The organism is Collimonas sp. GW821-FHT02H07, from assembly GCF_059421505.1.
In genome coordinates this window covers 2,652-59,016 of record NZ_JBWKVC010000001.1, presented here as the reverse complement: position 1 = coordinate 59,016, position 56,365 = coordinate 2,652, and the positions used below count along the sequence as shown (strand labels likewise).

Genomic DNA, 56,365 nt, shown 5'->3' with positions numbered 1-56,365 from the left:
CAGCCTGACCGCGTCGCGCATGGCGTCGAGGCTGAAATTATCGAGCAGGACCGAGGTGGCGCCGGAACTCAAGGCTTCATCCAGCTGCACCAGGTTTTCCACTTCGACCTGGATCGTGACATCCGCATCCAGGTTCAGCGCCGCCTTCATCGCGGCTGGAATGCCGCCGGCTGCCGCAATATGGTTTTCCTTGATCAGGATGCCGTCGTACAGCGCCAGCCGCTGGTTGTGGCCGCCGCCGACGCGCACCGCGTATTTCTGCGCCAGCCGCAAACCCGGCATGGTCTTGCGCGTATCCAGGATATGCGCACGGGTGTGCGCCACGGCGTTGACGTAAACCCGGGTGGCGCTGGCCACGCCAGAGAACAGCTGCAGGAAATTCAAGGCGCAGCGCTCGGCGGTCAGCAAGGCCCGGGCCGGCGCATCGATCAGGCAGACTTCGCTGTCGGCGCTCATCATGTCGCCTTCGGCATAACGCCAGTCGATGCGGATGCGCGCATCGAGCCGCTGCATCACCGCTTCAAACCACGGCGCGCCGCACAGCACGGCCGCTTCGCGCACGATCACGCGGGCCCGCACCATCTGCTGCTCCGGCACCAGCTTGCCGGTCAGGTCGCCGCTGCCGACGTCTTCCGCCAGCGCGATGCTGATGCTGCTCTCAAAAGCCGCTTGCAAGGCCGCGTCAAACGGCGCGAAACGATTCACTAAATTGCTGACTGACTGATGGGAAGAAGTACTCATGCGGGTCCGATTCCTGAAAACAGTTTTTGTTCTTGCGCCAGATCGCTGGACGGGCGCACATTGGCCTTGCGCTGGGCGGCGAAGTCAAGCATGCGGTCGATGCAGACTACCGCTTTGCGGCCGGTCTCGGCATCGACGTGGATTTCGTTGCTGCCGGATTCCAGCACGTCGGCCAGGTTCTGCAGGCCGTTCATCGCCATCCACGGGCAGTGCGCGCAGCTTTTGCAGGTGGCGCTGTTGCCGGCGGTAGGCGCATCGATGAAGCGCTTGCCCGGCGCCGCCATTTTCATCTTGTGCAGGATGCCGTTGTCGGTGGCGACGATGAACTCGTCGGCGTCCAACGTCTGGGCGGCGGCGATCAGCTGGGTAGTGGAGCCAACCACATCGGCTTGCGCCACCACCGCTGCGGGCGATTCCGGATGGACCAGGATCTTGGCATGCGGATGCTGCTGGCGCAGCAATTCCAGTTCCACGCCCTTGAACTCGTCATGCACCAGGCAGGAGCCCTGCCACAGCAGCATGTCGGCGCCGGTTTGCTTCTGGATGTAGCCGCCCAGGTGCCTGTCGGGCGCCCACAGGATCTTCTTGCCTTGCGCATGCAGGTGGGCGACGATATCGAGACCGATGGAAGACGTCACCATCCAGTCGGCGCGCGCCTTGACGGCGGCGCTGGTGTTGGCATAGACCACCACGGTGCGGTCCGGATGCTGATCGCAGAAGGCCGCAAACTCATCCGCCGGACAGCCGAGGTCGAGCGAACAGGTGGCATCCAGGTCCGGCATCAGCACGCGCTTGTGCGGACTCAGGATTTTCGAGGTTTCGCCCATGAACTTGACGCCGGCCACCACCAGCGTCTTGGCCGGGTGATCGCGGCCGAAACGGGCCATTTCCAGCGAGTCCGACACGCAGCCACCTGTTTCTTCTGCCAGGTCCTGTAAATCGGCATCGACGTAATAATGAGCGACCAGCACCGCCTGCTGTTCTTTCAACAGGCGTTTGATGCGCTCCTTGAGCGCTGTTTTCTGTTCTGGCGTAGGAGTTTCGGGGACGCGGGCCCAGGCGTGCGCAGTGCCACAGGTAACTGAGCTGCTGCCTAGCTCCATGTGCGGCCGCTCGAATTCAACGGTTTTGATGGTTTGGGGTTGCATAGTGATGGTGGCTGCGGATGAGATGGAAGAGATCGACATGTGCTGCAGTAAAACGTCATGATACGACAGAAGCCGCAGCAAGATATTTTGCAGTAATTTATTCGCGTGGAAATCGGGAGGGGAATTCTACCGCCATCTCTGGAAGATTGCCTCAACATTACCTTATTGCAACTTTGAGTGAACTGCCGTACTATTATTTCACAATTGTCAGAGAAGATTGTCACAGAAATATGGCTTGTGCGGCTTCGGGCATATTTCGGACGTATTAGAAGAACACAGGGACATCATGATTATTTTCGACAAGACGGAGCGCGGCCGTACAGAAATAGCAACCCGCGGCCAGACTGTTGCGCCGCGTTTGCGCACGCTGCTGCTGCTGGTGGACGGCAAGACCGGCAGCGACGAACTGCTGAGGAAGGTGGCCGGCCTCGGACTGGGCCAGGAACACCTGGACGAGTTGCTGCAAGCCGGCCTGATCCAGGCCAGCGGCGACGATGGTGCTGCCGCCGTCTCGACTGCGGCGGCACCGGCCGCGGCTCCCACGCCTCCCGCGCCCGCCAAGAGCATCGCCCCCGTCGCCTCCATCCCGCTTGAGCAGATACTCCCTCCCGGGCAAACCCAGTTTGAAGCGATCTATCATTTCTATAACGACACCATCAAGAGCATGATCGGCCTGCGCGGCTACGGCTTGCAGCTGAAGGTGGAACGCGCCAGCAGCGTGCAGGACTTCCGCGAACTGCGCCAGGCATACCTGGAGGCGGTGCTCAAGGCCAAGGGCGAGGAAATCGCGCGCAGCCTGCGCGGCCGTCTGGATCAGTTGCTGTACCTGGGCGAACGGCCGCCGATGTAAATCCGCTGCAATGAAAAAAAGCGTGGCAGATCCTATCCGCCACGCTTTTTTTGCATCAGGGCGCAACGCTTGCCGCCCTTGGTCCAGCAGATTTATTCAATACCCTGGCTGCTCAGGTAATCCTCGTAGGAACCCTGGAAGTCGACTACTTCGTTTTCCTTGACTTCCAATACCCGCGTCGCCAGCGATGAAACGAATTCGCGGTCGTGCGAGACGAAAATCAGCGTGCCGGCATATTTTTCCAGCGCGATGTTCAGCGATTCGATCGATTCCATGTCCATGTGGTTGGTCGGCTCGTCCAGCAGCAGCACATTGTGGCGGCCCAGCATCAGCTTGCCGTACATCATGCGGCCCTTCTCGCCGCCCGACAGCACCTTGACCGATTTCTTGACGTCGTCGCCGCTGAACAGCAGACGGCCCAGGCTGGAGCGTACCGCCTGGTCGTCGTCGCCTTCCTGGGTCCATTGGCCCATCCAGTCGGTCAGCGTCTTGTCGGTGGCAAAGTCTTCGGTCGGATCCTGCGGCATGTAGCCGACATTGGCGTTTTCCGCCCACTTGACCATGCCGCTGTCGGCATCCAGGCCAGCGATATCGTGGCCGCCGATGCTGCGCAACAGCGTGGTCTTGCCCGCGCCGTTGGCGCCGATGATGGCGATTTTTTCACCGGCTTCCACCATGATGCTGAAATTCTTGAACAGCGGACGGTCATAGGCCTTGCTGATGCCTTGCACTTCCACCGCCAGCCGGTGCAGTTTCTTCTCGCCGTCGAAACGCACGAACGGGTTGGCGCGGCTGGATGGCTTGACATCCTCGACCTTGATTTTCTCGATCTGCTTGGCGCGCGATGTCGCCTGGCGCGCCTTCGATTTGTTGGCTGAGAAGCGGCGCACGAAATCCTGCAGTTCGGCGACCTTGTCCTTGGCCTTGGCATTGACCGACAACTGCTGCGCGCGAGCTTGCGAGGACGCCAGCATGTAGTCGTCGTAGTTGCCCGGATAGACCTTCAAGGTGCCGTAATCCATGTCCGCCATGTGGGTGCACACCTGGTTCAGGAAGTGGCGGTCATGGGAAATGATGATCATGGTGGAGTTGCGCTGGTTCAGCACGTCTTCCAGCCAGCGGATGGTGTTGATGTCGAGGTTGTTGGTCGGCTCGTCCAGCAGCAGGATGTCCGGATTGGAAAACAGCGCCTGCGCCAGCAGCACGCGCAGCTTCCAGCCGGGAGCAACGCTGCTCATCGGACCCTGGTGCTGTTCGATCGCCACGCCCACGCCCAGCAGCAGTTCGCCGGCGCGCGCTTCCGCGGTATAGCCGTCGTACTCGGCGAACTTGGCTTCCAGGTCGGCCGCCTTCATGTAATCGTCGTCGGTGGCTTCCGGATTGGCGTAGATCGCGTCGCGCTCTGCCATCGCCGCCCACATTTCGGTGTGCCCCATCATGACCACGTCCAGCACGCGCATCTCTTCAAACGCAAACTGGTCCTGGCGCAATTTACCCAGGCGCTCGTTCTGGTCCAGCATCACGTTGCCGGCCGAGGACTCCAGGTCGCCGCCCAGGATCTTCATGAAGGTGGACTTGCCGCAGCCGTTGGCGCCGATCAGGCCGTAACGGTTGCCATCGCCGAATTTGACGGAAATGTTTTCAAACAGCGGCTTGGGGCCGAACTGCATCGTGATATTTGCGGTGGACAGCATCTAATATGGTTCTTTTCTTAATTGAATCATGGGGTCAGGTAATGTGGCGGCATTATACAGTATCCGCATTTGTGCACTGCATGAGTCTATATAAAACAACGACTTACCGCCACATTTCCCACAATTCAGCCCTGATCCGCGGCAAACGCTAAAGCGCCGGCGCCGCCAGCGATGCCGCCAGCCGCCCGACCTGCGCATGCACCGCATCGCGCGCGGCAGCCGGCGCCGGCGCGCCGGTCAGGTAACTGGCCACCAGCAGCGGCGCGCGGCCCGGCGGCAACAGCATGCCGATATCGTTCGCCGTGCCATGGTCGCCGGTGCCGGTCTTGTCCGCTACCCGCCAGCCGGCCGGCAGCAGTGCGCGCAGGCGTTTGTCGCCGGTCTTGTTTGCCAGCAGCCAGTCCGTGAGCTGCTCGCGCGAACTGGTGGATAAATTCTTCCCAAGCAAGATCTCCCGCAAGCTCGACACCATGGCGCTAGGCGTGGTGGTATCGCGCGGATCGCCGGGAGCGGCCTCGTTCAGATGCGGCTCGATGCGGTCCAGGCGGGTCATCTTGTCTCCCGATGCGCGCATATAAGCTGTCAGTTGCGCCGGCCCGCCGAAGCTGTGCAGCAGCAGGTTGGCGGCGGTATTGTCGCTTTGCGTGATGGCCGCTTCGCACAGTTCGGCCACAGTCATGCCGCCGGCGCCGGTATGCTGTTCCGTCACCGGCGAATAGGGCACCAGGCCGGCCTTCTGGTAGTGGATGCGCCGCGCCAGCTGCTCCTTGCCCTGATCGACGCGCTTCAAGACCAGCGCCGACGCCAACAGCTTGAAGGTGCTGCACATAGGAAAACGTTCGCCGCCGCGATAGGCATAGCTTTGCCCGGAGCCGCTGTCGAAGATGGCGACGCCGAGCCGGCCGCCGCTCTTGGCTTCGATCTGGCGCAACTGTTCAACAATGGCGTCCGTTGCCGGATTGCCAGTGGCGCCCCAGGATTTCTGTGTGTACGCGCCAATGGCCAGCGCGCCGAATGCCATGCCGATACTGCCGGCGAATTCACGTCGATTCATATTTCCGCTCCTAAGTCGATGAACAAGGGGTTCACGATAAGCATTCGTTCACAATCACTCAAGCTACAATATCCTAGTGAAGCCATAAGAAAAATTAGGTCTTTAAGGAAAAATCATGCATCTCCCATTGAATGCGCTGCGCGCTTTTGAAGTCTCGGCGCGCCTGCTCAGCTTTACCCGCGCCGCCGCGGAACTGAACGTCACCCAGGCGGCGATCAGCCAGCAAGTGAAAAACCTGGAAGAACGCATGGGAGTCCAGCTGTTCCGCCGGCTGCCGCGCGGCCTGGCGCTGACAGCCGAGGGCATCGCGCTGCTGCCGGTGCTGGCCGAATCGTTCGGCCGCATAGCTTCGGTGCTGGAGCAGTTCCAGGACAGCCGCGGCCGTTCGCGCGAGGTGTTGACGGTGGGCGCGGTCGGCACCTTCGCGGTCGGCTGGCTGATTCCGCGCCTGCGCGATTTCCAGCAAGCCCACCCGTTCGTCGATTTCCGGCTGTTCACCAACAATAACCGGGTCGATATCGCCGGCGAAGGCCTCGATTATGCGATCCGCTTCGGCGACGGCGCCTGGCACGGCACCGACGCCGAAGCCTTGCTGGAGGCGCCGCTGTCGCCGATGTGCTCCCCTGCCCTGGCGCCCTACCTGCGCGAGCCGGCCGACCTCGGCAACCAGATGCTGCTGCGCTCATACCGCAGCGACGAGTGGGCGATCTGGTTTGCCGCCGCCGGCCAGGCTTGCCCGGTATTGCGGGGCAGTGTGTTCGATTCCTCGCTGACCATGGCGGAAGCCGCGGCCCAGGGCGCCGGCGTGGCCCTGCTGCCGGCGCGCATGTTCAATCGGGAATTACAGCAGGGGCGGCTGATACGGCCGTTTGATGTCGAGATAAGCAGCGGCAGCTACTGGCTGACCCGCCTCAAGTCGAAGCAGGTGACGCCGGCCATGCAGGTCTTTCAGGCGTGGCTGCACCATGCGGCGGCCCAGTGACGGCGCCGGTTCCGCTGCCTGGGCAGCTGGCCGGTCGCGCTATTCGAGGCTTCAGACAGTCAGCGTGAGCGGATTCTGGAAAGCCAGCCGGAAGCCGTTCGCATCGGCATCCAGCTGCGCCTGCACGCCGACCGGCAAGGTTACCTTGTCGCGGATATGGCCGAACGGCAGGCCGGTCAGGATCGGCACCGAGACATTGGCGCGCAGATAGGCCAGCATGGCGTCGAAGTCATAGCCGTTGTCATGCTGCGCCAGCCGGTAGTCGGAAAAAGCGCCCAGCACGATCGCCTGCTGCCGCCCCAGGATGCCGGCGTAGTGCAGCTGCAGCATCATCCGTTCGATGCGGTAAGGATGTTCGCCGATGTCTTCCAGGAACAGGATACCGTCTTCAATCTGCGGCAGATAGGAAGTGCCAACCAGATGGGTCAGCATCGCCAGGTTGCCTCCCCATAGCGTGCCGCTGACGCGCAGCGTCGGATTGCCGGCGGCGGCGACCTGGATCGCCTGCTCCGGCTGGCGCAGCGCTTGCCAGAAGTGCGAGATCGTAAACTCGCTCGGCTCGGCGCTGCCGAAATCGGCGCACAGCATCGGTCCGGCCAGGCTGGCGGCGCCGGTTTGCGCAAACAGGGCCAGGTGCAAGGCCGTGACGTCGCTATGGCCGACGAAGATTTTCTTGCTGGCGGCCAGGCGGCGGAAATCCAGCAGCGGCAGCAAGCGCGACATGCCGTAGCTGCCGCGCAATACCAGCACGATCTGCACATGCGGATTGTCGATGGCCTGGTAAATCTGCTCGACCCGCCCCACATCAATGCCGCCGAAACGCTGGAATTTCTTGGCCGGGTCGTAATAGTTGTAGACCACGCAGCCCTGCTGCTGCAAGGCCAGGATGCCGCGCGCAAATGCCTCTTCATCGTTGGCGTAGCCGCCGGGAGCGACCACCGCCACGCCTATCGGTTCAGGCGGCCGCATTGGAGTATGCATTGCAGTATTTTCGGTCATGTTTTTTGCTGGGCAAGGCGCCGTTCGGCGAAAAATTCTTTGAGTAGTGTGCCACATTCATCTGCCAGCACGCCAGCCGTCAATTCGGTCTGATGGTTCAGCTTTTCCTGCTCGAACAGATTCAGCACCGAGCCGCAGGCGCCGGTCTTGGGATCGCTGGCGCCATACACCACGCGCGCCAGCCGGGCATGCAGCATGGCGCCGGCGCACATTGCGCACGGTTCCAGCGTCACGTACATTTCGCAGCCGGGAAGACGGTAGTTGCCGAGGATGGTGGCGGCGGCGCGCAGCGCCATGATTTCGGCGTGCGCGGTCGGATCGTGATTGCCGATCGGCTGGTTGAAGCCGGTGGCGATGACCTGGCCGTCTTTCACTACCAGCGCGCCCACCGGTACTTCGCCCAGGGCCCAGGCATTGCGCGCCTGGGAAATGGCTTGTTGCATGTAAATCGCGTCACGCATAGGCAGTCAAGGGGTAAACTTAATCGGAAAAACAGCGCGAAAAAACAGCACGAAAAAAAAACCGAAAAGACAGCGATCAGCGGTCTTCGGAAATCTCGGCCCAGCAGTTCGGCGTTTCATGCAGCACCAGTTTTTGCAGATGCAGGCCGGTGCCGAAGTGATCCTTGTATGCTGCTTTCAGGATATCGAAAGCCGTACGCGCCAGGTTCTCGACTGTCGGGATGCGGTCGATCACAACCGTCTTGTGATTCGGCAGCGTGGCCAGGAAATCGCGTACAGCGGCGTCCTTTTCGTAGACCAGGAAAGCATGGTCCCAGACATCCACCAGATGCTGCTTGGCCAGGGTCTTGATGTCGGAGAAGTCCATGATCATGCCGTTGTCGGAACTGCCTTCGACTTCAATGACCGCCCCCACCAAAGTGATTTCCAGGGTGTAGCGGTGGCCGTGCAGGTTGCGGCACTGGCTCTTGTGGTCGGGAATCCGGTGTCCGGCATCGAATTCCAGTTTGCGGGTGATGGTCAGCATAGGTAATCGTTTCTTTATAAAATCGGTTCAGGGAATCTGCAGCAGCTTGTGGGTCTGCAGACTCAGTTTCCATTTCGGATTGCGTTTGCAGGTCTCGATGGCCAACTGGATATTCTGCGCCTGTTGCGGGCCATCCATGGCCTGCACATAGAAATGATCGAAATCAAGTGATTCATATGCCGCCAGCGACTGGCCGAGCTGCGGAATCACGACCTTCAGTTCATTTCCCTTGCGCAGCTTGAGCACCGAGCCCATCTTCGGGCTGACGCAAATCCAGTCGATGCCCGCCGGCGGCTCCAGCGTGCCGTTGGTTTCGATGGCGATTTCAAAACCGGCCGCGTGCATGCTGTCGACCAGCGCCGCGTCCAGCTGCAGCAAGGGTTCGCCGCCGGTAAACACCACGAATTTGCTGCCGGTGTAAGTCGTTGGCCAAAGCGCATTGATGGTATCGGCCAGCGCGGCGCTGGTCTTGAACTTGCCGCCGCCCTCGCCGTCGGTGCCGACGAAATCGGTGTCGCAGAACTGGCAGACCGCCGTGCTGCGGTCTTCTTCCCGCCCGCTCCATAAATTGCAGCCGCTGAAACGGCAAAACACCGCAGGACGGCCGGCATGCGTGCCTTCGCCCTGCAGTGTGTAGAAGATTTCCTTGATGCTGTAAGTCACTGTGTAAACTCTTGCTCTCTGTTTGCCGGGGCGGTCGCCCTCGGACAAGCTATTTATCATTCATCATAAGCCGACCCGCGGCGCAGTGCCTGGCATTCACCGCCGGCGACAGAAAACATGGCGAAATCCGCCGCTGACGAAACGGCTGAAGCAGGCGACCGACAGCAGACGCCGCCTTGATACTGGTCTCATTGACGCGACGACAATACACCGCGCGGCCGGTCCGGGCGCGACGCCGCCGGCAGAGACGTTGGCCGGCAGGGTCTAGCTGCCGCAAACGCTGATAAAGGTCATGTAATCAAGGTGGACAACGCCAGCCGGATATGCCGGTGCAACTACCTCGTCGGCCCAGTATAAATGCAAACCTGAAGCACGGATGCCAGCGTGATATGCGTACAAAACGAAGTGCAAGATTATACAGACAGCTGTCGTTGCCGGTATCGCGACGGTCGAAATTGCAATAAAACCGGCAAAAAAACGCATTTGGCCTGAACAAACCGCTGCCGGAGACGACAAACATTTGCCATAATGAAACTATTAGATGGGGAGACAGCGAGCTTCAATCCTGGCGCCATCAGGCCTGCGCCAGCCAAACGACATCGTATGGAAGCATGTAGCGGCCTCATACAAAGGAGATAACAGAGTGGCGTCACGTGATATTTCAAGGTCAAAAAAATTTTCCCGCGCCTTGAGCGCATTCGCAAGCGCGCTCATCCTGACAGCCGCGCTGGCGCCCGCGGTCACAGCGCGGGCACAGGACAAACCGCCCGGTCCGGCAGCCTTATGGAGCGCGCCGGCATCGACATCGCCCACGGTGACGGAAGAGCATTTCAATAACGGCCAGGTCGAACTCAGCGGGACGCTTTACGTTCCGCAGCGGCCGGACAAAGTACCGGCCGTGGTGGTCTTGCATGCCGCCTCGGTGCCGACCCGGGATCAGGCGCTCTATCGCCATGTGATACAGGCCCTGCCTGCGCTCGGCGTCGCCGTATTTGTTTACGACCGGCGCGGCAGCGGAAAATCGGGCGGCATCCTCGCCGACAGCGGCTATGACGTCTTGGCGGATGACGGCATCGCGGCGCAGCGGATGCTCGCGCGCAATGCCCGGATCGACCCCAAGCGCATCGGCTTTTGGGGGCTTAGCCAGGGAGGATGGCTATCGCTGCTTGCCGCGGCCCGCAATCCGGAAACCGCCTTTGCCATTTCCATTTCAGCGCCGATGACCACGCCGGACGTGCAGATGAATTTCGCGGTAGCGAACATATTGCGGATAAAAGGCTATTCGGAAGCCGATGTAGGCATGGCTGTCGCAGCGCGGACAGCGATCGACGAATTCGAGCGCGGCAGGCTCGATCGCGTGAGCGCGCAGGCCAGGCTCGATGCGGTCGTCGACAAGCCGTGGTTTGACCTGACCTACCTTGACAAGACCTTCCAGGATCCCGACAAATCGCGCTGGGCGAAAGAAATCAGGCACGACCCGTTAAAGACGCTCGCTTCCGTGCACGCGCCCGCCCTGCTCATTTATGGCGCAAACGACCCATGGGTGCCGGCCAGGCTATCCGTGGAGATCCTGCGGAAAAACGCGTCGCAGCATCCCAATATCGACACCGCCGTGATCGCCGGCGCGGATCACGACATGATGCTGTCCGCGCCGCTCGAATTTCAAATCGACCCCAAGGCATTCAGCGCCCAGGCGCCTGATGCGCCCGAATATTTCAGCCTGATGGCGGCATGGCTTACCGCGAAAGGATTTGCGCGCGCGCCCTAGGCCGCGTCCAGCAAGAGCCGGCACCCTGTCAATTCTGGCAGCTATGATGACAATATGATACGAGCTAGTATTGCCTCGATTTCGATCCAAGAAATCCAGGAGATTCATCCTATTCATTGATTTCAAAGGCAGGCAATGGCTAACAGCTACTTCGGGAAATACTCTCTCGCAGCGACCTTGAGTTGCGCGGCGATTCTTGTTTGCGGCGCATTCGCCAGCCGGCCGGTTGCGGCCGATGAAACCTGCAACTCCCCTTACATGTCCAATCTGATCAAGGGCCAGGAAGACTTTGCCTACGTCTGGACACTCGGCGTGCGCGGCGTGGGAGACGGCTTCGACAAACTGGTGACGGTGGACGTCAATCCATCCTCGAAAAACTACGGCAAAGTGATCGCCACCGTCTCCGTCGGCGCGCGCGGCGAGGCCCATCACACCGGCTTTACCGACGACCGGCGTTTTCTCTGGGCAGGCGGCCTGGATGACAACAAGATCTACGTGTTCGATATCCACAGCGATCCGGCCAGGCCGAAACTGGTCAAGACCATCGGCGACTTTGCCGGCAAATCGGGGCTGGTCGGACCGCATACCTTCTATGCGCTGCCGGGCCGCATGCTGGTCGGCGCGCTCTCCAACAGCAAGGACCACGGCGGCGCCACCGGCATGGCGCTGTACAACAACAAAGGCGAGTTCCTGAGCAAGTACAGCATGCCGACCACGCAGGGCGGCGATGGCTACGGCTACGATATCGGCGTCAATCCCGCCATGAACGCGCTGCTGACATCCAGCTTTACCGGCTGGAATAACTACATGATGGATTTCGGCAAGCTGCTCAAGGATCCATCAGCCATGAAACACTTCGGCAACACCATGGTGATGTGGAACCTGAAAACCATGCAGCCGGAAAAAATCATGCAGGTGCCGGGCGCCCCGCTGGAGGTGCGCTGGTCGCTGAAAGATGGCGACGACTGGGCGATCACCGCCACGGCATTGACCTCGAAGCTGTGGCTGGTGAAGAAAGATGCGCGCGGCGAATGGCAAGCCAAGGACGTGGGAAACATCGGCGACCCGGCCAAGGTGCCGCTGCCGGTCGACATCTCGATCAGCGCCGACGGCAAAGGCTTGTGGGTCAACACTTTCATGGACGGCATGACGCGCTACTTCGACCTCCGCAATCCGGAAGCGCCGAAGGAAATCTATGCCAAGCATACCGGGGCGCAAGCGAACATGGTGTCGCAGAGCTGGGACGGCAAGCGCGTCTATGTCAGCAGTTCCCTGCTGGCCAACTGGGACAAGAAGGGCGCGGATGACGAACAATTCCTGAAACTGTTCAGCTGGAACGGCAAGCAGCTGCAGGAACAATGGTCGCTCGACTTCTACAAACTGAAGCTGGGCCGGGCGCACCATATCAAGTTCGGCGCCAGGTCGTCCCAGGACGTCTCTTGAGCTTCGGCATTTTCTCGCAGCATCTGCTCCATGGGAGCAGCAGTGTCAGCTCCGTCCCGCAACGCTGCCGGCTCCGGGCTACGGCCATGCTGGCGCTCTCGCTCAATCTGCTGGTTTGCACAACCAGTACGCTGGCGCTGGAGCGTAGCGGCTTTGCCGCGCCTCCCGCCGGCACTTACCAGCTGCAACGGATCCTGAGCACGCCCGAGGGGCCGGTGCTCGACAGCGACGGCAGCCGGCAAAAATTGTCGCGTTATACCACCGGCAGAATCACGCTCTTCTCTTTCATCTATACCTACTGCACCGATGCCCAAGGCTGTCCCCTGGCTTACGCGACCTTCCACAATCTGAAGAAAGCCATCGAAGACAACCCCGGCATGCGCGACAAGGTGCGCTTCGTCAGCATGAGCTTCGATCCGCAATACGATACGCCGGAGGCCATGCGCAACTATGGCGGCAAAGACGCACGCGATACCAAGGGCGTGCCATGGCATTTCCTGACCAGCGGCACGCGCAGCGACTTGCTGCCGCTGCTGGAAGGCTTCGGGCAAGATGTCTCGGTGGCGATTGCGCAGCCGGATGGACAGCGGATTCCATTGCTGAGCCATATGCTCAAGGTGTTCCTGATCGACGCGCACGGCCAGGTCCGCGAAATATACAGCCCGGCCTTCCTGCGGCAAGAAATGATGTTCAACGATATCCAGACCTTGCTGATGGAGCAGAACATCAAACGATGAAATTCCTGCTTGTCGCGCTCTGCCTGCTGGCCAGCACCTTGAGCGCATGCCGGCGCGCGGATGAAAATATTCCAGCGGCCCCGGATAGCATGCTCGGCTTGCCTCCGCTCACGCAGTCACCCGCCAATTTTCCATCGCCGGCGAAGATCGCACTGGGCCGCAAGCTGTTCATGGACCGGCGCCTGTCGTATAACAACACCATGTCTTGCGCCATGTGTCACCTCCCTGAGCAGGGATTCACATCCAATGAGCTGGCGACCCCCATCGGCTTCGAAGGACAAAGCCTGCGTCGCAACGCCCCCACCCTGCTTAACGTCGCCTATGTGCGGCAGCTGTTTCACGACGGCCGTGCAGACAGCCTGGAAAGCCAGGCCTGGGGGCCGTTGCTGGCCGCTGATGAGATGGCGAATCCGTCCGCCGATCATGTGATTTATAAAATCAAGGCCATGGAGGATTACCGGGGCATGTTCGAAACCGCATTCACCGGCCTTGAAGCCAACCAGGAAACAATTGGCGCTGCCCTGGCGAGTTATGAGCGCACTCTGCTATCGGGCAATTCCCGTTTTGACCGCTGGTACTTCGGCCAGGAAAAAGCCGCCATGAATAGCAGCGAGCAGGCCGGTTTCCGGATTTTTTCCGGCAAGGCCAACTGCATCGCCTGCCATGGCATCGGCGAGAAAAGCGCGTTGTTTACCGACGACCGCTTTCACAACACCGGGATCGGCCAGTTGCCCGGCACGGAAAAAATCGCGGTAAAACACAGCATCCAGCTTGCGCCCGGCTTGCGTGTCGACATGGACGAGCGCATCTTGCAGAGCGTGTCCGAGCCGGCGCCAAGCGACGCCGGCCGCTACGAGGTCACGCACAACGCCGCCGACCGCGGCGCCTACCGCACGCCGACCTTGCGCAACATTGCGCTCACGGCTCCCTATATGCACGACGGCTCGCTGACCAGCCTGGAGCAGGTTGTCGAGTTCTATGAGCGCGGAGGCATAGACAATCCCGGCAAAGACAGCTTGCTTAAGCCGCTGTACTTGAACGCGGATGAAAAGCGCGATCTGGTCGCATTTCTCGGCGCACTCACCGGCGGCAATGTCAAAAGCCTGGAAATCCAGGCTCGCACCGAAGCCGCCGTCATCGAGTATCGCAGCGCGATCAGAAAACCTTGATTTTCAACTGGAAAGACAGCGCGCCGTACAGCCTGTCCTTATAACTGGGAATGATCGCCAGATTCAAGCCGACCTGTTTGTACTCGATGCTGGCAACCGGAATCGCCGCCAGGAACCAGTCGCCATGCCGCATTTTCGGATAGCCGTTGAAGCCGCCGGCAACCACGCCCAGACGCACCGGCCCGATATATACCGGCTGGTAGTACACGCCGACGTAATTTGAATATTCCCGGTCGCTGTTGTAGAACCTGCCGGCAGTGGCCGACGCCACGGTAGAAAACCGGTATTCGGCGCCAAGGCCGTAATTATTGTTGTTCAATCCCTTGTCGCGATCGAAGTGCTCGGAATAGAAACCGCCATTCAGCCATACTTCGCTCATCGGCTGGTTATCTATCAAGCCAAACAGATTGCTTTGCTCTGCCTGCGCATCGGCAGCGGCACAGGCAAGAAACATCAAAACCACGCCATAGCGCCGCCCTAAAGTCAGCATCAGCTTGCTGTCCGTAAAGATTTTTCGCAGCTCATCCGGGATGCGTCTCGCATCGGCATCATCATGCGTCCGGCAATCCATCGCATAGGGCGTATGCCCTGGATGCAAGACGCGGTCACGCGGAGCATTTTAAAGCAACTATGCTGCAGGCAGCGCTAGAACCAGAAAAGATATGGGAACACCAAAAGACGATTCGAAAACAGCAGCGTTTATAAAAGCATCTCGTTTCCAGCGTCGGCGGCAGACTCGCGCTTTGCGCTCAGATCAAACTTGCCGGCTGGCTGGAACAGCCAGTCAAACACCACGGCAGCGCAGCTCGCCCCCGTGATTTGGGCGACGACAAAGCCGGTCACGTCGGCCGGTCGAATGCCGGTAAACGTATTGCTCATCGCCCGCGCCAGCGTCGCCGCCGGATTGGCGAAGGAAGAGGAAGAAGTAAACCAGCACGCCGCCACGATGTAGGCGGCAACCGCAAAAGGCGTTGTCGCCGGACGCCTGCGCGAACAGCCGACAATCACGCCGATCAGGCCGAATGTGGCGACAAATTCACTCCACAGTTGCGGCCAGTCGGATTTGACTTGGGTCGCCGCCGAGAAAGCCGGCAATCCAAACATCACATCAACTGCCGCCACGCCGGCGCAAGCGCCAATCGTCTGTGCCGCGATATACGGCGGCACATCACGCCAAGGCATTTTTCCTTGCCACACTTCCAGCAATGTCACGACAGGATTGAAATGCGCACCGGAAATCGGGCCGAAAGTGAGTATCAAGGTCATCAGCGCCAGGCCGGTGACCAGCGTATTGGCCAACAAGGCGACGCCTTCATTCGTCCCGGACAGGCGCGCGGCCATGATGCCGGAGCCGACGATGGCCGCAAGCAGGAAAGCAGTGCCGATTGCCTCGGCAGCCAAACGGCGCGATAGTGTCATTGAAAATATAGCGATTAAGCGAGCCGGATAAGCCATGGATGAACCACCCTTTCCGCAATCGGGAAAGGGGAAAGGGGAAAGCGCGCCATTGTAAATGCCGACAGGGCTTTTGATCGCAGCGCCCGTCTATACCTGTTATTTCCAAATCTGCATTATCCGTCCCTCCCTGGACGGAAACCTGGCATCCCTAGCGAAACGCAAACCTCAATAGCCGCCCGCCGGCCACATCGCCATTTGCCAGCTGGCGCCGCGGAAGGACCATGATCAGCTCTCCGCTCGCGTCATCGCTGCCATGCAGATTGATCGTCATTTTCAATTGCTGATCCAGCGCCACGAAAACATTCGGTGCGGTAGCGACAATGGCATGCCGCCCCTGGTCTCCCACTTCGGCATAAAGCTGCGGTCCTCTGTAGAACAGGTCAAGCGTCATGCCGTTTGAAAGACTGTATGAACGCAAGTAGTCATAGGCTTCGCTAGCTTGCATTCGATGATAGTGGTTGGGGAGTTCGATGCGCAGCGCCGGCCCGGTGACATTCACAGTCTGATTGTCCGGCGTCGTCTGTGCTGAAGCCGCCAATGCAAACGCGCTTATTAGGGAAATAAGAACTAGGTTTTTCATGATGGGCATCCTTTCTTTTGAACAGAATATGGTCGGGTGCGTCGTGAGATTGATCGTCCTGCTTCGGCACCAGGCGAAAATAAAATATCTTCTCTTTTAAAAATATTGCTTCTCAAAAATGATGGGGCTGTCCATCATGGAATCGGTCAAGTCCGTTTCGGGCTGTCATGCCGGACGCTCCTGCCAGGCAATAAAAGCAGCTGGCTATATGCATCCTTGCGGACAAGATGCGCTGCAACTCAGGCACGCGGGGAGTAATTTTCCAGGCACCGCTTCATATCGGCTCCCCGATGAAGTGCGTAACGGTTAAAGGAATTTTTTTCGAGGATTTGGAGGATTGCTGATCTGGTCGACAGACACACCGGTGATCTCCGAATTTTCAGGCACCGGGGTAAGAGGAAAAGCATTAGAGCGTCAATGGATTTTTTGGCGTCCATCATTATCTTGCTCAGTTTCTCGCGCAGATTTGCGATGTTTTATCGTTGTATCGCCAAGCCAGAATAGGATATGTTTGCGCCATATTCAAGCCAAACGCTGCTCGCCAGCGAAATGGCATCTGGCGGCATAATGCGCAGAAGAATCATGTGTGCCAATCAATCAAATTAACACGAGACAATTCCATGCCGATAGGTAAGATAATGCACTTCTGAACTTGAACGAGAGAGGAACCTGCATGTACAACTACATTGCCCTGTTGCGAGCCGTCAATGTCGGCGGCACCGGCAAGTTGCCAATGTCAGAACTGAAGGCGATGTGCGAATCGCTGGGCTTTGCCAAAGTGCGCACCTACATTGCCAGCGGCAATGTCGTTTTTGCCAGCAAGCTTTCAGAAGCATCGGCGAAAGCGAAACTGGAAGCCTGCCTCAAGGCATATGCCGGAAAGCCCGTCGGCGTGATGGTGCGCACCGCTGAGGAAATGGCCGCCGTCCTCGACGGCAATCCGTTCAAGTCGGCGGCGCCGAACCGGACGGTGGCGATATTCCTTGATGCTCCGCCGCCGCCGGATGCCCTGGACGATATGCGCGGCCGGCAGGATGAAGAAGTCGCGCTGGGCGTGCGTGAGATCTACGTGCACTATGGCGCCGGCATGGCGGACTCGAAACTGAAGATTGCCGCCGCAACAAATGGCACTGCGCGCAACATGAATACCGTCGCCAAGCTTGTGGAATGGGCCAGCTCCTAGGGCCTGGCGGGCTTCCGCGACAGGGTTAAACCGACCACACGGAAAAACGTCGGCCGCCGTTGCAAGCACGGAGGACCCGCGCGGTCTGCCAGGACCTGCCGTTCCGCAAATCTTTGCCCTTCCGGGTGATCCCGGCTTCCCCGCCGCCGGAAATCACCGCGCAGGTTGCTGTCCTTGCTGGGGAGGTGTCTGTTCCCGAACATAAATTTCAGCGCGACGATTTATCGCGCGGTTAGCGGGCGTGTCGTTGGCAACCAGCGGCTGGCTCGCGCCGAGCCCGTCCGATGTAATACGGCTTGCCGCAACGCCGCGACTGCTCAAATAGCTGCTGACGTTCTGTGCGCGCTGGCGCGACAACGGACCATTGATGGCGTCGCTGCCGGTGTTATCGGTATGGCCGTAAACTTCCACCAGGGCGGCCGGATTTTGCGCCAGGCTTGAAGCCAGCTGGTCGAGTACAGGACGCAAGGAAGGATTGAGATCGGCTTTGCCCGTGGCGAAACCGGTATCGGCTGGAATATTGACTTTCAGGCGATTGTCCGCGGTCTGGCTAACCTGCACGCCAGTACCTTGGGTTGCCTGCTCCATGGCCTTTTTCTGTGCTTCCATCCGGTTAGACCAGATATTGCCCCCAACCGCGCCAATCGCAGCGCCAATGCCTGCGCCGATTGCCGTTCGCTTCGCTCCGCCCGGCCCCGCGATGCCGCCAACCAGGCCGCCCAGCACGGCGCCTGCTCCGGCGCCCATCGCCGTGCCTTTTTGCGTTTCCGACATATCGGCGCAACCCGCTGTTACTACAGTAACCGCCAGCACCAGGGCGCCTATCTTGAATTGATTCATGATCTTTCCTCTTTGATGGATTGAATGTGTTTTTCAACTACCGAAAAAAATTTTGCGGATGAGCACGCGCAATAGCGCAATGTGCCTGCAGTCATCGACATGGCGATCTTCACCGATGTGAAAGACGTCTTCGTCGAATGTCGCTGCGCATCCTTTAGCACTCGCCCTTTTTCGCCTGTCCCGGTGGGCAATGGTCACGTCTCTCATCGCGATCCCTGCGATGATCCCTGTCGTGATCCCCATCGCGATGGTGGCGCTCTTCCCACTCGCGCCGTTCCCAGTATCGGTGGCCGTCGTAGTATCTGTCGCCATGCCAGCCGACCACCACGGCAGACGCAGGCGCAACGATCACTGGAACCGGTGTCCCGATATTGATGCCGACATCAATGGCATGCGCCGCACCGGAAATACCTATCCCGAGGCCGATGACTGCTGACGCGATGAGAGAACATTTCATAATCTTGCTCCAGAAAGTTATTTTCAAAATTGCTTCTGGCAAACGAACATGGCATGTTTTTTTGCACGATGATCATTTGTCCGGCTTTCTAAACGGGGAGCTTGTAGTTGCAGTTGACCGGTTTGCCAAGGCGTCACAATCTTTAACCTTCCCTCATCGACGGACTCCTCATCAGCATTGCTGATCATTGGATTCGCCGGCCATTGTGCACATGGAATGAAATTGCAACTCGCACCAGCTCTGCCCACATCATTCGCGGCACGCAATTTGCGTATGGTGGCAGCCGGTATCCTCGCGGCTGAAACCGACCGACGCCAAGCTTCCAGCAGAACACGATCCGACGCCCCGGCCACCTGGTTTCAACGATTTTCTTTTGTTGTACGTGTATCCGGGCGGGAATAGAAAAGCGCAAATCGGCACAGCCTCCCTGCCGTCCGCAACAACGATACGGAGACCGCTTTCGTTTTTATTTGACAACTGATTTCTTTACAACAGATGCGCTCATTCCAGCATTGACATAGCCATACCTGAGGGCCAATATACAAATTAACAATCAATATAAAAATTAAAACAAAAATTAACAATTAAAAATATTTCTCAAATAAAATGTAGAGAAATTATTGAAACGCAGCAATCTAATTTGGCTAGTTTCCGGACACCAGCGCGTCCTATAAGGGGTAGCAAAGAAATAGCGCGCAAGGAAACAAAGGGAGGATCACGCTCAATGTCTTGGCGCGAGAACACTATGGCCGCCCATAGGCTAGACCAAAAAAGCGAAGTTGCTTCGAGTCTTGCCGCGGACGCCGCTGATGCGCAAATGGTTGGCAGGATGCGGCTGGTGCTAGCCGTGTCTGGCCTGCTGGCGATTTTTATCGACCCTTCTGGCTTGAGCGGCGTTAACAGTGTTACCTGGTTCGTCTTTTCCGGGTATGTCTTGCATTGCACTGTTCTTTACATTTTTGCGCTGCTTAACAAACCGTTCTCTCAGAGCAAGCTGATTCACTGGATGGACGTCTGCTGGTATGCGCTGATTGTTTTGTTCACGGGCGGCGTCAGCAGCTTTTTTTCCCTGTTCTTCTTTTTCGCCATTCTCACTTCCTCTTTCCGCTGGGGATTCGAAGAAGGCGCGCGCATCACCGTCGCTTCAGCAGTACTGCTCGCTGCATGCGGCCTGGCGTCGGAGACGGAGCAAGATCTTCCTCGCTTATTGTTGCGTACCACCTTCCTGCTGACATTCGGCTACATGAGCGCGCGCTGGGGCGAGTCAAAAATAGAATTGAAGCGTCGGATTGCCCTGCTTCGCGATGTCAGCCGGCTGTCAAATCCGCGTTTTGGGGTAGATCACACCATCACCTCCATCCTGAAAAAAACCTTGGCGTTTTTCAAAGGCAGCAGCTGTATCCTGGTGATCCGGGACAAAGATTCCGCGACCGATTCGCTACGGACAATAAAGGAAGGCGATGCGGAGCAATCAATCAATGCCGTGCAAATTCGTGCAGAAGCAGCCTCGCGACTGATGGCTTTCCCCCAGGACCAAGTCGTGGCATACACCAGGCCGCTTGGCTCAGCCACGTCGATACTCGGCGGGTCCCTGGTATATGAAACCACCAGCGGGAAATGGCTCAAACGCGCAGAGCAGACCAGCCAGGACATGGCCGAGCTTCTGGAAACAGATTCCTTCATCAGTGTTCCTTTGTCATTGAGGAAAGGGGAAGGCCGTATCTATGTAATCTCGCAGAGAAACCGATTCAGCAAAACGGATGCCCTGTTCCTGAGCCATATCGCCGAACAAGCATTTCCCGTTATCGAGAATATCGAACTCCTCGATCGGATGGCCTCGGAGGCTGTTTCGCAAGAGCGGAAAAAGATTGCCTTGGATATCCACGATACAGCCATCCAGCCGTATATCGGCTTGAAAATGGGCTTGAGCGCCGTGCGGAACAAAGCTGCTCCCGACAACCCCCTCATCGACGATCTCGACAAACTGATGAATATGGCAGCACAGGTCATAGGCGATCTGCGCCGCTATGCCGGGACCTTTAAAAACGAGCTGGGACAGACTGAACCGATATTTCTCGTCATTCTGCGCCAGCAGGCGGCGCAAGTCCGGGAATTCTACGGGATCGACATCGAGGTCAGCATGGAAGGCGAACTTAATGTGAGCGACCGCTTGACCGCGGAAGTATTGCAGGTCGTGCGCGAGGGATTGAGCAACATCTGCAAGCACACGGATGCGCAGAGCGGATTCGTCAAACTCCAGTGCGCGGATGGCTGGCTCAGGATTCAAATTGAAAATGAACGTGTTGGCGTCCAGCCTGCCGATTTCACGCCGCGATCGATTACCGAACGGGCCACCGCGCTGGGCGGCAAGACCCAAGTGAAGCAAGGGGCTGGCGGCGGCACTGCCGTATTGATCGAAATACCCGTCTAAAAAGGTGAGGCCATGAAACCGGCGGACGCAACCATTCGCGTAATGCTCATAGACGATCATCAGACGATGTTGTGGGGATTGAGCAAATTGATCGACGGTGAAAGACCGAAGATGGAGGTGGTCGGGACCGCAAGAACCTGCGAAGAAGCGCTTGCTAAAATCGATCAGTTGGTTCCGGACGTTATTTTGCTGGATCTTGACCTGGACGGGAAAGACGCCCTCGATATTATTCCAGCCCTGCTGTCGAATCTGGTGTCGCGCGTGTTGATCCTGACCGCCGAACGCCGACAATCGACGCTGGACGTCGCCGTTCTTCGCGGTGCCCGCGGGGTGCTGCGCAAAGACGTATCGGCGGAACAGGTGCTGAAGGCGATAGAAAAAACCCATCAGGGCGAGCTATGGCTTGACCGCGAGACGCTGGGCAGGGTATTCGGCGAACTCATGAATCCAATCGCCGTCCGCAAGCCTGATCCCGAAACGGAAAAGAAGGATACCCTGACAGCCAAGGAGCAAAAAATCATCCGCACGATCGTCGAGGGAAGCGGCGCTTCGAACAAAGCGCTTTCGCAACGGCTATACATATCCGAACACACCTTGTGCAACCATTTGACATCCATATACCACAAGCTGGGCGTGAGCAATCGACTTGAACTGTACGTGTATGCAATCAAGCACCAGTTGGGAAATCCCCTTCCCTAATTAATCGCAGCTCAATGGATTCCGCTCAGCATCGGCATGATGGTGCGGATAATCTGGATCACAGCCGGCCCCATGATGACCATGATAATCGACGGGAATATGAACACCACCAGGGGAAACAGCATTTTTGTCGGAACCTTGGCGGCCATTTCCTCGGCGCGTATTTGCCTTTTGTGCCGCAGATCATCGGAAAATACCCGCAACGAATCGCCGATGCTTGTTCCGAATTTGTCTGCTTGCGTCAGCATGGAGGCGAATATGCCTATTTCCTCAACCCCCGTGCGCAGCGCGAGATTGCGCAGGGATTTCTCCCGCGTGCCGCCCGCCCTCATCTCCAGGTTGGTCAAGTGCAGTTCTTCTGCCAAGGCGACGCTCTTGATCTTGATTTCATCAGCCACCTTGGTAAGGCCGGCATCCAGTCCTAAACCCGCTTCGACGCAAACCAGCATCAGGTCAGAGGCGTCAGGAAAGCTTTCGAAAATTTCGCGCCTGCGCATTTTTATCTTCCAATGAAGCAGCGCATTCGGCAGATAACAGCCGATCATGGCTGCCAGCATCAGGTACAGTAAAAACGCCATGCCATCAAATTGCGTGGTTGTTCTCAGCGCCAGGAATGCAAGCGCCGCAAAGACCAGCGGCAACAATGTCTTGATTCCAAAATAGATAAGACGAGCGTCGCCATGCCGGATTCCGGCATTGAAAAACTTGATCCGCAGCGGCGATGCTTCCCAATTGCCGGTTGGCGAAGACAGATTGGCAAAGGGACCGACCAGATTCACCATGGTTTCCGTCCAGCGCGGTTTCTCGGCCGGATTGGACATCGCCTGCAGCCGCTGCTCTGTCTTGGTTGGCGCCAGCCAGAGAAACAATCCCGCCAGTCCCAACGTCACAGTGAAAAAAACGAGCACGGAAAGTATTAACATTTCATTCTCCCTTAGACCCGGATCTTGATTATCTTTCTGAGGACAAAAATGCCGACGACCATCAAGATAAGCATGTACTTGATGATCGCAATGCCGATAGGATCGTGCCACAAGGGCGCCATGAAATCCGGATTCAGGAGACTCATGGCAGCTCCCAATGCGAATGGCATGAGCCCCAGGATCCAGGCCGACAGCCGTCCCTCGGACGACAATACCTTGACCCTGGAAAGCAGCTTCAGACGCTCACGTATCAAGCGGCTCAGATTGCTGAGCACGTCGGTCAGGTTTCCGCCTGAATCGCGCTGAATCAGTACCGCGACCACGAAGTAACGCAGATCGGTGATCGGCACCCGTTCGCTCAGATTGGTCAGCGCCTGTTGCAGCGATACGCCGAAATTGACTTCGTCGTGGACAATGCGGAATTCACCGGCGACCGGTTCCGCCATTTCTTCTCCGGCCATTTGCAAGCCGGATGAAAATGCGTGCCCGGAACGCAATGCCCTGGTGATCAAGTCAAGCACATCAGGCAGCTGCTGTTCAATCTTGGCCAGGCGACGGCTCCGCTTATGACGCACATACAGCAGAGGCAAAACCCCAAGCGCAACGCCAACCGCCGCCCCCAGCAGGATGGATTGATGAACCAGGAAAGTCATCGCCAGGCACCCCGCTACGCCCAATGCCAGGCATGACAGCAGCAGTTTGGATACGGTCCAGTCGAGCCCCGCCTGGAGAATGAACCTGTCCAGCCTGCGCGCCCTGGGAAGGTTCAGCAATATCCGCTCGAATACCGGAATTTCACTCAGCATCCGCTGTTTCAACAGCTGCGATTGCTTGGTTTTATCAAGAGAAGCGGAGAGCGCCTGCAAGCGCTTGGCAATCTTCCTGGCTTGCGGTCCTCGATATGATTTCCACATCATGAAGAGGCCTTCCAGCAGCAGGACCACCGCGATGAAAACAAGCACCGACAAGATCAGGAAGACGTTGCCGCCAATTGATTGCAGCATGATTGCCGCTCCTTTCATTGATAGCGTTTGGTGGGATCGAACATCGCGTCCGGCAATATCACGCCAAACGAGCGCAGACGCTCTGCAAACTTCGGTCTCACGCCGGTCGCATGAAAATAGCCTTGGACCTCGCCTTCGATGCCAATGCCGGTTTGCTTGAAGGCGAATATCTCTTGCATGGTGATGATATCGCCCTCCATGCCGGTCAATTCCTGGATGCTGGTGATTTTCCGCTTGCCGTCGATCAGCCTGATGGATTGAATCATTACCGTGATGGCGGAAGCAATCTGCTGCCGCGCGGCCTTGTGCGGCAGATTCAGATTTGCCATGCCGACCATGTTTTCCAGCCTGGAAAGCGCATCCCGCGGCGTATTGGCATGGATGGTAGTGAGCGATCCTTCATGGCCGGTGTTCATGGCTTGCAGCATGTCGGCCGCTTCGGCGCCGCGCACTTCGCCAATCACGATCCGGTCGGGCCGCATGCGCAGCGCATTGCGCACCAGTGCGCGCTGGGTAATCTCGCCCTTGCCCTCGATATTCATCGGCCGCGTTTCCATGCGCACCACGTGCGGCTGCTGCATCTGCAGCTCCGCCGCATCTTCGATAGTGACGATCCGCTCCGATACCGGAATGTATCCGGACAGGATGTTCAGCAAGGTGGTCTTGCCGGAGCCGGTGCCGCCGGAGATGATCATGTTGATCTTGGCCTTGCTCAAGCCTTCCAGCATGAAAGCCATTTCCGCAGTCAAACTCTTGTATTCCTCGACCAGATTGTTCATCTTGAGCGGAATATGCGCAAACCGGCGAATCGACATCATGGGGCCATCCAGCGCCACCGGCGGAATCACCGCGTTGACCCGGGAGCCGTCAGGCAGCCTGGCGTCCACCATGGGGCTGGATTCGTCAATCCGGCGGCCGACCAAAGATACGATCTTGTCGATGATGCGCAGCAGGTGCTTCTCATCGGTAAAGGTGACGTTGGTAAGTTCCAGCTTGCCCCTGCGTTCCACATAGATCTGTTCGTAGGAGTTGACCAGGATGTCGGATACAGTCGGATCGGCCATCAGCAATTCGAGCGGGCCGAAGCCAAGCATTTCATGCTGGATGTCGCGGATCAGCGTACGTCGTTCGGCGTCGTTGATCAAGGCTTGCTCGTCCTGCAGCAGGCGCTCGATCATCGTAGTGATTTCCTGCCGCAGCATCTCGGGCGCCAGGGTTTCCAGCGCCGTCAAATCGAACTTGTCCAGCAGCTTGAGATGCATCCTGCCTTTCAGCATCTTGTACGCATCGCTTGCGACCTGCCCCTGGGCTTGCTCAGGCGGCTCTACCCTGACGGCGTTCAGTTTTTCTCGAAAAGACATTTTATATGCTCCGGTTATGCTCGCTGGCTCATGCTGGAGTGGTTGGAAATATATGGCTCGGTTTACGCCCGCCTGAACAAGCGGCCCAGCAAACCGCGGCTTTCTTCTTCCCTGGGACTGAGCGACAGCGCGAACGCCGCCAGGTTCTTGGTCACGGCGTTGGAACGCGCCGTTTCAATCATCGGGTCGCCGTGATTGATCGAGGCATTGACCTCTTTGTACGAATTGGGAACCGTGTGCAGGGTAATCGCCCCCAAGGAATTCCGTATACCGTCAATGCCGATTTCGCCGCTCTTCTCAAAGCGGTTGACGATCAGTTCGACCTTGTTCGCCGGATACCCCAAAGACCTGAATATCGCCAGCAACTTCTTGGCATTCCTGAGATAGGGCAAGCCGGCCTGCAACACCGGAAAAATGCGGTCGGCACGATCCAGCGCCCTGATCGTCAGCGTGTCCAGGGTCCGGCCGGCATCGAGCAATATAAAGTCGTACTGCGTTACCGCCAAGTTGAGGATGGCATCGATATGTTCCGGCTTCAACTCCATGGCTTGCGCAGGATCCTCCGGCGCCGCCAGTATGCTGTAGTTGGGCGCCACCCTGACGGTGCTGGCCGCCAGGAAGGAAGCGTCCAGCCGGCTGATGTCGCGGGCAACGTCGGCCAGGGTTGATGCGGGATCGCCGTCATGCACGAACGACAGCGCTTCGCCGAATTGCAGGTTGAGGTCAATCAGCAGCACGGATTTGGTTTCCGCCAGCTGGCAGCCGAGATTGGTCGCCAGGAAAGTAGCGCCGCTGCCGCCTTTGCAGGGCATGAACGCCAGTACCCTGCCGAGCGCCTTGGCACGGCCGCCGATGCGCTTGGCCGCGATGCGGCCGACAGCGGCCTCCAGCGCAGCAGCTGTTACCGGCGAGGGCAGTACCTCCCGTACGCCGGCGCGCATCGAGTTGATCAGGAATTCCGGCGTGTGAGTAGCGCAAAGCAGAATCACGGCAATGCTTGGGTGATGGGTGGTGATATATTCGACCTGGGCAAGTTCCGCCGGATCGCAGCACATGCCCTCGACCAGCATCAGGTCCGGCTGCTCCTGTTCAGCGACGATGCGCATTCGGCTTTTACCGCCTTCGACCAAGGTAGCCGAGTGCGAGTACGTACCCAGAATCCTGCCCATTTCCTGCAGGTTGTTGAGATTGGGAGAAATCACCGCGATCTTCATTTTCATTTCCCTAGGCTTTAAGAACAAATTGCAGCGCTGTTCGGATCCAGCCGCATGACTTCCCGCGGCAGATAGGTAGAAAAGACGGGCATCGGGATGGCGGCAAGGGCGGCGCTGCCGGCGATGGGCGAGATCCACTGATAGTTGAGGCTGGTAATCGTTACCGTCACCCCTACGCAGGTCGCCGCGGTACATGCGGCAGGGCTCCACGCCAGGTTGATGTCGGCGATCTGCGGCAGCAGCGCCTGCATCTTGGCCAGGACTTTCGCCTTCTGGCCGGTGTCGTCGCAAACCACCGCATAGCGCGCCCCGGCCCGGGTGGCTTCGGCCGCCGCGCTCCAGGTAAACAGCATGCGGCTGAAATCGCTTATTCCCAGCAGAAAAGTCAGGAAGATAATCATCACCAGCGCGAATTCCACCACGGTGGCTCCGGATTGCTTTTTCATAGCGGGCTCCGCATGGTCGCACTGATATTCCCGTATGAAATCTTGCCCGTCTTGTCAGCGAATGCAACGCCAAACACGCTTCCATACAAAGGAACGAATTGATAGCCGCTCACGGTAATCTGCACGGTGTTGATCAACGGATTGGAACCGGCCGTCTGCCAGGTCGGCGTCAGCACGTTGCTCAAGGTAAGGCCGATCGCCAAAGGTGTCCCGGTCCCGGCGACGTTACCGTACACCACCAGGTTTTGCGCTTCGGCGATATGGGTTCCCGGCGTCTGCACGGAGAGATAGCGGACCGCATCGCGCACTGACTTGGTGATCGTGTTGTACTGGAACATCGCCCGGCCGAATTCCGTCGTGATGAAAGTCAGCAGCAGCAGCAATGGCAGGATCAAGGCAAATTCAACGATCGCCGTGCCTGTCTGTCTGGTTTTCATAGCCGCTCTCCTATCGCACTAAAACCGGAACCAGCGGGCCGGCCGCGCCGCCGGCCAAGCCATTCGTCGTACATGGACTGCTGGTGCTGCCGGCATTGCCCCGGAATTCCAATTGCACGGATGCCGTCGGTCCGCTCAGCGGTTGCAGCATGAACATGCATGCGTAATCAATCACCTTATTCGAGGCGTCGACAACCGGCGCAGTCACCAGCCTTCTGCTAAAGCCATACAAATTGTGCTGTCCGCCAGAGCCTGGCGTAGCTAATGTCTTGAAACCACCTTTCATACTCAAACCTGTAATGCTGTCTCCATTGCTCACACTGGTTCCGGTATCGTCATAAGACGCAAAGGCCGCGCGTTTCGTGGTGAAATTGGCTGCGCTCGGATCCGAGCCGGCTGCCGGCGTTCCGGACCAGGTGTTTTGCGGGACTGCGTTGGTCCAATTGGTGGCGGTGTATGCGTAGCCTGAAAAATCGGGATGATCGACGCTGGGACCGGGGTCATTGTTCTTGTAGATGCCGAAGCGGTAATTCCATACAGTATCCACAGAAGATTGGATGCCGGGCGTTCCTAATGTGTCCCCTAGCTTGGTGCCGCAATATCCTGGCTCGCCAAGTTCCGTCTTTGTCTCGCTGGCATTCGTGCTGCCGTTCAAGTTGTACCAACCCATTTCACCATTAACTACCGTCCCGTTGCCGATCATGGTGACCCACTCGCCGACCTGAAATCCGTAATTCGGCGCTGTCCCGCCCGTCTTTGGCTTCAGCCCGACCGGAACCGGACAAGTGGTCTGGGCGCTGGCGCGGGTCGCTACCGCCATCGCCAGGACATTTTTCGTATTCGTGTAAGCAGCCGTGTTGCCGGAAAAGGCGCCCATGGATTGCAGCAGCCACATATTCACGCCTGATTGCGTGTGCTGACACTGTGCATACTTGGCGTTCGCCGGAACGCTGGTAGCAACGTAGGCGGCATCCTTGAAAGTAATTTCAGTGCCGACCAGCTTGCCTTGACCACTCCACGTGGCAGACTGGAAATTGACGCTATTCAGGTTTCCCGCGGTCATGCCGGCATTGGCAGCGCGCGTCAACGCAGTGCTCTCGCCATCAAGCTCTTGCGCGGCCGCCAGCGCACAACTATCCATCGCCGTCTGCAGCTCTGTTTTCACGACGAAAAGATGGCCAAAGTCCAAGGCAATGGCCATGAAGCCCAGCAAAAACAGCAGGACGAGCGATACAGTGACTATCACAGCCCCGTCCTGGCGGTAACACTGGCGATGAATGGCAACTCGGTTCACGGTGACGCCTTTTTAAAATTGCGGCGAACAGATTTTTCGAGACCCCGGCTTTGACAATAAAATCAAGTACAGGTCCCGCCCGTCAGGCAGGTGGCAACACGGGTAATGAAGTTAGAGAAGCTGTTGCCGGTGGTCAGAGCCTGGAGCGCCACGACCAGTGCAATGGATATGACAGCAATGATCAAGGCATACTCAACGACCTGGGCGCCGTCTTCCTCTCGCAAGAATTGATGAAGCATGACAATCTCCTTTTGAACTGGCTGAACGAGGCGGCTGTGTAGCCACCTCGCGGATGCCAAGCGATATCAAGCGCATGTCGCTGTCGTCAGGCAGCTTGTTACCCGAGTAATAAAAGTTGCAAAACCGCCGCCGTTGGCAGTAAGCGCCTTCAATGCCACAACCAGCGCGATCGACACAACGGCGATGATCAGCGCATACTCGACGACTTGAGCACCGTCTTCGTCCTGCGCAAAGGATGCGATGGATTGTTTGACCAATTTAAGATTAGCGTTCATTTCTTGACCTCTTCAGATGAATTGTGAATCGAAATTGACTACCCTGACACTGCCTGGTTACAACCTGCTTCTCCTGCAAAGCCACAAAATGGCCTTCCTTTTTCCACTGGCGGCTTATCCTGCCGCCTTCATCATTAAAAAAGCGCTGGTGCATCATTCCGGCGTTACTGGGTGGCGCCGAGGCTGCCGCCAATATTGATGACGTTGACCGCTGGCGGCGGCGCCTTGAAGCTTCCGTGATAGAGATTGATGGCCTCCCTGGCCGCTTTGCCATCCATGCCTGCCACCTGGTCCGGATTCTTGCCGGCGTCAGGATTGATGGTCATCTTGAGTTTGGCTGCGCGTACGGCCTCGCCGAACTTGGTGTCGTAATTGGGGGTAACCGTTGAGCAGCCCGCCGTCAGGACGAGCAACAGTGCGATTGCGAGCTTGTTCATGGACTTTCCTTTTATTTGGTTTCAGGAGTGGCGGCGGCATCTTCAGAACCAGCTGCCGGCGCCATGGCTGAAGCTGAAGCTGAAGCTGAAGCTGGAGCTGGAGCTGGAGCTGGAGCTGGAGCTAGGGCGGGAGCTGAAGCTTGAGCCCGAACCGGAGCTGGGGCGGATCCTTCCAGGCTGCCGTTGAAATAAACCGCTGCACGACTAGGCACGACATGATTATCCGTTGGCAGTACAGGCGCTTCCGCCAGCGGTTTCACCAGATGCGGCGTAATCACGAACAGCAGTTCCGTCTGATCGGTCTGGAACTCCGAACTCCTGAACAGCGCCCCCAGCACCGGCACCTCGCCCAGGCCCGGGAAGCGTTTCATGGTTTCCGTGACATTGTTCTTGATCAGACCGGCAATGGCGAAGCTTTGTCCGTCGTTGAGCTGCACGGTGGTGTCCGCCCGCCGCACCGTCAGCGACGGCAGCACTGCAGTGACGCCGCCGACAGTCGTGAACGGCGAACCGAGCTGCGACAGATCCGATACTTCCGAGATCATCTTCAGGTTGATGCGGGTGCCGTCCAGCACCGTTGGGGTAAACTTCACGCCGATGCCGAATTCCTTTTCTTCCAGCGTAATGGTGGGCACGCCTGCGTTGTTGGTCTGGGATACTGGAATGAAGATCTTGCCGCCCGACAGGAAGCTGGCCTGCTGGCCGCTGATGGCCATGATGTTAGGCTCGGCCAACACCCGCACCAGGCCGTCATCCTTTTGGCCATCGAGATTTACCGCAGTCCTGCCGATCTTCAGCGCCTGCAGCAAACCGCCGCCATTGCTGAGAAAACTGGATAGCAGGGAATAGACATTGCCTCCGCCATTGCTGGGGCGAGTCAGGTTGACGCTCGACCCGAGCTTGTCGAGCAGCGTCTTGCTGACTTCGGCTATCTTCACTTCCAGCATGACCTGCTGCGGCGTCATGATGCGCAGCATGTTGACCACCTTCTTGCCGTCGCCGTAAGCGGTAGCCAGGCTGATCGCCTCATCGAGCTTGACGCCATCGCTGACTTGGCCCGTCAGCACCAGCGCGTTTTCGGCGCCCCGTACCTTGATCCCGGTTTCCTCGGGCATCAATTCGTTCAGCTTGGCTTGCAAGGTACCCGGATCGACGGTAACGATGATGTCCTTGATGACGCAGCGTCCGTCCGAACTCTGCAAGACCACATTCATGGATCCGGCAGACCTTCCCAGAAAGAACAGTTCGGTAGGGCTGAGCAGCGTGATGTCCACATCCGCCACGCCATCCGAAGCCGCTTGCGCCGGAGCCGGAGGCGCAGTCGCCGGTCCCGGCGGCGCGGTCTTGTCATTCGATACAGCCGGCCGGCCAGCCCGGTTCGATGACTGGCCGCCGACCAGCATGCGTGCTGCAGGAACGTCCAGCCTGATGACACTCGACTTGCCAAGAGTGACGTAAGTGACAGGATCAACCGTCACCGAGCCGCAAGGTCTCAGGCTAGAAGAACCTGGAGCGTGGCTGGCAACAGGCGCAGTTGCCGCGAAAGCGCCACCTGTCGCGGTCAACGCGGCGACGAAAATCGCATTTCTGTAGTTGTTGTTCACTTGAACTGCTCCCTAGATTGTTTTAATTAAAAACAGTTGAGCGTCCGGCTGCCGTTCTGAATGACTTCGACACATTGCGATTGCGAAGCTGACGCCACCATCGGTTTGCTGCGTATCACCCTGGGCCTGGCAGCAGCAACCTTGGCTGGCACTGCTTCCGGTTCTACACGCTCTCCAAACAGCTGGTTCTTGGTAATGCCTACGGTTGTTACCGTGTTCTTATCGACCTGGTTGCGCAGTACTAGCGATAACGTGCCGACACTGCGCGCCAGATCGAGTTTTTCCGAATCCTCCAACGTCAACTCCAGCGTCACCGCACTGACTACCCGCGGCTTGGTATCGTCGCGGCCGGCTTCCTGCGCCACCGCCAGCACCAGTACATGCTCCAGCACGGTCTTGCTGATCTGCTTGCCTTCTTCGCCTTTGTTCTTGTCCTGCTGCGCATTCACCATGACGTCTACATAGTTGCCGGGGAGCGCGAATCCAGCCACCCCGACCACGTCGTTGACTCTTACCGTCATGGCGCGCTTGCCCTCGGCAATCACGGCGGAAAGCCCCCCTTGCGTACCTACCGGCGCCAGCTTGCCGTCCAGAATTGCTTCGCCGCGCAGCACGCCGACTTTCACCACCCGATCCTGTAAATCCTTGATTTCTTTAAAGGCGCCTGATGGCACCGATCCACTGGGCCAATCAACTGTCGACAGCATTTGCGCATTGATCTTGCTTCCCAGTTCGATATCGGACGCCGCGATCACGACTTTATTGGATGCGATATTGCCCTGCTTCGACACCCACCCGGCCGCATATACAGCGGCTCCCAGACCGATCAGCGCTGCCAGCACGAGCAATCCGATTGCTTTGACGTTTTTCATTTTCGATTCCAGTCAGGTTTGTTTTGCAAGCTACAAATAACCTAGTTGCCGTGCCACCATATAGCCGGCGGCGCCTATGCCGATGCTGACGCCATACGGCAATTTCCCTACCGACTGGCTTGCTTCCAGGCGGACTTCCGGCTTGATGCCCCCGATTGCCGACAGCATCATGATCTGCACGATGTTCTTTACGTTGCCTAGCATCCGTCCCAGCGCTCTGTGAAACAGCGCGAATCCCAAGGCAAAGATGCCACCTACGATAAAGGTGGATATGGCCGCATAAAATATTGCGGGGAAGCCCAGGAATGCGCCGACCATGGCCATCAGTTTTACATCGCCCGCTCCCATGACCTTGAGCGCATACAGCGGCAAGGTCATGAGCAAACCAAGCAACAGACCCTCGAATGCCCATAAAACACCGGCGTGCAGCGAAATGGGAACCATCGTGTTGTAAATCAAGCCGAAAGCCGTGCCGCTTGCCGTTAGCCAGTTCGGAATCCTGTAGAACCGGAAATCGCAGATTGAAGCAACGATCAGCAAAGCAACCAAGACACCCGTACGAGGATCCATGACGAGCATGCCGAGAAGTTCGAGTAGTGACTGAAATGCTTGCATGATCTCTCTCAGTAGCGATACAAATCAAACGTGACCGGTAACCAGTTGCGGCTTGCATCCAAGACGTCTTTTTATACATTCTTCGCCAAGGCGAGCAGCACCAGCGTGCAGACCACAATGACAAGCGCTCCGATCAGTGCGCACTCGATAAGGGACGCACCGTCCTCTCTCTTGAAGAAACGCTTGAGGGCATGCGATAGTTCGTCGATTAATCGCATGCTCTTCTCCATTTGGGTTGTTCATGGTTCGACTCGTTTTTCAATCGGACTGCAATGCCTGCATCCTTGAAACGAGTATAGGTAGCCGAAAAGCCAAATACATGGACGATCAGTCCCTATTTGAGCAGGACCGACTGGCTCTTTTAGTCCGGCATGGGCAGGACTAAACAACTAGGAGGGATCGGGAAAAATCAACTAAAAACCTATCCTGTCCTTGCCGCCGGCTCAGGAAAATGCGCGTTGAAGAAAAATTGAGGCGACGATGATTGCCGAGGACGCGCAGAAAAGAGAATCATCTCAGTTGCTGAAACTGGCACAGCCAGCGGCCCGGCAGCGCGTTTCAGCACGCATGAGATCTGCTTGGCGTTGACGGCAGGCCAGACCTGCCGGCGTCAATCGGCAAGATATTCGACCTTGTCAAATACCGCCATCCTAATTGGCTGAAGCGGCCATGCTTTGTCGTAAATGGCCCAGGCCTGGCCAAGGCTCTCTTGTCGAATCAACGATAGTCTTCGGCTTGCCAATCAATGTAAAACCATGAAGCGAAAAAAAAGCCCGCATTTACGCGGGCTCTCAGGCATTTCGATTTTTGGACACTAGCGAGTGCCAGACATCAGGTCATTGATCATTCCCACTCGATAGTCGCAGGCGGCTTCCCGGAGATATCGTAAACCACGCGATTGATCCCGCGCACTTCATTGATGATGCGGTTCGATACCCGCCCCAGCAGCTCATGCGGCAGATGTGCCCAGTGCGCCGTCATGAAGTCCTGCGTCTGCACCGCGCGCAGTGCCACCACGTATTCGTAAGTGCGGCCATCGCCCATCACGCCAACCGACTTGACCGGCAGGAAAACCGCAAACGCCTGGCTGGTCTTGTCGTACCAGGATTCGTCGGCGTCGTCCTTGGTGTTGCGCAGCTCTTCGATGAAGATGGCGTCGGCGCGGCGCAGCAGGTCGGCGAATTCCTTTTTGACTTCGCCGAGGATGCGCACACCCAGGCCCGGGCCCGGGAACGGATGGCGGTACACCATCGCGTGCGGCAGGCCGAGGGCGACGCCGAGCTTGCGCACTTCGTCCTTGAACAGTTCGCGCAGCGGCTCCAGCAATTTCAGGTTCAGGGTTTCCGGCAGGCCGCCGACGTTGTGATGGCTCTTGATGGTGTGGGCGGCGTTCTTGCCCTTGCCGGCGCTTTCGATCACGTCGGGATAAATCGTGCCTTGCGCCAGCCATTTGGCGTTCTTCAGCTTGGCGGATTCGACCTGGAACACTTCGACGAATTCGCGGCCGATGATCTTGCGCTTGGCTTCGGGATCGCTGACGCCGGCCAGGTGGCCCATGAACTGCGCGGTAGCATCGACATGGATCACCTTGACGCCGAGGTTTTCGGCAAACATTTCCATCACCATCTTGCCTTCGTCGAGGCGCAGCAGGCCATGGTCGACGAACACGCAAGTGAGCTGGTCGCCGATGGCGCGGTGGATCAGCGCAGCGGCAACGCTGCTGTCGACGCCGCCGGAGAGGCCGAGGATCACTTCGTCGCTGCCGACCTGCTTGCGGATGGATTCGACCGCTTCGGCGATGTAGTCCGGCATGTTCCAGTCCGGCTTGCAGCCGCAGATATCGATCACGAAGCGGCTCAGGATCGCTTCGCCCTTGACCGTGTGGGTAACTTCCGGGTGGAACTGCACTGCATAGAAGCGCCGCTCGTCGTCGGCCATGCCGGCGATCGGGCAGTTCGGGGTCGATGCCATCAGCTTGAAGCCGGGCGGCATGTGGTCGACCTTGTCACCGTGGCTCATCCAGACCTTCAGCATGGCGTGCGATTCCGGCGTCACGAAGTCGCTGATGCCTTCCAGCAGCGCGCTGTGGCCGCGGGCGCGCACTTCGGCGTAGCCGAACTCGCGTACCTTGCCCATCTCGACCTTGCCGCCCAGCTGCTCGGCCATGGTTTGCATGCCGTAGCAGATGCCGAGGACCGGCACGCCCAGTTCGAACACCGCTTGCGGCGCGCGCGGGGTGTCGCCGTCGGTGACGCTGTTCGGGCCGCCCGACAGGATGATGCCGGAAGCGCCATAGCTGCGGACGAATTCATCGGACACATCGTAGGGGAACACTTCGGAAAACACGCCAGCGTCGCGCACGCGGCGGGCGATCAGCTGGGTTACCTGGGAGCCGAAATCGAGGATGAGGATTTTTGAGTGCATGGTGGATGCCTGGTGGCTGATTTAGCAAAAAATAAGAATCTTTAAACTGCACGCGCCACCGGCAGTATCCCTGCAGGTGGCGCGTTCCTGGACTAGATCACTGAACAACCCAGCTATCAATCAGTCCGATAGTTAGGCGCTTCCTTGGTAATCTGGACGTCATGGACATGCGATTCGCGCATGCCGGCCGAGGTGATTTCCACGAATTCAGCTTTCTCGCGCAGCTCGTCAATGGTGGCGCAACCGCAGTAACCCATGGAAGAACGCACGCCGCCGATCAGCTGGTACAGGATCGTCAGGACGCTGCCCTTGTAAGGAACCCGGCCTTCGATGCCTTCAGGAACGAACTTGTCGGCCTTGTTGGCGGAGTCCTGGAAGTAGCGGTCGGCGGAACCGTCCGACATCGCACCCAGGCTGCCCATGCCGCGATACGACTTGTAGCTGCGGCCCTGGAACAGGATCACTTCGCCCGGCGCTTCTTCGGTGCCGGCGAACATGCTGCCCATCATCACGGTCGAGGCGCCGGCGGCCAGCGCCTTGGCGATGTCGCCCGAGAAACGGATACCGCCGTCGGCGATACATGGAATGCCAGTGCCCTTGAGCGCTTGCGCAACGTTGGAGATGGCGGAAATCTGCGGCACGCCGACACCGGCCACGATGCGCGTGGTGCAGATCGAGCCGGGACCGATGCCGACCTTGACGCCGTCGGCGCCGTGGTCTGCCAGCGCCTTGGCGGCTGCCGCGGTGGCGATGTTGCCGCCGATGACTTCCACCTGCGGGAAATTCTGCTTGACCCACTTGACGCGATCCAGCACGCCCTTGGAATGGCCGTGCGCGGTATCGACCACGATGACGTCGACGCCGGCTTTCACCAGCAGTTCGATGCGTTCTTCGTTATCGGCGCCAACACCCACCGCGGCGCCTACGCGCAGCTTGCCCTGGCTGTCCTTGGAGGCCAGCGGGTGCGAAGTCGATTTCTGGATATCCTTGACCGTGATCAGGCCGCGCAGCTCGAAAGCGTCGTTGACCACCATCACGCGTTCCAGGCGGTGCTTGTTCATCAGGCGCTTGGCTTCCGACAGATCGGCGCCGTCCTTGACGTAGACCAGCTTGTCGCGCGGCGTCATCTTGGCGCTGACTTCGGCGTCCAGTTCTTCTTCAAAACGCAGGTCGCGGTTGGTGATGATGCCGACCAGGCGATTGCCTTCGACCACCGGGAAACCGCTGATGCCATGCAGTTCTGACAAGGCCATCACTTCACGGATGCGCATGTTGGGCGGGATCGTGATCGGATCGCGCACCACGCCGGATTCAAAACGTTTGACCTTGGACACTTCGCGCGCCTGTTCCTGCGCGGTCAGATTCTTGTGGATGATGCCGATGCCGCCCTCTTGCGCCATGGCGATAGCCAGCCGCGCTTCAGTGACGGTATCCATCGCAGCCGACAACAACGGAATGTTGATATCGATATTGCGGGACAGACGTGTTTTGAGGGTAGTGTCTTTGGGGAGGACGTCCGAATAAGCCGGAACTAACAGCACGTCATCGAACGTGAGTGCTTTCTGAAGTAGACGCATAGTTTTTCCTATAGGCGCAAAAGCGAATTATACAGAAATCCGCGCAACTCGCCTAACCTTGCGTGATTTTACGCGGCCAGGAGAAAATATTTCCACAAAGCACTACCGTTTGATTGACATGAGGGATGAATCATGGCGAAATCTGCGCTTCTGTTCAACAACCCCTCCCGCTCCAAGGACTAGCAATGAATGCCATTCGCCTGAAACACGTTTTCTCCACCGCTGCTGCGCTAGTCTTGCTGGGCGTAGCGACCTCTGCCCTGGCGCAATTCATCTGGCTGGACGAAAAGGGTGTGAAACAGTATTCAGACATGCCGCCGCCGACCTCGGTGCCGAACAAGCGGATTCTCAAGACGCCGGGACAAAGCCTGCCGCGCGGCATCGGCAGCGCCGAAACAAGCGATGGCGCGGCTGACAACGCGGCAGATGCAAAAACGGCCCAGGCTGCCCCTCCTACCGTGGCCGAGCAGGACGCCGCCTACCAGAAACGCAAGGCTGAGCAGGCTGAAAAGAACAAGAAAACCGCACAGGAAGCCAAGCAAGCCTCGGACAAGGCCGAAAACTGTGCGCGCGCCCGCGCCAACCAGCGCACCCTGGATTCCGGCACGCGCATCGCCCAGACCGATGCCAACGGCCAGCGTTCCTATATGAGTGACGACCAGCGCGCCAAGCAGAACGCCGACAACCGGGCAGTTCTGAACGACTGTCAATAAAGCATTGAATGGCGTAAAAAAGCCCGCAGTCTAGCGGGCTTTTTTGTCGGCGCGCTTGCGCCTCGATTCCATCGGATCGGCAATCAGCGGCCGATAGATTTCGATCCGGTCGCGGTCGCGCAGCACCGTATCCAGCGTCTTCAGCTTGCCGTAGATGCCGACGCGCCAGCAACTGAGATCGATTTCGCGTATCTCTTCCAGCAGGCCGCTGCGCTTGATGCCATCGTGCAGCAAGGTGCCGGCCGGCACCGACAACTCTTTCAGCGCCTGGATTGAGGGCGTGGCGTAGCAGACCTGTATCCATATCTGCCCGGCGTCGCTTGCCGCGTTCGTTGCGGATTCATTCATGATGGCCATAGACAGCGTCGGCGCGCTTGCAGAAAGAATCGACGAAGCTGTTGGCGATCATGCCGAATACCGGGCCGATCAGCTTTTCCAGGATCTTGCTGGAAAACTCGTAATGCAGATCGAATTCGATCTTGCAGGCATCGGCGCGCAGGGCCTTGAAAGTCCAGTTGCCATCGAGATGCTTGAACGGCCCTTCCACCAGGCGCATCTGCATTGCGCTGGGCGGAGTGTTGCTGTTTTCAGTAGTAAACGATTGCTTGATACCGTGGTAATGTATGTTCAGTGTCGCCACCAATTTGCCGGCAGCGCGTTCACGTACATCGACGCCGCCGCACCACGGCAGGAACTGCGGGTAGTCTTCCACCCGATCGACCAGTGCAAACATCTGCTCTGCGCTGTACCCCAAAAGTACCGTTTTATGCACTACTGCCATTGAATATCAACCGTTTGATAGAATCACAACTTGAAATTTTAACCGACCTGCGCGATTTTCCTACTACATGAGCATTATTGACAACAAAAAAGTCTTCCACGATTACTTCATAGAAGAGCGTTTCGAGGCAGGCATGGAACTGCACGGCTGGGAAGTGAAAGCCATCCGCGCCGGCCGCGCCAACCTGAAAGAATCCTACGTCATCGTCCGCAACGGTGAAATTTTCCTGTTCGGCGCCCACATCAGCGCCCTCCTCAGCGCTTCCAGCCATGTGCATCCGGAAGCGGTGCGCACCCGCAAGCTGCTGCTGCATGCGGAAGAAATCAGGAAGCTGATCATCAAGGTCGAGCGTTCCGGCTATACGCTGGTGCCGATCAACCTGCATTACCTGCGCGGCCGCATCAAGTGCGAAATCGGCCTGGCCAAGGGTAAGAAGCAGCACGACAAGCGCGATACAGAACGCCAGCGTGATGGCGAACGTGAAGTGCAGGCGGCCATGAAGCAGCATCGGCGTTAAGCCGGACTGCAAGTCCGGCACACAGCCAGCTACCATAAAAAACGGCCCCGGCGAAATGTGAATTTCGCCGGGGCCGCGTTTTTATGCCTTGATCAAGACTTGCTCTGGGATTTGACCACTTGCAGCGCGGTGGCAATCAAGCCGCTGATATCGCCCATGTTGGCCGGCACGATAATCGAATTATTGGTCTTCGCCAATTGCCCGAAAGCGGCCACGTATTGCTCCGCCACTTTCAGATTGACGGCGTCCGAGCCGCCCGGCGACTGGATCGCTGCCGCAGTCTTGCGGATCGCTTCGGCGCTGGCTTCGGCAATTGACAGGATCGCAGCAGCCTGGCCCTGGGCGCGGTTGATGGAAGCCTGTTTTTCACCTTCCGACTTGGCGATCGACGCTTCACGCTCGCCGGTGGCGATATTGATCTGCTCCTGCTTGCGCCCTTCCGATGCGGCAATCAGCGCCCGCTTCTCGCGCTCGGCAGTGATCTGCGCCTGCATCGCATGCAGGATTTCCTTCGGCGGCGTCAGGTCCTTGATTTCATAGCGCAGCACCTTGACGCCCCAGTTGGCGGCCGATTCATCGATGGCGCTAACGATGGTGGTGTTGATGTGATCGCGTTCTTCAAAGGTCTTGTCCAGCTCCATCTTGCCGATCACCGAACGCAAGGTGGTTTGCGCCAGTTGCGTGATGGCCGCGATGTAATTGGAAGAGCCGTAGGACGCGCGCATCGGATCGGTAATCTGGAAGTACAGGATGCCGTCCACCTGCAATTGCGTGTTGTCGCGCGTGATGCAAACCTGCGGCGGCACGTCCAGCGGGATTTCTTTCAGCACGTGCTTGTAGGCGACGCGGTCAATGAACGGCACCACGATGCTTAGGCCCGGCCCCAGGGTCGCATGGTATTTGCCCAGGCGCTCTACCACCCAGGCGTGCTGCTGCGGCACCACTTTGATGGTCTTGGCGATAAAGATGATGGCGATCACCAGCAGGACTAACGAGACGCTTCCAAACATGATTTTTTCCTTTTGAATTGAGAACAGGGGCGTTCGCCACAGGCGAAAGAAGTTCTATTGCTGATCGGGGCTGTTGCCGACGATCAGCCGGCTGCCGCGTATTTCCTGGATATAGAACAGGCCGGCGCGGGCAGTCGCCGTCGGCGCCAGCTCGACATCCCACATGGCGCCACGATAGCGGATGCGCGCGGTGAATTCGCCGCCGGCGCCGTCGCTGGCGGCATCGTGCTGCCACTGGTCGACTGTGACAGACTGGCCGATGTCCAGATTGACGTTAGGATCGCGCTCGGCCTTGACCCGCGAACGCTTGCCGAAGCGGCTGCGGCGCAACAGGTAAGTGGCCGCCAGCGCAACCACGGCCGCGACCAGCAGCTGCCACTCGACACCCAGGCCGACCAGCGCGGCGACGCCGCCCATTACCAGGCCAATCGCCACCATCAACAGATACAGGGTGGTAGTCGCCAATTCCGCCACGATCAGCACCCCCGCCGCCAACATCCACATCACCCATCCAGCCATATATTGCTTTCCGTTATGTAGAGCGCATAGTGTAATCCAATTGATAAATAAACACGTGATTTCTTGATTCAGACAATCAACAAACAGGTCCGGCCAGGCTGCCGTGGATCTGGTGAAATGCTATGCTCTGATCTCGCCCATAGGCACAGCCCGTGATCCGGGCTGCACTCGATCAAGTACATGAACACAATTATTATCATTCAACAAGCCTATCAGGATTTCCAAAATGGAAATACCAGGCAGGCCGAACAAGTCCTCAAGAACATCCTGCAAAGCAAGCCGGCCGATTTTGACGCCCTGCATATCCTCGGCGTGATCTATGCCGCAACCGGCCAGCGCCCCGCCGCGATCGGCATGTTCCAGAAAGCGCTGGCGCTGGATGCCGGCAACGTCTCGCTGCATTACAAACTCGCCCGCGTGCAGTTCGAGTCCGGCGCATTCGCCGCTGCGCTGCAAGGCTATGAACGCATCATCGCTCTGGGCTATGTGAAACCGGAAATCCTGCTGGCCAAGACGGTCGCCCTGATCAACCTCCAGCGTCATCTGGAGGCGCTGGCCTGCCTGGAGCAGGCGCTGGCGCACTGGCCCGACTACACCGACGGCTGGGCTCACAAGGGCGCCATCTGCTATCAGTTGCGGTATTTCGACGAGGCGCTGCTGTCCCTGGACAAGGCGCTGGCGCTGCAACCGGCCATGGCGGATGGCTGGTACAAGAAAAGCCTGGTGCTGGACAAGCTGGAACGTTACGCGGATGCGCTGGCCTGCGCTGACCGTGCGGTATCCCTGACGCCGGACAGCGCCGCTTACCGGCTGGACCGCGCAGTCATCCTGCACAAGCTGGAGCGTTATGAGGAAGCCCTGAGCGACCATGAACAAGGCCTGGCGCTAGCGCCCGGCAACGCCGAAGCCTGGGGCGATCACGGCCTTACCCTGAGCCGCATGAAACGCCATGAGCAGGCGCTCGCCAGCTACCGCCGTGCATTGGATCTGCAAAGCGACTATGCCGACGTGCTGTCCAACCAGTCGCTGTCGCAGCTGGTGCTTGGGCAATTCGACGCCGGCTGGCAAAGCTATGAATACCGCTGGAAAAAAGGCAATGCCGATACCCCGCGCCATACCGCCATCCCACTCTGGCTAGGCCAGCAACCCATCGCCGGCAAACGGATCCTGCTGTGGTCCGAACAAGGCCTGGGCGACACCATCCAGTTTTGCCGCTACGCGTCCCTTGTCGCCGCACTGGGCGCGGAGGTCACCCTGGAAGTCGATCCGGCCTTGAAAACCATCGCCCAGACCATGGGCGGTTTCCAGGTCATCGCCATAGGCGAGAACGTGCCGGCAGTCGACTACCAGACGCCGTTGATGAGCCTGCCGCTGGCGTTCAAGACCGACCTGGCCAGCATCCCGGCTGGGCCGCCCTATTTTCACGCCGACAAGGCCAAGCAAGAGCGCTGGAGAAGCCGGCAGGATTTTGCCGACGGCAAGATGAAGATCGGCCTGGTCTGTTCCGGCAATCCGGGCAACACTAACGATCACCGGCGCTCCATGCCGCTGCAGGATTTTGCGCCGCTGCTGGAACTGCATGCCGATTTCTTCCTGATTCAGAAGGAAGTGCGGGAAAGCGACCTCGCCTTCCTGCAGCAGAATCCCAAGCTGCGGCTGCCCGCGGCCGATATCGACGGCTTTGACGACACGGCGGCGATCATCGCCAATCTCGACCTGGTGATCAGCGTGGACACCTCCATCGCTCACCTGAGCGGCGCGCTGGGCTTGCCGGTCTGGATACTCTTGCCGTGGGTGCCCGACTGGCGCTGGCTGCTGGATCGCGAAGACAGTCCGTGGTATCCGAGCGCCCGCCTGTTGCGGCAGGATGCGATCGCGGACTGGCATGGGGTGATCAAACGGGTAGCCAAGGAATTGAATGTTTTCTTAAGTGTTTCACCCAAAATCGGCTAAATGAAAAATATTTATTCGACAACAGTTTCGCAAGCATGAAAGTTGAATATTCTTGACTTCAGTATCCAATTGGATACGATATTCCCATGTTTGAGATTTTCCTCTCCGACTGCGTCAAAGACTGGCTTCACGATTTACGCGATGTGCAAGGAAAGGCCTGCATCCTGAGATGCATCAGATCAGCAGGTTTCGGCAACCTTGGCCACGTTGAACCGGTTGGCGATGGCGTTAGCGAACTACGCATACATAGCGGTCCGGGCTACCGCGTTTATTCCACCAAGCGCGCCAAGGAAATGGCGAAATCGCTGAAGGAATCATTGAAGGAATAAGGTATGAAACCGATATTTTCACCATTCGACGCCGCAGAGTTCCTGGATAACGACGAAGTCATCGCCGCCTATCTGACCGAAGCGCTGGCGGACGACAATCCTGACGTATTCATCGCCGCCCTCGGCGATGTCGCGAAAGCACGCGGCATGTCGCAGATCGCCAGGGACGCCAGGCTGGGCCGCGAGAGCTTGTACAAGGCGCTGGCCCCCGGCGCCAAGCCGCGCTTTGAAACCATCGCCAAGCTGATCAACTCGCTCGGCGTCAGGATCGCTATCGTACCCAGCGTCCATACAGAGCCGACAACCTTGCTTTGAAACTACGGAGTCACCATCTATCCGGATAAAAAAATCCTCCCTGCTTGATTGCAAACAGGGAGGATTTTTTATTGCGTATTCAGGTTACTGCGCGGCTTGCAGCGCTGAGCTGCCGCAAGCCAATGCGCTGCTTACTGCGCCGCCGCCAGCTTCTGCCAGGTATCGATCACCGAATCAGGATTCAGGGAAATCGATTCGATGCCCTGCTTCATCAGCCACTCGGCAAAGTCAGGATGGTCCGACGGGCCCTGGCCGCAAATGCCGACGTACTTGCCCTTGGCGATACAGGTCGCAATCACCTTTTCCAGCAAGGCCAGGATGGCCGGATCGCGCTCGTCGAAATCAGCCGCCAGCAATTCCATGCCGGAATCGCGGTCCAGGCCCAGGGTCAGCTGTGTCAGGTCGTTGGAGCCGATCGAGAAGCCGTCGAAATGCTCGAGGAACTGATCCGCCAGGATGGCGTTCGACGGCACTTCGCACATCATGATCACGCGCAAACCGTTCTCGCCGCGCACCAGGCCGTTCTTGCCCAGCAAGCCGATGACTTTCTCGGCCTGTCCCAGTGTGCGGACGAAAGGCACCATGATCTCGACATTGGTCAGGCCCATGTCGTTGCGCACGCGCTTCATGGCCTGGCATTCCATTTCGAAGGCTTCGGCAAAATCGCTGGCCAGGTAACGCGCAGCGCCGCGGAAACCGAGCATCGGATTTTCTTCGTCCGGCTCGTAGCGCGAACCGCCGATCAGCTTCTTGTACTCGTTCGACTTGAAGTCGGACAGGCGCACGATGACCTTCTTCGGCCAGAAAGCAGCGGCGATGGTGGCGATACCTTCGGCCAGCTTGTCGACATAGAATGCCTTCGGCGAAGCGTGGCCGCGGGCTACCGATTCGACCGCCTTCTTGAGGTCGGCATCGATGTTCGGATATTCCAGGATCGCACGCGGATGGACGCCGATATTGTTGTTGATGATGAATTCCAGACGCGCCAGGCCAACGCCGCCGTTGGGGATCGACTGGAAGTCGAACGCCAGCTGCGGATTGCCGACATTCATCATGATCTTCAAAGGCAGCGCCGGCAATTCACCGCGCGCCACTTCGGAGACCTCGGTTTCCAGCAGGCCGTCGTAGATCTTGCCTTCATCGCCTTCGGCGCAGGAGACAGTGACCAGCGTGCCGTCCTTCAGCACGTCGGTGGCGTCGCCGCAGCCGACCACCGCCGGCACGCCCAGCTCGCGCGCGATGATCGCCGCGTGGCAGGTACGGCCGCCGCGGTTGGTGACGATGGCTGATGCACGCTTCATGACCGGTTCCCAGTTAGGATCGGTCATGTCGGCCACCAGCACATCGCCTGGCTGCACTCTTTCCATTTCGGAAGCATCGTGGATCACCCGCACCGGACCGGCGCCGATCTTCTGGCCGATGGCGCGGCCGTGGGTCAGCACGGTGCCGACGCCTTTGAGCTTGAAGCGCTGCTGCGCATCGGTGGATTTTTCCTGCGACTTCACTGTCTCTGGACGCGCCTGCAAGATGTACAGCTTGCCGTCGCGGCCGTCCTTGCCCCATTCGATATCCATCGGCCGCTCATAGTGCTTCTCGATGATGGTGGCGTACTTGGCCAGCTCGACGATTTCGTTATCGTTGAGCGAGTAGCGGTTGCGCAGCTCGATAGGCACATCGACAGTCTTGACCGAACGGCCGGCCTTGGCTTCGCCGGTGAACTCCATCTTGATCAGCTTGGAGCCGATATTGCGGCGGATGATCGGCAGCTTGCCTTGTTCCAGCATCGGCTTGTGAACATAGAATTCGTCCGGATTGACAGCGCCCTGCACCACGGTTTCGCCCAGGCCGTAGCTGGACGTGATGAAGACCACATCCTTGAAGCCGGACTCGGTATCCAGGGTGAACATGACGCCGGCGGCGCCGACATCGGAACGCACCATGCGCTGCACGCCGGCCGACAGGGCCACTTCAGCATGGGTGAAGCCTTTGTGCACGCGATAGGAAATCGCGCGGTCGTTATACAGGGACGCGAACACGTGCTTCATGGCTTCCAGCACGTTGTCGATGCCGACCACGTTGAGGAAAGTTTCTTGCTGACCGGCAAACGAAGCATCCGGCAAATCTTCGGCCGTCGCGGAAGAGCGCACGGCAAACGACATCTCGCTGGAGGAATCCGCCACCAGGCGCTTGTAGAAATCGTTGATTTCCTGCTCCAGACGCGGCTGGAACGGCGTTTCCACGATCCACTGACGGATCTCAGCGCCGGCTTGCGCCAGTGCCCGTACATCTTCAATGTTCAGCGTCGCCAGGCGTTCGGCGATACGGTCGGCCAGGGCCGGCCCGCCGTCGACACTATGCGACAGGAAGTCGCGGAATGCCTGCGCCGTGGTTGCAAAGCCGCCCGGCACCCGTACTCCGGCGCCAGCCAGCTGGCTGATCATTTCACCCAGTGATGCGTTTTTGCCGCCGACGGACTCGACATCCGTCATCCGCAGATTTTCAAAGGAGATGACGTAAGCCGCCCCCTGGGTAGCACCCATCTGTATTGCATTGGACATAACAACCTCTAGTTTGATGATAAGAAATCTATTGCTGCCAATTTAGGCGTACTTCGCATTGGAGCCTATTATAAGGCGTGGCAGTATGGTTGGGTCGAGGTGTGAGTTCCGCAAATACCGACTTGTTCCTCAAAATTCAAATATACTGTTTATTTATACAGCACATTTAAATTGACAAAATATTAGCGAAAATATATCGGTTATGGGATGAGGTCAGGCAGCTGCTACGATCTCAGACGCTTAGGCTAGAATCGAAAACGGCAATTGGGGAAATGCGGCTCACAGCGCATGCGAGCCGTTTTTTATTGACACCTCAAAGTAGAACCGTGTGGCGATTTCCGCCATCGACTGATTTTACAAAACCTTAACTCTCTCCGCCCGTATGTTTTTGACGCTGCTCAAGTCCCTCTCGATACAGGGTTGCGCCGACAGAAGTCAGCAAGGCAATAGCGTCATCGTCCAGTTTATGCCACGCTTCAGCAAGCCAACCTGCGAAACCTGCAATCGTGTAATCCAGATCAACCGTCGCTCTACCCTCTACATTCAATCGCTGGAAAATTGTAATTGCATCTTCAGCTGTCATAAGCCCTCCTGTCGTGAAGCCGTCAGTATAAAAATATCCAACCACTTCACACATCTCTAGTTTAGAGATTGACTGCACTAAAAGTGCGAACGTCAGTCTTTTCCGGAACGACCGTTAAACCAGCGCTCCAGCAATTTTCCGGCCGCCTCGCGCCCACCTAGTCCAAAGGCTAATGCAATCGCCACCGCAATTGCACCTAGGACCAAGCCGAAGGCAATTTGTACAATTTCATTGGCAATCCCCATGGCACGCAAGCCCATCGCGAACACCAGTCCAAGAATGGCAAACTGAGCAATGCGTGCTAGCAAATTGCTATTGTCATTGTCTGCTTGTTGGATAACACGACGCGCCAGTCCGGCTAGCCAGAAACCAATCATCAGAATGACGCTACCCATCAGGATATGCGCGCCAAATTCAATGAACAGCGTCACGACGTCCCGCACTTGCGAAAAGCCAAGCCGATTGGCGGCTTCCACGACTGCAAATAGCATGGCGAAGAAAACCACCAAACGCCCCGCCAGCGTCGACGGCTGCAGAGAGCTGGTGAACACTTTTTCCAGGCCGAGCAGCGACGGCAGACCGTCCGCCCCTGCGGCCACCAGCAGCTTTTGCAACAGAGCTCCGACAAATCGCGCGGCATAAAAAGTTACCAGCAGGATTACGACAGCGCCGACGATATTGGGTACGGCGCCAAGGAACTGGTCGAGCAGATTGGTGGCCGGGCGGGAAATTGCTTCGATTTTGAGGGCATCCAGGGCCGAAATCAGCGTCGGCACGAAAACGAAGATATACACTACGGTGCCAGCCAGACTGGATAGCTTGACCGGCGTCGCGCTCTCTGCCCCCTGCGCCAGCTTGTCTGCGCCGGCAGCTACCAGCAGATTGACAACCAGACCGCGCAGGATCTTGGCAAGAATCCAGCCGACCAATGCAATCACAGCCGCGGCAAAGATATTCGGCACAAACGCCAGCAACTTATCCGTCATGCCTTGCACCGGCGTCAAGAGGCCATTCAAGTTGAACACGGCCAAGATGGCGGGAATGAACATCAGGATGACCAACCAGAACAGCACATTGCCCAGATAACCGCTCATGGGTTGCATACCAGTGGCTTCAGCAAGTTTGTCATCCAATTTACTGGAGCGCAGCGCCTTGTCGGCAATACTGCGCAGTAACGACGCGATCAGCCAGGCGACCAGCGCCAACACCGCACCGCCGATCAAGTTCGGCAGATAGTTGATGATTCTCGTGACGAGTTGCGCGAAAGGATTGGAGACCGCATACAGGTTCAGGACATTGAAGATGCCCACGGCGGTAATGAGAAGGATCAGCCAGAATAGCCCGCTTGCGATCATGCCCTCGATACGAGCGCCCTGCCCGGTGCTCTCGGTGATACGCTGATCGACTTTCAGTGCATTCAATAATTTGCGAGCTGCGGCCCGGGCAACAACAGCAATCAGCCAACCGACGATCAGAATGCCGAGTGCGCCAGCGATCTTTGGCAGATAGGCTCCCAACGTGTTCTGCAGCGAGATGAAAAAACTGGATAAATCCATTTTATGCTCCCTCAAACGTTGTGATGCGATTTGACGACCGTTACCTCTTTCGACTTTCTGATAAACCTTATCTAATAAGCGCCGTGCGTCGATACAGCAGTCCTCATTCGCGCATCGAAATCAACTTGAATGCGGGACTTGCAATACTACGTGGTTTCAATCTCGTTTTTTAGCGGCGAGGATATCGCGTTGTTCCCTGCTGTGCAGCCTGCCGGACATGCAGAGGCAGCATTGTGATAAGCGCGTGCAGCATCAACGGTACCAGCATAAAGTCATCGGCTATTCCGAGCAAAGGCAATGCCAAGTTGAACGGCGCGAAGAAATACATCGTGAGTAAAATGATCGCCGGCATGAACCAACCAGGTCGATCCGCATGCCGCATTGCAAACCACGTGGTGCGCAGGTCGGTTTTACTCATGCGCCAAACAATAAAATACAATTTCCTCATCAGAGATGATCACTCCAGAAAATTCATTCTACGGACGATGCAGTTATGTGCCTGGGTTCCCCACACTTGCGCCACATCATTTCATTTTTTGTTGATCGCGCCTTTGAATGCTTTGTCAGTGGTAGATTTGACGGTTTTAGTAGCCTTGCGTCGAGCAGATCGCTCGGTCAGACCTGATGAATCACGATAAGCGAGGCTGCATACGCCAGAGCCTTTTTGTAATGCGGTAAGCTACGATGCGTATCGGTGGCCAGCTTTTCAAGTTGCTCTTTGAATGCCAGCAAATTGAGCTCCGGGTCCCCCGGCTTTCTCAGGATAAGATAACTGCATGCATCGTGGATGACGACCAGGATTGCCAGCTCGACGCTATCACCGTGGAGGGACAGCGCCGCCAGCGTTTGAATTTTATCTATGCATTCATCGATAAAACCGTTTTCGATATGAGCGTCCATTACGTACTCCAGAAACAGCATTGCGGCAAAATTGCATTAAGATCAATCTTAGGGAGTGGCGCGCCGCATGTCTATTGGGGTTTGCGGCATTTCACAAGAGTTTTCAAATTCAATGTTGACGGGCAATATTCAGTGTTTTTCCGGCACACTACCAACCGTCAAAAGCACTTTGAAACAATCTCCCGCAAGCAACGCTCGGCAACGCCCGCTTTGCATCTCGCCTGTCTTGTTCGCACGCATGATTGTCAGTTCATCTCGTCTTGGCGGGATTCGGCGCTGCCGCTCCAGCTTCGATTTTCGTTATGACATAACCGACAGGAATCCACTGCCCCGTGGTCTGTATCATCGAAATTTTTTCCACCGCCATGCCTTTTGAAAACCGCGATGTAAATGCGATGTTGATGTATTCGCCAGGCGGCAGGTTTGGCGGGTCGGTGATGCGCACTATCTGCACCCATTGACGTCCGCCGATCGCTCCCAGGTCTTTTTTCACCGCCCCCAGGTACTTGATCCATCCGTCCCTGCTGATATTTTTCTGCATGGCGGGACCGCTCTGGTCCCACATGTGATCGGCCTGGCCGGCATCCGCCATCGTTGCCCACTGGGTCGCGGTAACGACGGCGCTGTCGATCGAGCCGTCTATCTGGGCCGACGCCGGATTGGCCAAAACTAGGCCGATCATTGCGATCGCCCAGACGCCGGCGGCTTTTTTAAACGCTGAAAATGAAATCATTTGTCTCTCTCAATCTGGATCAGGCTGCTGTGCATTCTCCGACGGACTTACCCCGGCTCCTCATTTCTCGCCCATGACTTCGATCTCGACACGCCGGTTGGGCTGCAGGCATTGCACCAGTTGCGGCGTAACGACTTCGCCCTGGCACTGGATCACCGGCTGCGATAGCCCTGCGCCATAAGCCTTTATCGCCTTGTCCTCCAGCCCTTGCTGCACAAGGTAGCTGCGGATGGTTTCGGCCCGCGCCTTGGACAAGGTGAAATTGGCAGTTTCGCTACCGATCCGGTCTGTGTGCCCTGTCACAACCACAGAAGTCAGCTTGACGCCATCCTGCTTGAGCTGGCTCACCAGGTTGTCGATTTTTTCACGACCCGGCCCGGTCAGGTCAGCGAGACCGGATTTGCCAAAGACAAACAAGCCGTCTGCGGCAAGGGTGACGCGTTGGTGGTAAGGCTGGTCTGCGAGAACCGTCGTTGAGCTAGTCGGATTCAGGTATTTCTGGCAATCCGGATCTTTCCAGCGGGTAGAGGCGACATGGTAGTCAGAGTCATAGTTGACCATGTATTGACAAGTCACGTACTCATTGTTTTTACCGGTACGGAAATTGAAAATGTAATTCCAAACTCTCACGTTAAAGACGCCTTCGTGGAAATGCGGCACACCCAGCAAGTCGTAGACCTGGGTCTTGCTCAGACCAGGCGCCATATTGCGCAGGTTTTCAATCGAAACGAAGGTCCCTTCTTGCATGTAGGAAGAATTTCTATCCGGAAATTCTTCTTGCGGATCGTTTGCCAAGGCTGCACCAGCGACAAGCAGTAATAAGCCAGCATAGACGGTCGCCCACAGATTGCTCGGTTTCATTATTGACTGTTTCATATTTTCCTCCCCGGTTAGACGTTCAGGATATTAGCCCCATGACAGATGCTTGCATCTGTCATGGCCAGCTTCGTTACCACTGGAAACCAGCGGATACCACACCGCCTGTTTGACCTCGGCTACTTGATGTCGCAGCAGCCTTGTAGACCCAGCGCCCGTTTTCGGAGATGGTCGAAATGCCCAACGCCAACCCGGTTTGCCCTTGGAACGTACTTCCAGCAATCGCCACCATGCTCTTTCCAGGCGTTGACGGTTGCGGTAATCCACCTACTGCCATCGCCGCCGCGGAGCCGCCATCAGCATCATGCCGGTTGGAATTGACCGAGTTCTGCAAAGCTTGCGCCCTGCTATCTGTGTACTGGTTGGCTTGCTGCACCGCTGCCCCCATGCCGGTATTGAGTTGCGAAACGTTGACGGCATCCGTCGGCGCAGTCCCCGATGCGACGTTATGGATGGTGACCGGGCCAGCTGAGCTACCGTTGCCCATGGTGACGCTGCTGTAGTTGGTGCTGCCGTCAGGATTGGTGTCGTAGCGCACGCCGCCCGACTGCACCGCCTGCAGCTGACGCACATTGACAGCATCGGTCGCCTGCGTACCGCCCGCCACGTTGGTGATCTGGCGTTCGTTGCCGGCGCTGCCCACCGAAACCGCACCTTGGGTGGACGCCACCGCGGTATTGGAGAACTGCTCCTTGCCGCCGTTCATGCCGGCGCGGTCAGCCGTCGCACCGCCGCCCAGCGCCACGCCGCCGCTGGCCGTCGCACTGGCGCCGGCGCCGATCGCCACCGCGTTCATGCTGGTGGCAGCGGCATTCTTGCCGGAAGCAATCGCGTCCAGTCCCGTCGCGCCTTCGTTATGCTCATTGCTGCCGCCAGTCGAATTCACGCTGTAGTACTTGGTCTGGCCCAGCGCCACGACAGAGGTCAGATTGTTGATCGCCGTATTGGTCGCAAACAGCTGGCTGCCGTTCACGGCGTCGGTGCTGCTGGCGGTCAGCTGGCCGGCCGCCACGTTGGTGACCTGCCGCTCGCTGCCCGCGCTGCCGACGCTGACCACGCCCACCGGCGCTGCTCCGGCGAAGGTGTAGCTGGTGCCTTTGATCGTGGTGCCGGTGGTGGCAACCGCAGCTCCGGTGGTCGAACTATTACCCAATGCCACGCTGTTGGCCGTGCTGGCCGTGGCTCCCTGCCCCACGGCGGTACTGTTGGCGACGGTAGCCTGAGCGCCATTGCCCAAGGCCGTACTGTTGGTTCCGGACGCTACCGCGCCGAAGCCGCCGGCGCTGGCATTGGCGCCGCTCGAGACCGGTTGCGCCGCCGTCACGCTGCTGTCCGATACGAACGGGCCGGCCTTGCCTGCAGTGAGATTATTGATCGCCGTCGTATTGCCTGCGATGTTGGTGGTGTTGATGGTGACCTGCTGGTTGGTCGCATACAATTGCGAACCGTTCACCGCATCGGTGCTGGTCGCGCTCAACTGCCCTGCCGCCACGTTCGTGATCTGGCGTTCAGAACCCACGCCGCCCACGCTCACCACACCTGCCGGCGCCCCGCCGGCAAAGGTGTAGGCAGTGCCGCCGATCGTCGCGCCGGTGGTCGCTACCGCCGCGGTTGTCACCGTACTGCCCTGGCCCAATGCCACATTGCTGCCGCTGGTGCCGGCTGCAATGCTCGCGCCTTGTCCCAGCACCGTGGCGTCGGCATTGCCGTTATCCGTCGCCTGATTGCCCAGCACCGTGGATGCGGCGCCGGTGGCGGTCGCGCCGAAGCCGCCGGCGCTGGCATTGGCGCCGCTCGATACCGGCTGTACCGCCGTCACGCTGTTGTCCGACACGAATGGACCAGCCTTGCCGTTGGTGATGTTCGTGACGGTCGTGCCCAGGGTGTTTATCGCCGTATTGGTGGCAAAGAGTTGCGAACCATTCATTGCGTCGGTGCTGGTCGCACTGACCTGGCCGGCAGCAACGTTGGTGATGGTACGTTCCGCGCCGACTGTGCCAACGCTCACCGTACTTGCCGGCGTGGCGCCGGCAAAATTGTAAGCCGTACCGTTGATGGTCGCGCCTGTTGTTGCTATTGGCGCCGCCGTCGTGCTTCCGGCTCCCAAAGCTACTGCGCCGGCATTGTTGGAAGAGGCGCCGGAACCGATGGCAATCCCTTGCGTCGCCGCAGCCGACACCGTCGCCGTGTCGCCCAAAGCGATGGCGCCTGCGTTGTTCGCCTGCGATGCGTTACCCAGCGCTACCGAGCCTTGGCCGGTAGCCGTGTTGGCATTGCCCAACGCCACGGCACCCTGGCCATTGACCGTGTTGTTAGCGCCTATGCCCACCGCGCCGGTGCCGGTGACCACATTCGGATCGCCAATCGCCACCGCGCCGTCGCCGCTGGCAGTATTGCCCACGCCTATCGAAACCGCCTTGCCGCCGGTTGCCGTCGCCGTCTGGCCGATGGCGATGGCGCCGGCGGAATTGGCTTTCGCTCCGGTTCCTTGCGCAATCGAATTGCCGCCTGTCGCTTGCGCGCCATTGCCTAGCGCGATATCGTTGGCGGTCGCCGGCGTACCGTTGATGCCTGCCACCGCATTCAGGCCCTGGGCGATCGAATCATTGCCGTAGGCATTGGCGACCGGTCCGACGGCGATGCTGTCGGTACCCGCCGCGTTGCTGTCGGCCAGCGTCGAATTGGTGTGGAAATACTTGATGCCGCCGCCGTTGTTGATGTTGTTGAGGATATTGCCGATGCCGGTTACCGCCGTATTGGTGGCGTTCAACTGCGAACCGTTCACGGCATCGGTGCTGGTGGTGCTGAGACGGCCCGCCGCCACATTGGTGATCGTACGTTCATTGCCCACGCTGCCGACACTCACCGTCGATGCTGGGGCAGCACCTGCGAAGTTGAACGTCGCGCCATTGATCACTGTGCTCGCCGTTCCCACTGCTGCCGCTGTGCTTGAACCTGCACCCAATGCCACATCATTGGCGTTGTTCGCCGTCGCGCCATTGCCGGCGGCGAAGCTGCCAGCTCCGGTTGCCACCGCTGCAGGACCAACGGCAACTGAGTCGGTACCCGTTGCCGTTGAGTCGGCCAGCGTTGAATTGGCGTGGAAGTACTTGATGCCGCCGCCATTGTTGATGGTATTGATAGCTGTATTGGTGGCAAACAGCTGCGAACCGTTCACCGCATCGGTGCTGGTTCCACTCAGCTGCCCTGCCGCGACGTTCGTGATCTGGCGAGCCGATCCTGCACTGCCCACGCTGACGACACCGGTAGGCGCGCCGCCGGCAAAGGTATAAGCCGTGCCGCCGATAGTTGCGCCGGTGGTCGGCACCGCAGCTGCCGCCACCGTGCTGCCCTGGCCCAGCGCCACGTTGCTGCCGGCTGTGCCAGCCGCAATGCTGGCGCCCTGACCCAATACCGTCGCATTGGCATTGCCGTTGTCGGTGGACTGGTTGCCCAGCACTGTCGACGCCGCACCTGTTGCTGTCGCACCGAAACCACCGGCGCTGGCATTGGCGCCGCTCGACACCGGCTGCACCGCTGTCACACTGTTGTCCGACACGAAGGGACCGGCCTTGCCGCTGGTGACCGCATACAGTTGCGAACCGTTCACGGCATCTGTGCTGGTCGCGTTCAAGGCCGCCGGCGCCAGATTCGTGATGGTCACCGGTGCGCCTGCACCTGCGCCGCCGGTGGCGCCCAGGGTGATCTTGTTGCCGCCTGCCGCATCATACTTGACCGCGATATTGGCGGTATTGTCGATGTTGGTATTCAATGCAGTCAGAGCACCGGCAACCGTCGTCTGAGCTGTTGGTCCTGTCACGGCGCCTGTCGCGCTGACGGTATTGATCGGCTGACTGAAACCGCTGATCGTGCCGGTCGCAGGATTGTAAGTCGCACCACCGCCCAGTGTGCTGGCCGTGCTATTTCCGAGATTATCCGTATGTACTTGCACCGTGCTGATGCCAGTGGACAGCGAAACGACCGAGGTGGAAGTTGATGTTGACAACGATGCTACATTGCTGTTGGTTGTGCTCAAACCGGTCGAGGTCGAAGTCGACAGCGACGCCACACTGCTATTGGTCGTGCTCAAGCCAGTCGATGTTGAAGTCGACAACGAAGCCACACTGCTGTTGGTCGTACTCAGACCGGTCGAGGTTGACGTCGACAACGACGCCACATTGCTGTTGGTCGTACTCAGACCGGTCGAGGTTGACGTCGACAACGACGCCACACTGCTGTTAGTCGTGCTCAAACCGGTTGAGGTCGAAGTCGACAACGACGCCACGCTGCTGTTGGTGGTGCTCAGACCGGTTGAGGTCGAAGTCGACAGCGACGCCACGCTGCTGTTGGTGGTGCTTAAACCGGTCGAGGTCGAAGTCGACAACGAAGCCACACTGCTGTTGGTCGTGCTTAAACCGGTCGAGGTCGAAGTCGACAAAGACGCAACATTGCTGTTAGTCGTGCTCAAGCCCGTCGATGTTGAGGTCGACAGCGATGCCACGTTGCTGTTGGTCGTGCTCAAGCCGGTTGAGGTCGAGGTCGACAAGCTGCTGATGTTGGAACCGACAGTGCTTGCCACGGTGTACAGCTGACTGCCATTAATAGCATCCGTGCTGCTAGCGCCGATCAGTCCGGCGGCGACATTCTGTATCCGGCGCTCAGAGCCAGCTGCGCCGACACTTACCACGCCCGCGCTCGAACTGGCGCCGGCGAACGGGCCATAGGTAGTGCCGCCTATCGTGGCGTTGGTTACGCTGCCAGTGCCGCCGGTAGCTGCCGATGCCGTGCTAGTTGTGGTTGCCGATTGACCTAATGCTATGGAACCGGCAACGCTAGCGTTGGCCCCGGCGCCAAGGGCGATCGAATTGCCGCCAGTCGCGCTGGCAGCATTGCCCAAGGCAATATCGTTCGCCGTCGTCGGTGTGCCGCTGACGCCAGCCACCGCATTCAGGCCTTGCGCTATCGAATCGTTGCCGTAAGCATTAGCCGCAGGCCCCACGGCGATCGCATCCGTGCCGGTTGGCGAACTGTCCGCCAAGACCGAATTAGTGTGGAAATACTTGATGCCACCGCCATTGTTGATGGTATTGATAGCTGTATTGGTGGCAAACAGCTGCGAACCGTTTACCGCATCCGTGCTGGCTGCACTCAACTGACCTGCCGCGACGTTCGTGATCTGACGCGCAGATCCTGCACTGCCCACACTGACGACACCGGTGGGCGCGCCGCCGGCGAACGTATAAGCCGTGCCGCCAATCGTCGCACCAGCGGTCGGCACCGCAGCCGCCGCCACCGTGCTGCCCTGACCCAGCGCCACATTGCTGCCGGCCGTGCCCGCCGCAATGCTGGCGCCTTGGCCCAGTACCGTCGCATTGGCATTGCCGTTGTCGGTGGACTGGTTGCCCAGCACTGTCGACGCCGCACCTGTTGCCGTTGCACCGAAACCACCGGCGCTGGCATTGGCGCCGCTCGATACCGGCTGCACCGCGGTCACGCTATTGTCCGACACGAAGGGACCGGCCTTGCCGCTGGTGACCGCATACAACTGCGAACCGTTCACGGCATCCGTGCTGGTCGCGTTCAATGCCGCCGGCGCCAGGTTGGTGATGGTCACCGGTGCGCCTGCACCAGCGCCGCCGGTGGCGCCCAGGGTGATCTTGTTGCCGCCTGCCGCATCATACTTGACCGCGATATTGGCGGTATTGTCGATGTTGGTATTCAATGCAGTCAGAGCACCGGCAACCGTCGTCTGAGCTGTTGGTCCTGTCACGGCGCCTGTCGCGCTGACGGTATTGATCGGCTGACTGAAACCGCTGATCGTGCCGGTCGCAGGATTGTAAGTCGCACCACCGCCCAGTGTGCTGGCCGTGCTATTTCCGAGATTATCCGTATGTACTTGCACCGTGCTGATGCCAGTGGACAGCGAAACGACCGAGGTGGAGGTTGAGGTCGACAGCGATGTCACGCTGCTGTTGGTTGTACTCAGACCGGTTGAAGTCGATGTCGACAGCGATGCGACACTGCTGTTAGTCGTGCTCAAGCCTGTCGATGTTGATGTCGACAGCGACGCCACGTTGCTATTGGTCGTGCTCAGACCGGTCGATGTTGATGTCGACAACGACGCCACGCTGCTGTTGGTCGTACTCAGGCCGGTCGAGGTTGACGTCGACAACGACGCCACGCTGCTGTTGGTCGTACTCAGACCGGTCGAGGTTGACGTCGACAACGACGCCACGTTGCTATTGGTCGTGCTCAAACCGGTCGAGGTCGAAGTCGACAGCGAAGCCACGTTGCTATTGGTCGTGCTCAGACCGGTCGATGTTGATGTCGACAGCGATGCCACGCTGCTGTTGGTCGTACTCAGGCCGGTCGAGGTTGACGTCGACAACGACGCCACGCTGCTGTTGGTCGTACTC

At 58.3% G+C, this 56,365-nt stretch carries 57 protein-coding genes (1 of these 57 running past the window's edge); 15 read left to right on the top strand and 42 right to left on the bottom strand.

What is annotated here, in order from left to right; translation table 11 throughout:
* A protein-coding gene (nadC, locus tag AC07V8_RS00290) for a carboxylating nicotinate-nucleotide diphosphorylase (protein WP_494677174.1) crosses the window boundary here: on the bottom strand, positions 1-741 show its 5' portion. It extends 150 nt beyond the left edge of the window; 741 of the gene's 891 nt are visible here — the first part of the coding sequence; it begins with the start codon at positions 739-741; the stop codon falls past the left edge of the window.
* Entirely contained in the window at positions 738-1,889 is a 1,152-nt protein-coding gene (nadA, locus tag AC07V8_RS00285; protein WP_494677237.1) for a quinolinate synthase NadA, read from the bottom strand. The genes nadC and nadA overlap by 4 nt, the downstream gene beginning before the upstream one ends.
* A 286-nt stretch (positions 1,890-2,175) precedes the next feature.
* Between nadA and AC07V8_RS00280 the strand changes: the two genes are divergently transcribed.
* Positions 2,176-2,739, top strand: coding sequence for a hypothetical protein (locus tag AC07V8_RS00280; RefSeq protein WP_494677175.1), 564 nt, complete (start codon positions 2,176-2,178; stop codon positions 2,737-2,739).
* A gap of 92 nt (positions 2,740-2,831) precedes the next feature.
* On the opposite strand, the gene AC07V8_RS00275 is transcribed toward AC07V8_RS00280, so the two are convergent.
* Complete coding sequence (locus AC07V8_RS00275) at positions 2,832-4,433, bottom strand: ABC-F family ATPase (RefSeq protein WP_211443717.1); 1,602 nt, start codon at positions 4,431-4,433, stop codon at positions 2,832-2,834.
* A 148-nt stretch (positions 4,434-4,581) separates the two neighbouring features.
* On the bottom strand, positions 4,582-5,487 hold the full coding sequence (gene bla / locus AC07V8_RS00270; protein ID WP_494677176.1) for a class A beta-lactamase: 906 nt from the start codon (positions 5,485-5,487) through the stop codon (positions 4,582-4,584).
* A gap of 115 nt (positions 5,488-5,602) precedes the next feature.
* Here bla and AC07V8_RS00265 point away from each other — a divergent pair, with 115 nt between their 5' ends.
* Positions 5,603-6,469, top strand: a complete 867-nt coding sequence (locus AC07V8_RS00265) for a LysR family transcriptional regulator (RefSeq protein ID WP_494677177.1) — start codon at positions 5,603-5,605, stop codon at positions 6,467-6,469.
* Between the two features lie 51 nt (positions 6,470-6,520).
* Here the strand turns inward: AC07V8_RS00265 and ldcA are convergent, their stop codons facing one another.
* From ldcA to queE, 4 genes are all read right to left on the bottom strand, one after another.
* Positions 6,521-7,468 (bottom strand): muramoyltetrapeptide carboxypeptidase, encoded by a 948-nt coding sequence (gene ldcA, locus AC07V8_RS00260; protein WP_494677178.1) that lies wholly within the window; start codon positions 7,466-7,468, stop codon positions 6,521-6,523.
* The gene (gene tadA, locus AC07V8_RS00255; protein ID WP_494677179.1) at positions 7,465-7,929 is read right to left on the bottom strand and encodes a tRNA adenosine(34) deaminase TadA; all 465 of its coding nucleotides are present in this window, start codon (positions 7,927-7,929) and stop codon (positions 7,465-7,467) included. The genes ldcA and tadA overlap by 4 nt, the downstream gene beginning before the upstream one ends.
* 76 nt (positions 7,930-8,005) lie before the next feature.
* Positions 8,006-8,455: a 6-carboxytetrahydropterin synthase QueD gene (queD, locus tag AC07V8_RS00250; RefSeq protein WP_061942139.1), complete on the bottom strand. Its 450-nt coding sequence runs from the start codon at positions 8,453-8,455 to the stop codon at positions 8,006-8,008.
* Between the two features lie 27 nt (positions 8,456-8,482).
* On the bottom strand, positions 8,483-9,118 hold the full coding sequence (gene queE, locus AC07V8_RS00245) for a 7-carboxy-7-deazaguanine synthase (protein WP_494677180.1): 636 nt from the start codon (positions 9,116-9,118) through the stop codon (positions 8,483-8,485).
* A gap of 688 nt (positions 9,119-9,806) precedes the next feature.
* Between queE and AC07V8_RS00240 the strand changes: the two genes are divergently transcribed.
* The 4 genes from AC07V8_RS00240 (at position 9,807) to AC07V8_RS00225 (ending at position 14,235) form a co-directional block, all read left to right on the top strand.
* Positions 9,807-10,886: an alpha/beta hydrolase family protein gene (locus tag AC07V8_RS00240; RefSeq protein ID WP_494677181.1), complete on the top strand. Its 1,080-nt coding sequence runs from the start codon at positions 9,807-9,809 to the stop codon at positions 10,884-10,886.
* Between the two features lie 135 nt (positions 10,887-11,021).
* The gene (gene mtoX, locus AC07V8_RS00235) at positions 11,022-12,329 is read left to right on the top strand and encodes a methanethiol oxidase (protein ID WP_494677182.1); all 1,308 of its coding nucleotides are present in this window, start codon (positions 11,022-11,024) and stop codon (positions 12,327-12,329) included.
* A gap of 86 nt (positions 12,330-12,415) precedes the next feature.
* Positions 12,416-13,066: an SCO family protein gene (locus tag AC07V8_RS00230; RefSeq protein ID WP_494677183.1), complete on the top strand. Its 651-nt coding sequence runs from the start codon at positions 12,416-12,418 to the stop codon at positions 13,064-13,066.
* Positions 13,063-14,235, top strand: a complete 1,173-nt coding sequence (locus tag AC07V8_RS00225; RefSeq protein ID WP_494677184.1) for a cytochrome-c peroxidase — start codon at positions 13,063-13,065, stop codon at positions 14,233-14,235. The genes AC07V8_RS00230 and AC07V8_RS00225 overlap by 4 nt, the downstream gene beginning before the upstream one ends.
* Here the strand turns inward: AC07V8_RS00225 and AC07V8_RS00220 are convergent.
* From AC07V8_RS00220 to AC07V8_RS00210, 3 genes are all read right to left on the bottom strand, one after another.
* A complete protein-coding gene (locus tag AC07V8_RS00220; protein ID WP_494677185.1) occupies positions 14,222-14,725 on the bottom strand; it encodes a hypothetical protein in 504 nt (167 codons plus the stop codon). The two genes, AC07V8_RS00225 and AC07V8_RS00220, sit on opposite strands and share 14 nt — an antisense overlap.
* A gap of 209 nt (positions 14,726-14,934) precedes the next feature.
* Positions 14,935-15,654 carry an MIP/aquaporin family protein gene (locus AC07V8_RS00215; RefSeq protein WP_494677186.1) on the bottom strand — a complete coding sequence of 240 codons (720 nt, stop codon included), beginning with the start codon at positions 15,652-15,654 and terminating at the stop codon, positions 14,935-14,937.
* 187 nt (positions 15,655-15,841) lie between these two features.
* On the bottom strand, positions 15,842-16,273 hold the full coding sequence (locus AC07V8_RS00210; protein WP_494677187.1) for a hypothetical protein: 432 nt from the start codon (positions 16,271-16,273) through the stop codon (positions 15,842-15,844).
* A 673-nt stretch (positions 16,274-16,946) separates the two neighbouring features.
* Between AC07V8_RS00210 and AC07V8_RS00205 the strand changes: the two genes are divergently transcribed.
* Positions 16,947-17,456 carry a DUF1697 domain-containing protein gene (locus tag AC07V8_RS00205; RefSeq protein ID WP_494677188.1) on the top strand — a complete coding sequence of 170 codons (510 nt, stop codon included), beginning with the start codon at positions 16,947-16,949 and terminating at the stop codon, positions 17,454-17,456.
* A gap of 153 nt (positions 17,457-17,609) precedes the next feature.
* On the opposite strand, the gene AC07V8_RS00200 is transcribed toward AC07V8_RS00205, so the two are convergent.
* The 3 genes from AC07V8_RS00200 to AC07V8_RS00190 all read right to left on the bottom strand — a co-directional run bounded on the left by AC07V8_RS00200 (position 17,610) and on the right by AC07V8_RS00190 (position 18,941).
* Positions 17,610-18,296 (bottom strand): YiaD family glycine zipper/OmpA-like lipoprotein, encoded by a 687-nt coding sequence (locus tag AC07V8_RS00200; RefSeq protein WP_494677189.1) that lies wholly within the window; start codon positions 18,294-18,296, stop codon positions 17,610-17,612.
* A gap of 154 nt (positions 18,297-18,450) precedes the next feature.
* Positions 18,451-18,753, bottom strand: coding sequence for a hypothetical protein (locus AC07V8_RS00195; RefSeq protein ID WP_494677190.1), 303 nt, complete (start codon positions 18,751-18,753; stop codon positions 18,451-18,453).
* 23 nt (positions 18,754-18,776) lie between these two features.
* Positions 18,777-18,941: a hypothetical protein gene (locus AC07V8_RS00190; protein ID WP_494677191.1), complete on the bottom strand. Its 165-nt coding sequence runs from the start codon at positions 18,939-18,941 to the stop codon at positions 18,777-18,779.
* 536 nt (positions 18,942-19,477) lie between these two features.
* Here AC07V8_RS00190 and AC07V8_RS00185 point away from each other — a divergent pair.
* Both AC07V8_RS00185 and AC07V8_RS00180 read left to right on the top strand, forming a co-directional pair.
* Positions 19,478-21,184 carry a sensor histidine kinase gene (locus AC07V8_RS00185; RefSeq protein ID WP_494677192.1) on the top strand — a complete coding sequence of 569 codons (1,707 nt, stop codon included), beginning with the start codon at positions 19,478-19,480 and terminating at the stop codon, positions 21,182-21,184.
* A 12-nt stretch (positions 21,185-21,196) separates the two neighbouring features.
* Positions 21,197-21,883 carry a response regulator gene (locus AC07V8_RS00180; protein WP_494677193.1) on the top strand — a complete coding sequence of 229 codons (687 nt, stop codon included), beginning with the start codon at positions 21,197-21,199 and terminating at the stop codon, positions 21,881-21,883.
* An 11-nt stretch (positions 21,884-21,894) separates the two neighbouring features.
* Here the strand turns inward: AC07V8_RS00180 and AC07V8_RS00175 are convergent, their stop codons facing one another.
* From AC07V8_RS00175 to guaB, 16 genes are all read right to left on the bottom strand, one after another.
* Complete coding sequence (locus tag AC07V8_RS00175; RefSeq protein WP_494677194.1) at positions 21,895-22,806, bottom strand: type II secretion system F family protein; 912 nt, start codon at positions 22,804-22,806, stop codon at positions 21,895-21,897.
* An 11-nt stretch (positions 22,807-22,817) separates the two neighbouring features.
* The gene (locus AC07V8_RS00170) at positions 22,818-23,810 is read right to left on the bottom strand and encodes a type II secretion system F family protein (protein WP_494677195.1); all 993 of its coding nucleotides are present in this window, start codon (positions 23,808-23,810) and stop codon (positions 22,818-22,820) included.
* A 14-nt stretch (positions 23,811-23,824) separates the two neighbouring features.
* Positions 23,825-25,171 (bottom strand): TadA family conjugal transfer-associated ATPase, encoded by a 1,347-nt coding sequence (locus AC07V8_RS00165; protein ID WP_494677196.1) that lies wholly within the window; start codon positions 25,169-25,171, stop codon positions 23,825-23,827.
* Positions 25,172-25,233: 62 nt separating this feature from the next.
* A complete protein-coding gene (locus AC07V8_RS00160) occupies positions 25,234-26,391 on the bottom strand; it encodes a CpaE/TadZ family protein (protein WP_494677197.1) in 1,158 nt (385 codons plus the stop codon).
* A gap of 11 nt (positions 26,392-26,402) precedes the next feature.
* Complete coding sequence (locus tag AC07V8_RS00155; RefSeq protein WP_494677198.1) at positions 26,403-26,831, bottom strand: TadE/TadG family type IV pilus assembly protein; 429 nt, start codon at positions 26,829-26,831, stop codon at positions 26,403-26,405.
* Entirely contained in the window at positions 26,828-27,268 is a 441-nt protein-coding gene (locus AC07V8_RS00150; RefSeq protein ID WP_494677199.1) for a TadE/TadG family type IV pilus assembly protein, read from the bottom strand. Before AC07V8_RS00150 ends, AC07V8_RS00155 begins: the two co-directional genes overlap by 4 nt.
* Before the next feature lie 10 nt (positions 27,269-27,278).
* Positions 27,279-28,562 carry a pilus assembly protein TadG-related protein gene (locus AC07V8_RS00145; RefSeq protein ID WP_494721438.1) on the bottom strand — a complete coding sequence of 428 codons (1,284 nt, stop codon included), beginning with the start codon at positions 28,560-28,562 and terminating at the stop codon, positions 27,279-27,281.
* Positions 28,563-28,624: 62 nt separating this feature from the next.
* Positions 28,625-28,801, bottom strand: a complete 177-nt coding sequence (locus AC07V8_RS00140; RefSeq protein WP_098493231.1) for a Flp family type IVb pilin — start codon at positions 28,799-28,801, stop codon at positions 28,625-28,627.
* 66 nt (positions 28,802-28,867) lie between these two features.
* Positions 28,868-29,077, bottom strand: a complete 210-nt coding sequence (locus AC07V8_RS00135) for a Flp family type IVb pilin (protein WP_494677201.1) — start codon at positions 29,075-29,077, stop codon at positions 28,868-28,870.
* A gap of 164 nt (positions 29,078-29,241) precedes the next feature.
* Complete coding sequence (locus AC07V8_RS00130; protein WP_098493233.1) at positions 29,242-29,514, bottom strand: hypothetical protein; 273 nt, start codon at positions 29,512-29,514, stop codon at positions 29,242-29,244.
* 11 nt (positions 29,515-29,525) lie between these two features.
* A complete protein-coding gene (locus AC07V8_RS00125; protein WP_494677202.1) occupies positions 29,526-31,118 on the bottom strand; it encodes a type II and III secretion system protein family protein in 1,593 nt (530 codons plus the stop codon).
* Between the two features lie 26 nt (positions 31,119-31,144).
* Positions 31,145-31,990 carry a Flp pilus assembly protein CpaB gene (gene cpaB, locus AC07V8_RS00120; protein WP_494677203.1) on the bottom strand — a complete coding sequence of 282 codons (846 nt, stop codon included), beginning with the start codon at positions 31,988-31,990 and terminating at the stop codon, positions 31,145-31,147.
* Positions 31,991-32,020: 30 nt separating this feature from the next.
* Positions 32,021-32,605, bottom strand: a complete 585-nt coding sequence (locus AC07V8_RS00115) for an A24 family peptidase (RefSeq protein ID WP_494677204.1) — start codon at positions 32,603-32,605, stop codon at positions 32,021-32,023.
* 71 nt (positions 32,606-32,676) lie between these two features.
* Positions 32,677-32,823 carry a Flp family type IVb pilin gene (locus AC07V8_RS00110; RefSeq protein ID WP_211443689.1) on the bottom strand — a complete coding sequence of 49 codons (147 nt, stop codon included), beginning with the start codon at positions 32,821-32,823 and terminating at the stop codon, positions 32,677-32,679.
* A gap of 625 nt (positions 32,824-33,448) precedes the next feature.
* Positions 33,449-35,029, bottom strand: coding sequence for a glutamine-hydrolyzing GMP synthase (gene guaA / locus AC07V8_RS00105; RefSeq protein WP_494677205.1), 1,581 nt, complete (start codon positions 35,027-35,029; stop codon positions 33,449-33,451).
* A gap of 116 nt (positions 35,030-35,145) precedes the next feature.
* Positions 35,146-36,606, bottom strand: a complete 1,461-nt coding sequence (gene guaB / locus AC07V8_RS00100; protein WP_061533967.1) for an IMP dehydrogenase — start codon at positions 36,604-36,606, stop codon at positions 35,146-35,148.
* 185 nt (positions 36,607-36,791) lie between these two features.
* On the opposite strand from guaB, the gene AC07V8_RS00095 reads away from it, so the two are divergent.
* Complete coding sequence (locus AC07V8_RS00095; protein ID WP_494677206.1) at positions 36,792-37,319, top strand: DUF4124 domain-containing protein; 528 nt, start codon at positions 36,792-36,794, stop codon at positions 37,317-37,319.
* A 30-nt stretch (positions 37,320-37,349) separates the two neighbouring features.
* On the opposite strand, the gene AC07V8_RS00090 is transcribed toward AC07V8_RS00095, so the two are convergent.
* Entirely contained in the window at positions 37,350-37,667 is a 318-nt protein-coding gene (locus AC07V8_RS00090; RefSeq protein ID WP_494677207.1) for an RnfH family protein, read from the bottom strand.
* Positions 37,660-38,100 (bottom strand): type II toxin-antitoxin system RatA family toxin, encoded by a 441-nt coding sequence (locus AC07V8_RS00085; RefSeq protein ID WP_494677208.1) that lies wholly within the window; start codon positions 38,098-38,100, stop codon positions 37,660-37,662. The genes AC07V8_RS00090 and AC07V8_RS00085 overlap by 8 nt, the downstream gene beginning before the upstream one ends.
* A gap of 67 nt (positions 38,101-38,167) precedes the next feature.
* Here AC07V8_RS00085 and smpB point away from each other — a divergent pair, with 67 nt between their 5' ends.
* A complete protein-coding gene (gene smpB / locus AC07V8_RS00080) occupies positions 38,168-38,617 on the top strand; it encodes an SsrA-binding protein SmpB (RefSeq protein ID WP_038491015.1) in 450 nt (149 codons plus the stop codon).
* 92 nt (positions 38,618-38,709) lie between these two features.
* On the opposite strand, the gene AC07V8_RS00075 is transcribed toward smpB, so the two are convergent.
* Both AC07V8_RS00075 and AC07V8_RS00070 read right to left on the bottom strand, forming a co-directional pair.
* Positions 38,710-39,627 (bottom strand): SPFH domain-containing protein, encoded by a 918-nt coding sequence (locus tag AC07V8_RS00075; RefSeq protein ID WP_494677209.1) that lies wholly within the window; start codon positions 39,625-39,627, stop codon positions 38,710-38,712.
* 54 nt (positions 39,628-39,681) lie between these two features.
* Positions 39,682-40,146 carry an NfeD family protein gene (locus AC07V8_RS00070; protein ID WP_494677210.1) on the bottom strand — a complete coding sequence of 155 codons (465 nt, stop codon included), beginning with the start codon at positions 40,144-40,146 and terminating at the stop codon, positions 39,682-39,684.
* 180 nt (positions 40,147-40,326) lie between these two features.
* On the opposite strand from AC07V8_RS00070, the gene AC07V8_RS00065 reads away from it, so the two are divergent.
* The 3 genes from AC07V8_RS00065 to AC07V8_RS00055 all read left to right on the top strand — a co-directional run bounded on the left by AC07V8_RS00065 (position 40,327) and on the right by AC07V8_RS00055 (position 42,743).
* Entirely contained in the window at positions 40,327-42,099 is a 1,773-nt protein-coding gene (locus AC07V8_RS00065) for a tetratricopeptide repeat protein (RefSeq protein WP_494677211.1), read from the top strand.
* An 86-nt stretch (positions 42,100-42,185) separates the two neighbouring features.
* Positions 42,186-42,428, top strand: coding sequence for a type II toxin-antitoxin system RelE/ParE family toxin (locus AC07V8_RS00060; RefSeq protein ID WP_494677212.1), 243 nt, complete (start codon positions 42,186-42,188; stop codon positions 42,426-42,428).
* Between the two features lie 3 nt (positions 42,429-42,431).
* Positions 42,432-42,743, top strand: coding sequence for an addiction module antidote protein (locus tag AC07V8_RS00055; RefSeq protein WP_494677213.1), 312 nt, complete (start codon positions 42,432-42,434; stop codon positions 42,741-42,743).
* A gap of 131 nt (positions 42,744-42,874) precedes the next feature.
* On the opposite strand, the gene ppsA is transcribed toward AC07V8_RS00055, so the two are convergent.
* From ppsA to AC07V8_RS00015, 8 genes are all read right to left on the bottom strand, one after another.
* Positions 42,875-45,283 carry a phosphoenolpyruvate synthase gene (gene ppsA / locus AC07V8_RS00050; RefSeq protein WP_494677238.1) on the bottom strand — a complete coding sequence of 803 codons (2,409 nt, stop codon included), beginning with the start codon at positions 45,281-45,283 and terminating at the stop codon, positions 42,875-42,877.
* A gap of 382 nt (positions 45,284-45,665) precedes the next feature.
* Positions 45,666-45,884, bottom strand: coding sequence for a hypothetical protein (locus AC07V8_RS00045; protein WP_494677214.1), 219 nt, complete (start codon positions 45,882-45,884; stop codon positions 45,666-45,668).
* A gap of 92 nt (positions 45,885-45,976) precedes the next feature.
* The gene (locus tag AC07V8_RS00040) at positions 45,977-47,440 is read right to left on the bottom strand and encodes a mechanosensitive ion channel (protein ID WP_494677215.1); all 1,464 of its coding nucleotides are present in this window, start codon (positions 47,438-47,440) and stop codon (positions 45,977-45,979) included.
* Between the two features lie 169 nt (positions 47,441-47,609).
* A complete protein-coding gene (locus tag AC07V8_RS00035) occupies positions 47,610-47,858 on the bottom strand; it encodes a hypothetical protein (RefSeq protein WP_494677216.1) in 249 nt (82 codons plus the stop codon).
* A gap of 197 nt (positions 47,859-48,055) precedes the next feature.
* Complete coding sequence (locus tag AC07V8_RS00030) at positions 48,056-48,340, bottom strand: hypothetical protein (protein ID WP_494677217.1); 285 nt, start codon at positions 48,338-48,340, stop codon at positions 48,056-48,058.
* A gap of 250 nt (positions 48,341-48,590) precedes the next feature.
* On the bottom strand, positions 48,591-49,073 hold the full coding sequence (locus AC07V8_RS00025; protein WP_494677218.1) for a DUF4019 domain-containing protein: 483 nt from the start codon (positions 49,071-49,073) through the stop codon (positions 48,591-48,593).
* 60 nt (positions 49,074-49,133) lie between these two features.
* Positions 49,134-49,949 (bottom strand): OmpA family protein, encoded by an 816-nt coding sequence (locus AC07V8_RS00020; RefSeq protein WP_494677219.1) that lies wholly within the window; start codon positions 49,947-49,949, stop codon positions 49,134-49,136.
* Between the two features lie 73 nt (positions 49,950-50,022).
* Positions 50,023-55,851 (bottom strand): ESPR-type extended signal peptide-containing protein, encoded by a 5,829-nt coding sequence (locus AC07V8_RS00015; RefSeq protein WP_494721437.1) that lies wholly within the window; start codon positions 55,849-55,851, stop codon positions 50,023-50,025.
* A gap of 7 nt (positions 55,852-55,858) precedes the next feature.
* Here AC07V8_RS00015 and AC07V8_RS00010 point away from each other — a divergent pair.
* Positions 55,859-56,365 (top strand): hypothetical protein (locus tag AC07V8_RS00010; protein WP_494721436.1); only part of this gene is annotated, 507 nt, incomplete at its 3' end.

Excerpts from the sequence above, each read along its gene's own strand:
- AC07V8_RS00190 (WP_494677191.1), bottom strand. The coding sequence starts at position 18,941 with ATGATCAGCAATGCTGATGAGGAGTCCGTCGATGAGGGAAGGTTAAAG.
- AC07V8_RS00030 (WP_494677217.1), bottom strand. The coding sequence starts at position 48,340 with ATGGACGCTCATATCGAAAACGGTTTTATCGATGAATGCATAGATAAA.
- smpB (WP_038491015.1), top strand. The coding sequence starts at position 38,168 with ATGAGCATTATTGACAACAAAAAAGTCTTCCACGATTACTTCATAGAA.
- AC07V8_RS00150 (WP_494677199.1), bottom strand. The coding sequence starts at position 27,268 with ATGAAAACCAGACAGACAGGCACGGCGATCGTTGAATTTGCCTTGATC.
- AC07V8_RS00065 (WP_494677211.1), top strand. The coding sequence starts at position 40,327 with ATGAACACAATTATTATCATTCAACAAGCCTATCAGGATTTCCAAAAT.
- AC07V8_RS00025 (WP_494677218.1), bottom strand. The coding sequence starts at position 49,073 with ATGATTTCATTTTCAGCGTTTAAAAAAGCCGCCGGCGTCTGGGCGATC.
- AC07V8_RS00020 (WP_494677219.1), bottom strand. The coding sequence starts at position 49,949 with ATGAAACAGTCAATAATGAAACCGAGCAATCTGTGGGCGACCGTCTAT.
- AC07V8_RS00160 (WP_494677197.1), bottom strand. The coding sequence starts at position 26,391 with ATGAAAATGAAGATCGCGGTGATTTCTCCCAATCTCAACAACCTGCAG.
- AC07V8_RS00175 (WP_494677194.1), bottom strand. The coding sequence starts at position 22,806 with ATGTTAATACTTTCCGTGCTCGTTTTTTTCACTGTGACGTTGGGACTG.
- AC07V8_RS00180 (WP_494677193.1), top strand. The coding sequence starts at position 21,197 with ATGAAACCGGCGGACGCAACCATTCGCGTAATGCTCATAGACGATCAT.
- queD (WP_061942139.1), bottom strand. The coding sequence starts at position 8,455 with ATGCTGACCATCACCCGCAAACTGGAATTCGATGCCGGACACCGGATT.
- guaB (WP_061533967.1), bottom strand. The coding sequence starts at position 36,606 with ATGCGTCTACTTCAGAAAGCACTCACGTTCGATGACGTGCTGTTAGTT.
- AC07V8_RS00170 (WP_494677195.1), bottom strand. The coding sequence starts at position 23,810 with ATGCTGCAATCAATTGGCGGCAACGTCTTCCTGATCTTGTCGGTGCTT.
- AC07V8_RS00035 (WP_494677216.1), bottom strand. The coding sequence starts at position 47,858 with ATGAGTAAAACCGACCTGCGCACCACGTGGTTTGCAATGCGGCATGCG.
- AC07V8_RS00155 (WP_494677198.1), bottom strand. The coding sequence starts at position 26,831 with ATGAAAAAGCAATCCGGAGCCACCGTGGTGGAATTCGCGCTGGTGATG.
- AC07V8_RS00185 (WP_494677192.1), top strand. The coding sequence starts at position 19,478 with ATGTCTTGGCGCGAGAACACTATGGCCGCCCATAGGCTAGACCAAAAA.
- AC07V8_RS00265 (WP_494677177.1), top strand. The coding sequence starts at position 5,603 with ATGCATCTCCCATTGAATGCGCTGCGCGCTTTTGAAGTCTCGGCGCGC.
- cpaB (WP_494677203.1), bottom strand. The coding sequence starts at position 31,990 with ATGAAAAACGTCAAAGCAATCGGATTGCTCGTGCTGGCAGCGCTGATC.
- AC07V8_RS00095 (WP_494677206.1), top strand. The coding sequence starts at position 36,792 with ATGAATGCCATTCGCCTGAAACACGTTTTCTCCACCGCTGCTGCGCTA.
- ldcA (WP_494677178.1), bottom strand. The coding sequence starts at position 7,468 with ATGACCGAAAATACTGCAATGCATACTCCAATGCGGCCGCCTGAACCG.
- AC07V8_RS00215 (WP_494677186.1), bottom strand. The coding sequence starts at position 15,654 with ATGACACTATCGCGCCGTTTGGCTGCCGAGGCAATCGGCACTGCTTTC.
- AC07V8_RS00130 (WP_098493233.1), bottom strand. The coding sequence starts at position 29,514 with ATGAACAAGCTCGCAATCGCACTGTTGCTCGTCCTGACGGCGGGCTGC.
- AC07V8_RS00040 (WP_494677215.1), bottom strand. The coding sequence starts at position 47,440 with ATGGATTTATCCAGTTTTTTCATCTCGCTGCAGAACACGTTGGGAGCC.
- AC07V8_RS00205 (WP_494677188.1), top strand. The coding sequence starts at position 16,947 with ATGTACAACTACATTGCCCTGTTGCGAGCCGTCAATGTCGGCGGCACC.
- AC07V8_RS00225 (WP_494677184.1), top strand. The coding sequence starts at position 13,063 with ATGAAATTCCTGCTTGTCGCGCTCTGCCTGCTGGCCAGCACCTTGAGC.
- AC07V8_RS00195 (WP_494677190.1), bottom strand. The coding sequence starts at position 18,753 with ATGAAATGTTCTCTCATCGCGTCAGCAGTCATCGGCCTCGGGATAGGT.
- AC07V8_RS00060 (WP_494677212.1), top strand. The coding sequence starts at position 42,186 with ATGTTTGAGATTTTCCTCTCCGACTGCGTCAAAGACTGGCTTCACGAT.
- ppsA (WP_494677238.1), bottom strand. The coding sequence starts at position 45,283 with ATGGGTGCTACCCAGGGGGCGGCTTACGTCATCTCCTTTGAAAATCTG.
- AC07V8_RS00045 (WP_494677214.1), bottom strand. The coding sequence starts at position 45,884 with ATGACAGCTGAAGATGCAATTACAATTTTCCAGCGATTGAATGTAGAG.
- AC07V8_RS00165 (WP_494677196.1), bottom strand. The coding sequence starts at position 25,171 with ATGTCTTTTCGAGAAAAACTGAACGCCGTCAGGGTAGAGCCGCCTGAG.
- AC07V8_RS00075 (WP_494677209.1), bottom strand. The coding sequence starts at position 39,627 with ATGTTTGGAAGCGTCTCGTTAGTCCTGCTGGTGATCGCCATCATCTTT.
- AC07V8_RS00220 (WP_494677185.1), bottom strand. The coding sequence starts at position 14,725 with ATGCTGACTTTAGGGCGGCGCTATGGCGTGGTTTTGATGTTTCTTGCC.
- AC07V8_RS00140 (WP_098493231.1), bottom strand. The coding sequence starts at position 28,801 with ATGCTTCATCAATTCTTGCGAGAGGAAGACGGCGCCCAGGTCGTTGAG.
- AC07V8_RS00090 (WP_494677207.1), bottom strand. The coding sequence starts at position 37,667 with ATGAATGAATCCGCAACGAACGCGGCAAGCGACGCCGGGCAGATATGG.
- tadA (WP_494677179.1), bottom strand. The coding sequence starts at position 7,929 with ATGCGTGACGCGATTTACATGCAACAAGCCATTTCCCAGGCGCGCAAT.
- AC07V8_RS00115 (WP_494677204.1), bottom strand. The coding sequence starts at position 32,605 with ATGCAAGCATTTCAGTCACTACTCGAACTTCTCGGCATGCTCGTCATG.
- mtoX (WP_494677182.1), top strand. The coding sequence starts at position 11,022 with ATGGCTAACAGCTACTTCGGGAAATACTCTCTCGCAGCGACCTTGAGT.
- AC07V8_RS00230 (WP_494677183.1), top strand. The coding sequence starts at position 12,416 with ATGCTGGCGCTCTCGCTCAATCTGCTGGTTTGCACAACCAGTACGCTG.
- AC07V8_RS00200 (WP_494677189.1), bottom strand. The coding sequence starts at position 18,296 with ATGAATCAATTCAAGATAGGCGCCCTGGTGCTGGCGGTTACTGTAGTA.
- guaA (WP_494677205.1), bottom strand. The coding sequence starts at position 35,029 with ATGCACTCAAAAATCCTCATCCTCGATTTCGGCTCCCAGGTAACCCAG.
- AC07V8_RS00280 (WP_494677175.1), top strand. The coding sequence starts at position 2,176 with ATGATTATTTTCGACAAGACGGAGCGCGGCCGTACAGAAATAGCAACC.
- nadA (WP_494677237.1), bottom strand. The coding sequence starts at position 1,889 with ATGCAACCCCAAACCATCAAAACCGTTGAATTCGAGCGGCCGCACATG.
- AC07V8_RS00275 (WP_211443717.1), bottom strand. The coding sequence starts at position 4,433 with ATGCTGTCCACCGCAAATATCACGATGCAGTTCGGCCCCAAGCCGCTG.
- bla (WP_494677176.1), bottom strand. The coding sequence starts at position 5,487 with ATGAATCGACGTGAATTCGCCGGCAGTATCGGCATGGCATTCGGCGCG.
- AC07V8_RS00070 (WP_494677210.1), bottom strand. The coding sequence starts at position 40,146 with ATGGCTGGATGGGTGATGTGGATGTTGGCGGCGGGGGTGCTGATCGTG.
- AC07V8_RS00135 (WP_494677201.1), bottom strand. The coding sequence starts at position 29,077 with ATGAACGCTAATCTTAAATTGGTCAAACAATCCATCGCATCCTTTGCG.
- AC07V8_RS00110 (WP_211443689.1), bottom strand. The coding sequence starts at position 32,823 with ATGCGATTAATCGACGAACTATCGCATGCCCTCAAGCGTTTCTTCAAG.
- AC07V8_RS00085 (WP_494677208.1), bottom strand. The coding sequence starts at position 38,100 with ATGGCAGTAGTGCATAAAACGGTACTTTTGGGGTACAGCGCAGAGCAG.
- AC07V8_RS00055 (WP_494677213.1), top strand. The coding sequence starts at position 42,432 with ATGAAACCGATATTTTCACCATTCGACGCCGCAGAGTTCCTGGATAAC.
- AC07V8_RS00210 (WP_494677187.1), bottom strand. The coding sequence starts at position 16,273 with ATGAAAAACCTAGTTCTTATTTCCCTAATAAGCGCGTTTGCATTGGCG.